This is a genomic window from Mucilaginibacter sp. OK283, from assembly GCF_900110415.1.
Taxonomy (GTDB): domain Bacteria; phylum Bacteroidota; class Bacteroidia; order Sphingobacteriales; family Sphingobacteriaceae; genus Mucilaginibacter.
Window position 1 is genome coordinate 57,672 of sequence record NZ_FODR01000003.1, and the last position, 57,347, is coordinate 115,018.

The 57,347-nt window shown below is 43.8% G+C and carries 62 protein-coding genes (2 of these 62 cut by a window edge); 31 read left to right on the forward strand and 31 right to left on the reverse strand.

Going from position 1 to position 57,347, the window contains the following annotated elements:
• Positions 1–1,304 carry the 3' portion of a DUF4209 domain-containing protein gene (locus tag BMX56_RS08315; protein ID WP_090644305.1) on the forward strand. The gene continues 457 nt to the left of window position 1, outside the view, so only the last 1,304 of its 1,761 coding nucleotides appear in the window; its start codon lies off the left edge, out of view; its stop codon occupies positions 1,302–1,304.
• On the opposite strand, the gene BMX56_RS08320 is transcribed toward BMX56_RS08315, so the two are convergent.
• The 9 genes from BMX56_RS08320 to BMX56_RS08360 form a co-directional block, all read right to left on the reverse strand.
• Complete coding sequence (locus BMX56_RS08320; protein ID WP_090644309.1) at positions 1,283–1,858, reverse strand: hypothetical protein; 576 nt, start codon at positions 1,856–1,858, stop codon at positions 1,283–1,285. The genes BMX56_RS08315 and BMX56_RS08320 overlap by 22 nt on opposite strands.
• Before the next feature lie 179 nt (positions 1,859–2,037).
• Positions 2,038–2,757: a hypothetical protein gene (locus BMX56_RS08325; RefSeq protein ID WP_090644313.1), complete on the reverse strand. Its 720-nt coding sequence runs from the start codon at positions 2,755–2,757 to the stop codon at positions 2,038–2,040.
• A gap of 53 nt (positions 2,758–2,810) precedes the next feature.
• Positions 2,811–2,969: a hypothetical protein gene (locus tag BMX56_RS30095; protein WP_177183753.1), complete on the reverse strand. Its 159-nt coding sequence runs from the start codon at positions 2,967–2,969 to the stop codon at positions 2,811–2,813.
• Positions 2,970–3,070: 101 nt separating this feature from the next.
• Positions 3,071–3,580 carry a DUF4411 family protein gene (locus tag BMX56_RS08335; RefSeq protein WP_090644322.1) on the reverse strand — a complete coding sequence of 170 codons (510 nt, stop codon included), beginning with the start codon at positions 3,578–3,580 and terminating at the stop codon, positions 3,071–3,073.
• On the reverse strand, positions 3,577–4,749 hold the full coding sequence (locus tag BMX56_RS08340; RefSeq protein ID WP_090644327.1) for an XRE family transcriptional regulator: 1,173 nt from the start codon (positions 4,747–4,749) through the stop codon (positions 3,577–3,579). The genes BMX56_RS08335 and BMX56_RS08340 overlap by 4 nt, the downstream gene beginning before the upstream one ends.
• A 364-nt stretch (positions 4,750–5,113) precedes the next feature.
• Positions 5,114–5,860, reverse strand: coding sequence for a LytR/AlgR family response regulator transcription factor (locus BMX56_RS08345; RefSeq protein ID WP_090644331.1), 747 nt, complete (start codon positions 5,858–5,860; stop codon positions 5,114–5,116).
• The gene (locus BMX56_RS08350) at positions 5,857–6,891 is read right to left on the reverse strand and encodes a sensor histidine kinase (RefSeq protein WP_255369805.1); all 1,035 of its coding nucleotides are present in this window, start codon (positions 6,889–6,891) and stop codon (positions 5,857–5,859) included. Before BMX56_RS08350 ends, BMX56_RS08345 begins: the two co-directional genes overlap by 4 nt.
• Before the next feature lie 135 nt (positions 6,892–7,026).
• Entirely contained in the window at positions 7,027–7,362 is a 336-nt protein-coding gene (locus BMX56_RS08355) for a DUF4288 domain-containing protein (protein ID WP_090644334.1), read from the reverse strand.
• Between the two features lie 174 nt (positions 7,363–7,536).
• On the reverse strand, positions 7,537–8,436 hold the full coding sequence (locus BMX56_RS08360) for a LiaF transmembrane domain-containing protein (protein WP_090644337.1): 900 nt from the start codon (positions 8,434–8,436) through the stop codon (positions 7,537–7,539).
• 428 nt (positions 8,437–8,864) lie between these two features.
• Between BMX56_RS08360 and BMX56_RS08370 the strand changes: the two genes are divergently transcribed.
• The gene (locus BMX56_RS08370) at positions 8,865–9,071 is read left to right on the forward strand and encodes a hypothetical protein (protein WP_143065396.1); all 207 of its coding nucleotides are present in this window, start codon (positions 8,865–8,867) and stop codon (positions 9,069–9,071) included.
• Positions 9,072–9,247: 176 nt separating this feature from the next.
• On the opposite strand, the gene BMX56_RS08375 is transcribed toward BMX56_RS08370, so the two are convergent.
• Complete coding sequence (locus BMX56_RS08375) at positions 9,248–9,649, reverse strand: LiaF transmembrane domain-containing protein (RefSeq protein ID WP_090644348.1); 402 nt, start codon at positions 9,647–9,649, stop codon at positions 9,248–9,250.
• 162 nt (positions 9,650–9,811) lie between these two features.
• Between BMX56_RS08375 and BMX56_RS08380 the strand changes: the two genes are divergently transcribed.
• Complete coding sequence (locus BMX56_RS08380) at positions 9,812–11,152, forward strand: flavin monoamine oxidase family protein (protein ID WP_177183754.1); 1,341 nt, start codon at positions 9,812–9,814, stop codon at positions 11,150–11,152.
• Positions 11,153–11,260: 108 nt separating this feature from the next.
• Positions 11,261–11,962 carry a L,D-transpeptidase family protein gene (locus tag BMX56_RS08385; RefSeq protein WP_090644356.1) on the forward strand — a complete coding sequence of 234 codons (702 nt, stop codon included), beginning with the start codon at positions 11,261–11,263 and terminating at the stop codon, positions 11,960–11,962.
• A gap of 92 nt (positions 11,963–12,054) precedes the next feature.
• Here the strand turns inward: BMX56_RS08385 and BMX56_RS08390 are convergent, their stop codons facing one another.
• Positions 12,055–12,585: a ferritin gene (locus BMX56_RS08390; protein ID WP_090644361.1), complete on the reverse strand. Its 531-nt coding sequence runs from the start codon at positions 12,583–12,585 to the stop codon at positions 12,055–12,057.
• 261 nt (positions 12,586–12,846) lie between these two features.
• On the reverse strand, positions 12,847–13,206 hold the full coding sequence (locus BMX56_RS08395) for a hypothetical protein (RefSeq protein ID WP_090644364.1): 360 nt from the start codon (positions 13,204–13,206) through the stop codon (positions 12,847–12,849).
• Between the two features lie 192 nt (positions 13,207–13,398).
• Here BMX56_RS08395 and BMX56_RS08400 point away from each other — a divergent pair, with 192 nt between their 5' ends.
• The 12 genes from BMX56_RS08400 (at position 13,399) to BMX56_RS08455 (ending at position 31,221) form a co-directional block, all read left to right on the forward strand.
• Entirely contained in the window at positions 13,399–15,261 is a 1,863-nt protein-coding gene (locus BMX56_RS08400; RefSeq protein ID WP_090644367.1) for a glycoside hydrolase family 13 protein, read from the forward strand.
• A 45-nt stretch (positions 15,262–15,306) separates the two neighbouring features.
• Positions 15,307–15,954, forward strand: a complete 648-nt coding sequence (gene pgmB, locus BMX56_RS08405) for a beta-phosphoglucomutase (RefSeq protein ID WP_090644372.1) — start codon at positions 15,307–15,309, stop codon at positions 15,952–15,954.
• An 86-nt stretch (positions 15,955–16,040) separates the two neighbouring features.
• On the forward strand, positions 16,041–18,350 hold the full coding sequence (locus BMX56_RS08410; protein WP_090644379.1) for a glycoside hydrolase family 65 protein: 2,310 nt from the start codon (positions 16,041–16,043) through the stop codon (positions 18,348–18,350).
• Between the two features lie 95 nt (positions 18,351–18,445).
• Entirely contained in the window at positions 18,446–20,167 is a 1,722-nt protein-coding gene (locus BMX56_RS08415; protein ID WP_090646136.1) for an alpha-amylase family glycosyl hydrolase, read from the forward strand.
• A 286-nt stretch (positions 20,168–20,453) separates the two neighbouring features.
• The gene (locus BMX56_RS08420) at positions 20,454–21,815 is read left to right on the forward strand and encodes an MFS transporter (RefSeq protein WP_090644383.1); all 1,362 of its coding nucleotides are present in this window, start codon (positions 20,454–20,456) and stop codon (positions 21,813–21,815) included.
• A gap of 112 nt (positions 21,816–21,927) precedes the next feature.
• The gene (locus BMX56_RS08425) at positions 21,928–24,408 is read left to right on the forward strand and encodes a glycoside hydrolase family 31 protein (RefSeq protein WP_090644388.1); all 2,481 of its coding nucleotides are present in this window, start codon (positions 21,928–21,930) and stop codon (positions 24,406–24,408) included.
• 243 nt (positions 24,409–24,651) lie between these two features.
• On the forward strand, positions 24,652–26,817 hold the full coding sequence (gene glgB, locus BMX56_RS08430) for a 1,4-alpha-glucan branching protein GlgB (protein ID WP_090644391.1): 2,166 nt from the start codon (positions 24,652–24,654) through the stop codon (positions 26,815–26,817).
• 93 nt (positions 26,818–26,910) lie between these two features.
• Positions 26,911–27,102 (forward strand): hypothetical protein, encoded by a 192-nt coding sequence (locus BMX56_RS08435; RefSeq protein ID WP_090644396.1) that lies wholly within the window; start codon positions 26,911–26,913, stop codon positions 27,100–27,102.
• Between the two features lie 11 nt (positions 27,103–27,113).
• The gene (locus BMX56_RS08440) at positions 27,114–27,419 is read left to right on the forward strand and encodes a DUF3784 domain-containing protein (RefSeq protein ID WP_090644399.1); all 306 of its coding nucleotides are present in this window, start codon (positions 27,114–27,116) and stop codon (positions 27,417–27,419) included.
• Between the two features lie 371 nt (positions 27,420–27,790).
• Entirely contained in the window at positions 27,791–28,729 is a 939-nt protein-coding gene (locus BMX56_RS08445; protein WP_090644404.1) for a dihydrodipicolinate synthase family protein, read from the forward strand.
• 74 nt (positions 28,730–28,803) lie between these two features.
• Positions 28,804–29,805, forward strand: a complete 1,002-nt coding sequence (locus BMX56_RS08450) for a 4-hydroxyproline epimerase (RefSeq protein WP_090644408.1) — start codon at positions 28,804–28,806, stop codon at positions 29,803–29,805.
• A 171-nt stretch (positions 29,806–29,976) separates the two neighbouring features.
• On the forward strand, positions 29,977–31,221 hold the full coding sequence (locus BMX56_RS08455; RefSeq protein ID WP_090644413.1) for an NAD(P)/FAD-dependent oxidoreductase: 1,245 nt from the start codon (positions 29,977–29,979) through the stop codon (positions 31,219–31,221).
• 96 nt (positions 31,222–31,317) lie between these two features.
• Here the strand turns inward: BMX56_RS08455 and BMX56_RS08460 are convergent, their stop codons facing one another.
• From BMX56_RS08460 to BMX56_RS08485, 6 genes are all read right to left on the reverse strand, one after another.
• Positions 31,318–32,400 carry a serine hydrolase domain-containing protein gene (locus BMX56_RS08460; protein WP_090644416.1) on the reverse strand — a complete coding sequence of 361 codons (1,083 nt, stop codon included), beginning with the start codon at positions 32,398–32,400 and terminating at the stop codon, positions 31,318–31,320.
• 197 nt (positions 32,401–32,597) lie between these two features.
• On the reverse strand, positions 32,598–33,008 hold the full coding sequence (locus BMX56_RS08465; protein WP_143065398.1) for a hypothetical protein: 411 nt from the start codon (positions 33,006–33,008) through the stop codon (positions 32,598–32,600).
• A 26-nt stretch (positions 33,009–33,034) separates the two neighbouring features.
• Positions 33,035–33,757, reverse strand: a complete 723-nt coding sequence (locus BMX56_RS08470; RefSeq protein WP_090644424.1) for a hypothetical protein — start codon at positions 33,755–33,757, stop codon at positions 33,035–33,037.
• A gap of 28 nt (positions 33,758–33,785) precedes the next feature.
• Positions 33,786–34,655 carry a sterol desaturase family protein gene (locus BMX56_RS08475; RefSeq protein WP_090644428.1) on the reverse strand — a complete coding sequence of 290 codons (870 nt, stop codon included), beginning with the start codon at positions 34,653–34,655 and terminating at the stop codon, positions 33,786–33,788.
• A gap of 174 nt (positions 34,656–34,829) precedes the next feature.
• Positions 34,830–35,609: a LytR/AlgR family response regulator transcription factor gene (locus tag BMX56_RS08480; protein WP_090644433.1), complete on the reverse strand. Its 780-nt coding sequence runs from the start codon at positions 35,607–35,609 to the stop codon at positions 34,830–34,832.
• Positions 35,602–36,624 (reverse strand): sensor histidine kinase, encoded by a 1,023-nt coding sequence (locus tag BMX56_RS08485; RefSeq protein ID WP_090644437.1) that lies wholly within the window; start codon positions 36,622–36,624, stop codon positions 35,602–35,604. The genes BMX56_RS08480 and BMX56_RS08485 overlap by 8 nt, the downstream gene beginning before the upstream one ends.
• 148 nt (positions 36,625–36,772) lie before the next feature.
• Here BMX56_RS08485 and BMX56_RS08490 point away from each other — a divergent pair, with 148 nt between their 5' ends.
• From BMX56_RS08490 to BMX56_RS08510, 5 genes are all read left to right on the forward strand, one after another.
• A complete protein-coding gene (locus BMX56_RS08490) occupies positions 36,773–37,552 on the forward strand; it encodes a hypothetical protein (protein WP_090644441.1) in 780 nt (259 codons plus the stop codon).
• A 240-nt stretch (positions 37,553–37,792) separates the two neighbouring features.
• Positions 37,793–38,197 (forward strand): EVE domain-containing protein, encoded by a 405-nt coding sequence (locus tag BMX56_RS08495; protein ID WP_090644444.1) that lies wholly within the window; start codon positions 37,793–37,795, stop codon positions 38,195–38,197.
• Positions 38,197–39,330 carry a carbohydrate-binding family 9-like protein gene (locus tag BMX56_RS08500; RefSeq protein ID WP_090644446.1) on the forward strand — a complete coding sequence of 378 codons (1,134 nt, stop codon included), beginning with the start codon at positions 38,197–38,199 and terminating at the stop codon, positions 39,328–39,330. Before BMX56_RS08495 ends, BMX56_RS08500 begins: the two co-directional genes overlap by 1 nt.
• Entirely contained in the window at positions 39,323–40,399 is a 1,077-nt protein-coding gene (locus BMX56_RS08505) for a family 10 glycosylhydrolase (protein ID WP_090644451.1), read from the forward strand. Before BMX56_RS08500 ends, BMX56_RS08505 begins: the two co-directional genes overlap by 8 nt.
• A gap of 103 nt (positions 40,400–40,502) precedes the next feature.
• The gene (locus tag BMX56_RS08510; RefSeq protein WP_090644455.1) at positions 40,503–41,486 is read left to right on the forward strand and encodes an aldo/keto reductase; all 984 of its coding nucleotides are present in this window, start codon (positions 40,503–40,505) and stop codon (positions 41,484–41,486) included.
• A gap of 95 nt (positions 41,487–41,581) precedes the next feature.
• Here the strand turns inward: BMX56_RS08510 and BMX56_RS08515 are convergent, their stop codons facing one another.
• From BMX56_RS08515 to BMX56_RS08560, 11 genes are all read right to left on the reverse strand, one after another.
• A complete protein-coding gene (locus tag BMX56_RS08515; protein WP_090644459.1) occupies positions 41,582–42,031 on the reverse strand; it encodes a MarR family winged helix-turn-helix transcriptional regulator in 450 nt (149 codons plus the stop codon).
• Between the two features lie 69 nt (positions 42,032–42,100).
• A complete protein-coding gene (locus BMX56_RS08520) occupies positions 42,101–42,367 on the reverse strand; it encodes a DUF5522 domain-containing protein (protein ID WP_255369806.1) in 267 nt (88 codons plus the stop codon).
• 12 nt (positions 42,368–42,379) lie between these two features.
• Positions 42,380–43,318, reverse strand: a complete 939-nt coding sequence (locus BMX56_RS08525) for an MBL fold metallo-hydrolase (RefSeq protein WP_090644462.1) — start codon at positions 43,316–43,318, stop codon at positions 42,380–42,382.
• 52 nt (positions 43,319–43,370) lie between these two features.
• Positions 43,371–43,970, reverse strand: coding sequence for a dephospho-CoA kinase (gene coaE, locus BMX56_RS08530; protein WP_090646144.1), 600 nt, complete (start codon positions 43,968–43,970; stop codon positions 43,371–43,373).
• Positions 43,971–43,975: 5 nt separating this feature from the next.
• A complete protein-coding gene (locus BMX56_RS08535) occupies positions 43,976–44,593 on the reverse strand; it encodes a GNAT family N-acetyltransferase (RefSeq protein ID WP_090644466.1) in 618 nt (205 codons plus the stop codon).
• Position 44,594: 1 nt separating this feature from the next.
• Positions 44,595–44,750 (reverse strand): hypothetical protein, encoded by a 156-nt coding sequence (locus BMX56_RS30100; RefSeq protein WP_177183755.1) that lies wholly within the window; start codon positions 44,748–44,750, stop codon positions 44,595–44,597.
• 80 nt (positions 44,751–44,830) lie between these two features.
• Positions 44,831–45,778: a CdaR family protein gene (locus BMX56_RS08540; RefSeq protein ID WP_090644470.1), complete on the reverse strand. Its 948-nt coding sequence runs from the start codon at positions 45,776–45,778 to the stop codon at positions 44,831–44,833.
• Positions 45,779–45,908: 130 nt separating this feature from the next.
• Entirely contained in the window at positions 45,909–46,241 is a 333-nt protein-coding gene (gene yajC / locus BMX56_RS08545) for a preprotein translocase subunit YajC (protein WP_090644473.1), read from the reverse strand.
• An 18-nt stretch (positions 46,242–46,259) separates the two neighbouring features.
• Entirely contained in the window at positions 46,260–46,700 is a 441-nt protein-coding gene (locus BMX56_RS08550; protein ID WP_090644477.1) for a DUF1573 domain-containing protein, read from the reverse strand.
• 85 nt (positions 46,701–46,785) lie between these two features.
• Complete coding sequence (locus tag BMX56_RS08555) at positions 46,786–47,733, reverse strand: transcription antitermination protein NusB (protein ID WP_090644481.1); 948 nt, start codon at positions 47,731–47,733, stop codon at positions 46,786–46,788.
• A 48-nt stretch (positions 47,734–47,781) separates the two neighbouring features.
• Positions 47,782–48,867 carry a Glu/Leu/Phe/Val family dehydrogenase gene (locus tag BMX56_RS08560; protein ID WP_090644484.1) on the reverse strand — a complete coding sequence of 362 codons (1,086 nt, stop codon included), beginning with the start codon at positions 48,865–48,867 and terminating at the stop codon, positions 47,782–47,784.
• A gap of 371 nt (positions 48,868–49,238) precedes the next feature.
• Between BMX56_RS08560 and BMX56_RS08565 the strand changes: the two genes are divergently transcribed.
• Both BMX56_RS08565 and BMX56_RS08570 read left to right on the forward strand, forming a co-directional pair.
• Entirely contained in the window at positions 49,239–50,072 is an 834-nt protein-coding gene (locus BMX56_RS08565) for an SDR family NAD(P)-dependent oxidoreductase (protein WP_090644487.1), read from the forward strand.
• Between the two features lie 46 nt (positions 50,073–50,118).
• Positions 50,119–50,430, forward strand: coding sequence for a hypothetical protein (locus tag BMX56_RS08570; RefSeq protein ID WP_090644491.1), 312 nt, complete (start codon positions 50,119–50,121; stop codon positions 50,428–50,430).
• Between the two features lie 42 nt (positions 50,431–50,472).
• Here BMX56_RS08570 and BMX56_RS08575 read toward each other — a convergent pair whose 3' ends face one another.
• Positions 50,473–50,958: a CAP domain-containing protein gene (locus BMX56_RS08575; RefSeq protein ID WP_143065399.1), complete on the reverse strand. Its 486-nt coding sequence runs from the start codon at positions 50,956–50,958 to the stop codon at positions 50,473–50,475.
• Positions 50,959–51,134: 176 nt separating this feature from the next.
• Between BMX56_RS08575 and BMX56_RS08580 the strand changes: the two genes are divergently transcribed.
• From BMX56_RS08580 to BMX56_RS08590, 3 genes are all read left to right on the forward strand, one after another.
• Entirely contained in the window at positions 51,135–51,500 is a 366-nt protein-coding gene (locus BMX56_RS08580; protein ID WP_090644499.1) for a response regulator, read from the forward strand.
• A gap of 66 nt (positions 51,501–51,566) precedes the next feature.
• Entirely contained in the window at positions 51,567–52,070 is a 504-nt protein-coding gene (locus BMX56_RS08585; protein ID WP_090644502.1) for a peptide-methionine (S)-S-oxide reductase, read from the forward strand.
• Positions 52,071–52,166: 96 nt separating this feature from the next.
• Positions 52,167–52,670 carry a GNAT family N-acetyltransferase gene (locus tag BMX56_RS08590; RefSeq protein WP_090644507.1) on the forward strand — a complete coding sequence of 168 codons (504 nt, stop codon included), beginning with the start codon at positions 52,167–52,169 and terminating at the stop codon, positions 52,668–52,670.
• Between the two features lie 77 nt (positions 52,671–52,747).
• On the opposite strand, the gene BMX56_RS08595 is transcribed toward BMX56_RS08590, so the two are convergent.
• Entirely contained in the window at positions 52,748–53,539 is a 792-nt protein-coding gene (locus tag BMX56_RS08595; RefSeq protein ID WP_090644511.1) for a CHAD domain-containing protein, read from the reverse strand.
• Positions 53,540–53,692: 153 nt separating this feature from the next.
• Between BMX56_RS08595 and BMX56_RS08600 the strand changes: the two genes are divergently transcribed.
• The 5 genes from BMX56_RS08600 to BMX56_RS08615 form a co-directional block, all read left to right on the forward strand.
• On the forward strand, positions 53,693–53,977 hold the full coding sequence (locus BMX56_RS08600; RefSeq protein WP_090644516.1) for a hypothetical protein: 285 nt from the start codon (positions 53,693–53,695) through the stop codon (positions 53,975–53,977).
• Positions 53,978–54,020: 43 nt separating this feature from the next.
• Positions 54,021–54,212, forward strand: a complete 192-nt coding sequence (locus BMX56_RS29835) for a hypothetical protein (protein ID WP_143065400.1) — start codon at positions 54,021–54,023, stop codon at positions 54,210–54,212.
• Between the two features lie 97 nt (positions 54,213–54,309).
• Positions 54,310–54,726: an HYC_CC_PP family protein gene (locus BMX56_RS08605; RefSeq protein ID WP_090644520.1), complete on the forward strand. Its 417-nt coding sequence runs from the start codon at positions 54,310–54,312 to the stop codon at positions 54,724–54,726.
• 302 nt (positions 54,727–55,028) lie between these two features.
• Positions 55,029–55,538, forward strand: coding sequence for a DUF3347 domain-containing protein (locus BMX56_RS08610; protein WP_090644524.1), 510 nt, complete (start codon positions 55,029–55,031; stop codon positions 55,536–55,538).
• A 43-nt stretch (positions 55,539–55,581) separates the two neighbouring features.
• Positions 55,582–57,347, forward strand: partial view of a multicopper oxidase domain-containing protein gene (locus tag BMX56_RS08615; RefSeq protein WP_255369807.1) — the 5' portion only. The gene runs 496 nt beyond the window's last position; 1,766 of the gene's 2,262 nt are visible here — the first part of the coding sequence; its start codon is at positions 55,582–55,584; its stop codon lies off the right edge, out of view.

Genomic DNA, 57,347 nt, shown 5'->3' on the forward strand with positions numbered 1-57,347 from the left:
AATCTTTTGATAAGGCGGTGGGATTGACTAATCACCTGCTCTCCTTACCTGTTCCGTTATGGATGAAAGGACGTACCCTGGATGAGGTCATTAAAAACCTGAAAGGTAAAGCCAGGATGCTCGATTTGGACATTTATGTCCAGGAAGCACTCCAGCAAACAGGAAATGGTGGCTACACTTTGTATAAAGAAAATTATGAAACAGCGATTAAGGCTGATATGCTGATGGGGGCTAACAGGCAAGCATTGTTATGGGAGCAAATGGGTGACGGCATCAGGTCACATGCACTTAGCCGTACGAATGATCCTGCTCGCATTGTTATTTTGCCCCAGCTTGCCGAGGCGATGGAGTGTTATAAGAAAGCGAAAGCCGAGGATAAGTTCCGAGATACCGCAATAGAATACCAGTCGTTCAAAAAAACAAGGAAAGTTAGCCGGGTTCTGGTCAACTTGATAGACGGTGATAAGGGACGTTTGCTTTATGACTATATCGAAGCTCGAAAACAAGAATATTTGACAATGCCAGTTGATGATATATTGGTCAATTTAGCGACGGACCTTACCTTGCTGCCGTGGGACGGCGGCGAAAACGAGAAAGGGCCTTACGATCAACTCACTCGGCAACTCACACTCGTGAACTTTGACATTAATCAAAATCCTAAAGTATTGTCGGCAGCGGGAAGCGAACGGTTCAGTAAAGCCTGGACTTATAAAATGAAGTACAAAATATTTAGTCAACAATATATCAGCGAAATTATGCATGAACTTATTAACAAGGGGGAATTATCTATAAGTGTGCTGGACGCCTTTTTTGAAAAGACTTGGATTGGTAAAACAACGCTTACAACCAGTAGCGGAAACACTGATGAAGAATATCAGCTATATGCTGCGATACGCCCTGCATTACTCTATTATTTAGAACAAGCCGAACGGAGCTTACGTAGTGAAGAGGCTGATTTCGTGCTTTGCACAGATACGCTGGTGCTTAAATATGAAATGCTGATCCGTTTTTTTTTACAAAATTGCGGGGTCGCCACAACTGCGATAGATAGCGCAAGCGGAGAACCGCGGGAAAATTATTTACCCGAACTACTTGATAAACTTCCTCAAGATCGCTTCGATGAAAAAGACAAATTATTAATGCGGCACATCTATACAAAAAACGGCATGGATTTGCGAAACAACATTGCCCATAGTTATCTGGCACCTAAAAGTTACACGCTGGAATTAGCAGATACAGTGGTATGGTCAATCATTCGGTTGGGGCAGTATACCGCTACTGATCAAGCTTCGGCTGATTTATGAGACAGCTGGTCGAATATAGATTGTATTTCTTGGCGATATTTGGTATTTATTTGTGCAGGCACATTTTCTACATATTGTTTCGCTGACTGAAACGCTTCGGCACTTAGTTGTTTTAAATGGGTATGCACATTATCTATTGTAAATTCAAGTTGTGTTCTCTCGCGAAAATTCGGGGATAAATCTGTCCTGATAACCGCATCAATGTCAGTAAGCCGTTGCCATAAAAACAGGTTAGAAAAGATAGATTCATTCGCCTTCTTAACTTGTTTGTTATCACTTTGAAAATTATAAAAGCCTATATGTTGTGTAACTGTACCTTCTCTAAGTCTTAAATTATCAATAGCTTGGTTTAAATTATCAAAAGATGAAATAGCATATAAGCTGATGACCTCGGGGTAGCCTGGACAAATCACTAATGTCAGTCTTCCATCAAGAGATACTCTTTTAAATTCAAGAGGGAGCAGGGGGCCATCTTGATACCACTTTTCACCGGTGATATTTAATTGTTTGGGTTGCCATATCAGCGATCCCCAGCCTAACACTGCGATTTTCATGTTTTGATTTAGAAATTGAATGTACATAAAATTGTTCAGCCTGTGGTCGTGTTTTCACCGCACCACGCCATTATCGACTGAGCCCCACGTAGGGGAATAGCAGCGAATACCGGCCCCGCGCCCAATGCCTAAGGTCGCATAAGCGAGTCCAACGCGACCAAAGGAGCGTTACCTCATAATTATTTACTCTTCACCTTCGGCCTCAACGTCAAAAATATCTCCTTCGCCAAAGCCTGCTGTGCCTCACTAAGATTGTGGGCATCCATCACAATAGCATTAGCGCTTATCCCCGAAAACATATGGGCTTCCTGTTTACGCATGTAAATCCCTGTTATTCCTTTTAGCCCTTTTTTAGGCATTATCAAACGGCGGTAATGGCGCTGTATGGTATCTAATTTTACAATATGGTTTTTAACCTCCTGCGGGATAAAAATTGGCAATTTAAACTTGTCTTTCTTGTAAGTGCATGCTGCTATAAAATCGCAGCCGCGGGCAAATGCACTGTCGCTTTTATTACAGGGCCTTATTTGGGTTAACTGGGTTTTCCTGTCGTCAATGTTGGGGTGTAAGGTGGAATTTACAAACCTTATAATTGCTTCTTCTTTCCACCATCCCCGCCGGATATATTCCTGCTCACTCATTACAAGAGTATCGCAATACCAGCCATAGTCAAAAGAGAGATCAAAATCCTTTCCCTTTAATGAGCCGGGTTGGGAATCAATGCCCTTTTCAAATTTGAGGGTAAAGTAATCGGGAACATCAATTACAAAATCATGCAGGTTGATGGTTTTCCATCCGGGTTTTGGAGGTGGACTGCTAACAAAGGGTTTCTGTGCGGGTTTGCTGTTATTGCAGGCGAAAAATGCCAGGATGAGGAGGATAAGGTAGGTTTTGCGCATTCTGATTTAATTATGTTGCGACTAATTTAGCAGTTTATGGGTAATTCGGGCTATCATAGGTTTTCGAATTCATTATTTCCTCCCCCCGCGTAAGGGATAGCAGCGAATACCGGCCCCGCGCCTAATGCCTGGTGCCGTATAAGCGAATAGCCCGACCCCGCTTCTACCATCGGGGTTACGCCATAATTATTTGCGTTACCTTCATAGTTCATTAAACCCCTACCTTCCCTTCTCCAGGGAAGGAATCGCACGGGGCTTTGCTTTGGATGGTGGTCATTGAGTGCTATTACCGCGCCGCTTTGCCAATAGCCAGTCACCCAATTACTTCACAAGAAAACTTCAGGTTTAACTCTTCAATTAAAGCAAAATCATTAATCCATCGGATGCCCATATTTTGGCAAACATTGGGTATTTTAATTCGCTTGCTATTTGCGGCGGTTTCAAAGTTTTCTTTCGTCACAACGCAGGCATTGCTATTCATGGCGTGGGCTATTACCCAGGGATCGGCTAAAGATCTTTGGCGGGTATTGTCGACTAAAAATTTATGTAAAGGATTTGCAGCATAAATTTTACTTAAACAACTGGTTACGTTACCATCAATTTGTTCTATTTTAATATCACTGGTTTTAAGCCATTTTGCAAGGTCGTCTTCGGTTCTCGTAATTTCGTCTGATACGTTTTTGGGGATAAATAAGCGGCCTTGCTTACCTAAATTGTTAAGCACTTCCCAATACGAAGGGCAGAATTTAGGAGAGTAATATTTTTGCCATGCTTCTATAATCACATTAGCATCAAGGCAATACAGTTGTGGCTTATTGCTCATGAATAAATACAGGCTTCTAATTTAGGGAAATTATTTACCTGGGTATTGAGCAGGTTACTGGCTTCGGTAGGTGCTATGCGCCCCCCGCGAAATGCATCAAGTACTATTTGCGTAAAAAGACGGCTATTTTTATTCAACCGCAATAAGTATGGATTTGGGCCGCCTGTTTTTTCTTTTTGCTTTGCTTTCTTTTCGGCTTCCTTTATTAAATAGGCCTTAAAATCTGCATCTGCCTGTTTTTTTAATTTGGTGTAAACAGGCTGGTTAATGATATTCATGTTAAACGCCCTAACCAACAGCGCAAATGAACTAACCCCCAATTTTTTGGCCGATTTAAAAATGTTGACCGACGACTCAAAAATTGGATTTTCTAAATGGCTAACAATTTCGGCCGGCATTAAAGCATTTGCCGCAACTTCATTGCAAAACAACTCAATAGGGTCAAGCTTGTTAATATCGTGCAGTTGGGGTTCAATATCGCTGGAAATACCCGACGCTGCAATCCAAATATGCGCTAACTCATGTACAAGTGTAAATAGTTGAGGGGCATCCCAGTCTTCAGAATTTATAAATACAAATGGTGCAAATCTGTCGGCAATTGCAAAACCCTGCATTTCTTCGCTATCGAGTTTTAAACGGCTATGAATAAAACTTGTACGTGAAATAAAAATGCCCTTCGCCTCGGCCTTGTCAATCCATTCTTTAATTGGTTTATCCGACGAATAATGAGCAGGGTTAATCTCAAGTACCGATAAAATATCTTTTGCAACGGTTTGCGGGTTGCTTTTAATTGTAAACCGGCCTACAAATGCCAAAGGCTCTTCCTGGTTGCTCTCATTTACATCACTTATCCAGGCCTGTTTTTGTTGTATCTCCCGGATAATAAAAACGGAGCCTGTACCAAGTTCTTTTGCGGATTGCCGTCTGAAATCTTGTAATGGCAAAAAATCTCGTGGTACTTCGGGCAAAAAGAACAAAGCAAAAGGCCGTTTGTAAGCCTTTGCTAAAGTTTCGGCCTGCCTGATTGTGGGCTGAGCTTCGCCATTTTCCCATTCATTTAGCTTATCCGGACTAACATTTATTTTTGCAGCAGCAGTTTCCAAAGACATCCGTGCAGATTCTCTTGCCCATTTGAGCACATTAGGAGTAACGAAAGCTTTGTCTGCCATGATTTAGATTACACAATAATAATGCAAAAATAGTTAGTTTAATAACATCCCTTTTTAATTGTGGTAAATTCGCCATAATTAAAAATCTATCAACGTCATATCCCATATCGGCATTGTTTATTAAACCCTTCCCTTCCCCAAGGAAGGAATCGCACGGGGCTTTGCTTTGGATGGTGGGAGAGGGGATGGCGGCGATGCATATTTCGCTTAGCATGGTTTAGATGCATGGCGTACAAGATTTCTCTTTCGCTCTCCCGCGCCTGGCCTTCCCTTGCTCTATCGAAATGACAATCGTTTTTTGCGAGAAGATATTGGCCATGCCAATCAAAATCCTGTCAATCCTGCAAAATCCTGAAAATCGTGTTTATATGCCCAACACCTGCTTCAACTTCACATACCCCGTTTTACTCACCGGGATCTTAGCGCCGCTTTTCAAAATAGCTAAATGCGCGTCCTTTTCATAAGGGTCAATCCTGGTAATTTGGGTGATGGCGATGATATAAGAGCGGTGCACGCGGACGAACTGCCGAGGGTCGAGGGTTTGCTCGAAGAAGCTCATGGTTTTGTTTTTGAGGTACGAGCCTTCTTTGGTGATAACGGATACGTAGTCGTCGTCGGCCATCAGGTATTCAACGTCGGCAACGGGGATAATTTTTACTTTGGTGCCGGTTTTTACCACAATGCGCTCGTTTTGGGCGGGCGAATGGGCGGCAACGGCGTCCAGCAGTTCTTCGGTATGTTTGGGGGTATGTTTTTCGGGCGCGGTGGCCAGGAATTTTTCGACCGCCTTGTTAAAACGCTCCTTGCTGAAGGGTTTCATGAGGTAATCGACCGCGTGCGCCTCGAAGGCTTTAATGGCGTACTCGTCAAAAGCGGTGGTGAAGATGACGGCGGGCGGGTTTTCTACCAGTTCCAGCATTTCAAATCCGTTGATCTTGGGCATCTGCACGTCTAAAAATATCAGGTCGGGCTGGTGCTGTTGTATGGCTTTAAGGCCTTCAAAGCCGTCGTTACATTCCTGTATCAGCTCAATATCTTTAAAATTTTGCAGGTATTCCATTACAACCATGCGGGCTAATGGCTCGTCGTCAATAATCAGGGCGCGCTTCATACTTGTGGTACTTTTATTATGGTTGTAAATATATTATCATTTGCGTAAGTTTCCATCAGGTCGTTACGGGCAAATAACAAATATAAACGGCGCTGCACCCCGCGCAAGCCAAAACCGGTGCCTTTTTTGGGTCGGCTGGTTTGCGGATCGTATGGGTTTTGCACCATCACCACCAGGTAATGATCCTCCATTTCGCCACGGATGCTTACAGTAACCTCGCCGGTGGTATCGTATAAGCCAAACTTGATGGCATTCTCAACCAGTGGCTGCAGCAGCATGGAGGGCAGCAGGGCGGCACCGCATTTACTGTCGCAACTAATTTCGGTTTGCAGGCGGTGGCCAAAGCGTACCTTTTCAATATCCAGGTATAAATTCAGGTGGGCCAGCTCGTCGGATAAGGGTACCTGTTGCTGGTCGTCCTTTTTAAGGGTGCCGCGCAAAAAGTCGGACAGTTGATGGATCATGGTTCGGGCCAGGTCGGGTTTAAAGCCGATGAGCGCGTTGATGGAGTTGAGGCTGTTGAACAAAAAGTGCGGCTGCAGTTGCTGGCGCAGGTTGTACAGCTCGGCATCGCGGGCCAGCTGCTCGGCCTCGGTTTTGCGTTTCATGGTTTCGCGCTGATCAAGCTGCGAATACCACAACAGGCTGATCATGGCCATCCATCCCACGGCCAAAAAGTTGATAAAAAAGCGGATGGTTAGGGATTGAATAACAAAGTTGACGAAGATGGGGTCGGTATTAAGCAGCGGCAACAAATACCGGCAGCCCGCGGCGCAAATGCCCGCCAGCGCCACCACCCATATAAACAGGTTAATATAGCTGCCTTTGCCCGGCTGGTAGTAGCGCAGGTTATTGTTGATAAGCCAGCAGGCGCCCGATAGCAGCACGGCGCTAAGCAAACCATCGATAGTTGAGGTGAACCACAAAAAACCAAAACTATGGATAATATACGTTTGCAGCGCCGCCCAGCCGAAGCCGCAAGCCACAAACACACCGTATAATCTGGAAGCTTTTAAATTTGGTATGGCCAATTTTTTTTGTCGTTTTGTTATTGATTCATTTTTTTAGGTAGTCCGAAGTCCTAAGTCGGAAGTCCTAAGTCGGAAGTTTTAAGTCTTAAGTTAGATAGCGCTTTGACTTTAAACTTAGGACTTTCGACTTAAGACTCAATTCCTCACCCCCAGCAACGCTGCCTTGTGATGCGCCCAGGCGATGTACAGGTCGGCGTCGGGAGTTTCGTGTATGTTGTAATACAGTTCGGTACCGTCGGTGGGTTCGCTGATGGGATTTAGTTCGGCCACATCAATAAATTGCCATTTAACGGTTTGGCGCTCAATATTTTTAAAGCTATCCTGGTTGGCATGGCCAATCTTGTTAGCTTTTTCAAAGGCATTCAGTTCGGTTTCGGCGCTGATTAACCGCAACTGCTCATCAAACTGCGCCTGATGATCGCCATCGCCGCTTATCACCCTGAAAACTAATTTTGCTACGTACCAGTTCATAAAAAAGGCCTCCAGCCCCCTCTAAATCTCCCCCTGAAGGGGGAGACTTTTTGTTTTGTTTATAGATAAAATATTCCTTCAAAGCCCCCTCTAAATCTCCCCCCGGTAGGGGAGACTTTAAAAGCCTTCCTTTTTTAAGCCCTCCCCTTCAGGGGAGGGTTTGGGTGGGGCTGTCTAATAACTCCTGATATCCACCCCTGCAAAAATCGATACCCCTTTTAGTACCAGTATTTTGCCGTTAACGTTTGACGCCGTGCTGCGGATGCGTTTATCATCTACACTGGCAAATACGGCGGCCAAATCCGATACTACCTGCCAGTTGGATGGCACAATTATTTTGGTGCCGCCAAAAATCTGGGTAATATCCAGGTAAACACGGCCATCAATATCGGCCTGGGTAAAGTCCAACTCGGCCCCGCCGAAGATGTTCACGATGTCGCCGCCTTTAAAATTCTTGCTCAGGATGGTTTTGTTAACCCCGCCGAAGATGGATACGGTATCCAGGTAATCGTCGCCGTTATGATGGCCGAAAGGTGGCGTGTCTTGTGGCGGTATGTTGGCATCGGCAGCAGCGGGTTCACCGGATGATGGTATTTCGCCGCCATCTTTTACGGTGTAGTCAACAATCGGGTCTTCCATTTTACCAAAGTCGAACTTAGGTTTTTCGGTTCTTTTGCCCCAGTTGGCAGGGTCGGCATAATCTTTTTCCCATTTGGTTTTGTATTTACCGGTAACAGGGTCATGGCTTTTGCCGCGCCTTACAATAAGCCACATACCAAAGGCTATGATAGCGATGGGCCATACAATGCGATCGGAATCATGAATGTTGTTGATGATAAACAACACCACGCCGATAGCTATCAGCATAGGGCCTGATGATTTTTGAAAATTATGTTTGGCGCCTACATACAGGCCCCAGGCCACCAACCACAGCGGCCAAAGTTCCAATGACTCCGGGAGAAAGAAAAGGCTAAATTGTTTTAGTAATAATATTGCTCCTACAACAAGCAATATTATCCCGGCCATGGCTTTGCCTCGGTTAGGGTTTTGCGGAGAATTTATATCGTTGTTCATTTGTTCTGTTGCATTTTAAATCATATCCCAAAACTAAGGTAACATTATACATGTGCCAAACAAATACTGGCGATATATTTAAAGTAATCGGTAAGGGGGGAAGTTTTGTCGGTGAAAAAGTTTGCCGGTGTTTAAACGACGCAATGGTCAGGATTCAGTGCCTTTCGTTAAGTGAAATATTTTCCTTTTGCGAAAATTCAGAACAGGCAAATACCATCCGGAAAATGGGGGTAAAACAAAGGGGCCGGAGGGGGTGTGAGGATGTGCGGCAGGTATGTTAAAAGGTTGCCGCAGGTAGTTGGCAGGTGGTTTGCAAGTTGTCGAAAAATGTGGTATAAAAATGTACTTTTCTTGCTCAAAACCTGGTATCTTTTGCACATTAATTGAATTTTTTTGCCGGTTTTTGCTTCCTTAATGTATCCTGCGAAATGGAGAATAACGACGATGGTGTTGCCCCGCTGATAGAAGCGTGGCCGGTCTATGCACTCATACGCCTGCAGGCCTTACGCGCAAAAGCCGGTACCGTTTCTATCCCTAACACATCTAAAACCGGGGTACTGACAAAATACTGTCAGTGTTCGGGCTTATGCGGGCCAAAATCGAGGGGTGTAGTTAAGTATTTAAAAATCAGTTAGTTGGTAAAATGTTGCTTTTTGCATTCTGTTTTATCCGAACACTTAATTTGCTGTATTTCAACAGTATATGTGTTCGCCCCCGAACACCCCCGTTATCCTCTCCCAAAACCGAACACCCAAAAAAAGGGAGAACCTGTACAGGCCCTCCCCAATCAAAACTATTAAATCAAAATGTATTATACTTCGGGCCCGGCAGGCTTATCAAAATTAAAAGGCTGTTTGGGCTGGGTAAAAATATGTTCTTCGGTGTGTTTGCGTGGTTTAACTACCATCCAGGCACCAAAGGCCATGATAGCCAGTGGCCATACTATACGGTCGGCATCGGGGATGTTTTCATTGAGCAAAAAGGCTACGCCAATCAGGGTAACAATTATCCATGATGGTTTCCTGAAATTGTATTTGGCACCCATGTAAGTACCCCAGGCAATCATCCACATTGGCCAGCTAAACAGCCAGTCGGGTATAAAAAATAAATCGAATTGGTTTATCAGTAAAAGGCTGCCTGCTACTAATAAAATGGCCCCTGCGGCTACTTTGCTGTTGTTTGGGGGGTTCAGGGTGTTTATATCGTTGTTCATCGTCGTAAGTTTTAAATTATACCCTAAAAGTACTGCGCTATATAAGGCACAGCAAGCCAATATTGGCGAACAGGGTATAACAACCCGGTAAGCAAGTATATTTTGTCGGTGAATGGGGCTATCGTTTTTGCCGCAAAATTTGACAAACAAATGCCGCATTGTATGATTACAATAATTACATTGGCCTACCATAATATTGCGATGGACGATTCTGATATATTGATCATAGGGGCCGGTGCGGCGGGTTTAATGGCTGCACGCACGCTGGCAAAAGCCGGCAAAAAAGTTGCCGTACTGGAGGCCCGCGACCGCATTGGCGGCCGCATTTACACGCTCGAAAATGCATCGGGCCAACAACCGCTTGAACTGGGTGCCGAGTTCATCCACGGCGATTTGCCGCTCACAAAATCATTATTGGATGAGGCAGGCATTGCCTATGAGCACGCCGGCGCATCCATGTGGCGGTACGAGGATGGGGAGTTTAAGCAGAATGAAACCTTTGTAGAACATTGGGATGCCTTCCTTAATAAACTGGGTGATTTAGAGCAGGATATGAGCATCAACTGCTTCCTGCTCCGCGAATTTAAAGGCGAAAAATACAGGCGTTTAAGAGAGTCTGTACGCCAGTTTGTATCCGGGTACGATAACGCCGACCCCAAAAAAGCAAGCTCGTTTTCGCTGCGCCGCGAATGGCAATCTGAGGACGATGGCGCACAATACCGGGTAGCAGGTGGCTACGGTAAATTGACAAGTTTTTTGGCCGGTGAGATAATTGGCGCCGGTGGCCACATCTATCTGAACTCGGTAGTAAAGAAAATTTATTGGCAGCAACATTGTGTAAAAGTGGTTAGCAGTGTTGGCTGTACGCATTCGGCAAAGCAATTAATTGTGGCTTTACCCCTTGGCGTTCTGCAGGTTAACGCAGGCGATTCCGGGGCCATCAGTTTTATTCCCCCAATTCCGGATCACATCAAAGCTATCAACGCTTTAGGCTTTGGGGCGGTAATAAAAATCTTGCTGGAGTTTGACGAGGCTTTTTGGGAAGACAAACAAACCGAAAAGCTGGCCGGTAAAAGTCTCAGTAACATGGGCTATTTATTTAGCACCGAGGAAATCCCCACCTGGTGGACACAGGCGCCCGAGCATACCAACATCCTAACCGGCTGGATAGGAGGCCCCGAAGCTGCCGAAAAAACGGATACCCATATTACCGAAATACTAAAGCAAAGCCTGCAGTCATTGGCCAATATTTTTAACCGCGACGAGCAACAACTCAAACAAAAGCTTCGTAACTACCACATAGTGAACTGGACGGCAGATGAATTTGCCCGTGGCTCCTACGCTTATGATACGGTGGAAGCCGGCCAGGCGCGCTCCATTCTACTTGAACCTGTAGAAGATACTATTTTCTTCGCCGGCGAATACTTGTATAATGGCACCGCTATGGGTACTGTTGAAGCAGCATTGGATAGCGGGTTGCGCGCTGCGGAGCGGATTCAATAGCTATAAAAGACCGTTTTTCAACTTTTAAGCCGCTAATATTTAATATTTTTATTGAGGCATACGATATTAACTAAGTCTTTCGTTATAGGCGGATAAGTACCTTATCCAATGTCCAGATTATTCCTGACCCTGCTGTTTTCCTATTTAATTATTGTAAACCCGCGGCCCAAATTGCCGGATAGCAAGCGGGCCAGTGATGTGCGCGCTACGGTATGGCCCCGATTACAAAGAGAATTAAACGATAGGGGTTTCAAAGGGGAAGCACCCATTTATATCCGTATTTTTAAAGACCAGGATGCGCTTGAGGTTTGGAAAAAGGCAGGCAATAAATATAAGTTGTTTAAAACTTACGAGATTTGCTACTACTCGGGTAATCTGGGCACCAAAACCAAAAAGGGCGATAATAAAAGCCCCGAAGGCTTTTATACCATCGAACCAAAACAATTAAACCCGGCAAGTAAATATTACCTGGCCATTAATGTGGGCTATCCCAACAAGGTTGAACAGTTAAAAGGGTACACCGGCGATGCTATTATGATCCATGGGCACTGCGCATCTATTGGTTGTTACGCCATGACGGATGCCCGCATCGAAGAGATTTATACACTGGTTTATAAAGCGTTTGAAGCCGGTCAGCAAAAAATCAACCTGGATATATTCCCATTCAGGATGGATAAGGCGCACATGGATTTTTACAGTCATCAACCGTACATGGCTTTCTGGAAAACGCTTAAGCCCGGATATGAGAAGTTTAAAAAAACGCATTTGCCCGTTACCTACTACATCAAAAGGAAGAATTACGCGTTTTAAGTCTTAATGGAGATCAAGAAAAAAGTCCCCTTGCAATACGCAAAAGGACTTGATTTTCAGCTCCCTCCCTTTGGAAAGGGTAGGGTGGGGCTTTACGCCTCGCTGTTGTATTTTATTTCACCAACGTGTTTGTCAATCTGCCAGCGGCCGGTGCCTTCTTCGCCGATAACTTCAAACAGTTCAAGGGCGCGGCGTGCTTTGTATTCTTCTTCGCGCTGCTCTTTCAGGAACCAGTTTAAAAACTCCATGGTTACAAAATCTTGCTCCTTCATGCAGCGGGCATAGATGTTTTTGATAGAATTGGTAACGCTAATCTCCTGGTCCAGGGCCTCCTCAAACACTTCACGGAACGAATTATATTCCTGTTTAATGCCGGTGACCTCCGGAGATACAGAATTGCCACCCATATCAAGGATATATTTAAAGAATTTTAACTGGTGCATTCTTTCTTCTTCGGCTTGTTTAAAAAAGTAATCGGCCGAAAAATCGTAGCCATTACGGTTGCACCAGGATGCCATTGATAAATATACAGACGAAGAGTATGCTTCTTTTTTTACTTGTTGGTTTAAAAGCACTTCAATCTCGGTAGAAATGAGGCTTTTTATGCGGAGTAAGTCTTTCATGATGGATTAAATTGATTGGTTATTATATGCTTACGCAGGATGTTATACAATAATACCGCTATAATTTTATATTGTTCAATATAAAGTTAATATGAATTTAATCTAAATAGAGAGTAGTGAGTAGAGAGTAGTGAGTAGAGAGTAGTGAGTAGTGAGTAGTGAGGTGGATTATGTTAAATATTTAAAACAATCTTCATCAACTTCAACTTGCCCTAATGACTAATGACTAATGACTAATGACTAATGACTAATGACTAATGACTAATGACTAATGACTAACTTATCGTGTAATATGTGGTTTAACTCCAACATTACAAAGGTTCCTTCCAGCAGTTCTTTCAGGGCTATAATTTGTACAAGGGTTAAGACATAACAGTGGTCGCAGGCGCAAATAAAGATGATCTCCACATCGGGATCTTTGGTAGTATTGAGCAGGGCATGCTCGATATCTATATGATAAACTGCTTTACGGAGCTTTAATAAACAACGATAATCAAATTTGGCAACTTTACCGGCAAAATCAACATACCAGCAACGCTCTTCATCACATTGATAAATGGCTCCTTTTGTTGTTTTAAAAACATCGGTCCAGTGAGTTGTTTGGGCAAGCGTCGCAATCATATAATATTACAAAGATTGTGTTTATTTATAATTAATCCAAATAGTATTAAGCTTTTTTTTGCATTCATTTTTCCGCATCAACAATTATTTAAATTTTCGCACAACAAATCAATTTTATTATAAATTTGAAACGCGGATAAGCCCAAAAGCCGTCCGCAGCCAATTACACTTTTTTTTGACCTGTTTTATAATATGAAGAAAACTTTACTTTTTGCCTTATGCAGCCTTGTGCTTGCGTTGGGCGCATCGGCACAAATGCCTGCTTTAGAGCGTGTTGAGCCTATGTCGTGGTGGGTGGGTATGAGCAACCCTAATCTGCAATTGATAGTGCATGGCAACAACATTGCCGGCCGGAATGTAGTAATTAATTACCGCGGCGTAAAGCTGAAAGCGGTGCATAAAGTAGAAAATTCAAATTATTTATTCCTCGATCTGCAACTTCTTTCTTCTGTAGTTCCGGGAACGTTCCCGATAAAATTTACAAAGGCCGGTCAAAAGGACCTGGTTTACCAATATACGCTCAATAAACGCGACAAATCTGCCGGTCGCATCCAGGGCGTAACCAGCAAGGATTTGATCTACCTCATCATGCCCGATCGCTTCAGTAACGGTGATGAAAGCAACGACTCATTTGACAATATGCGCGAGAAAGGCGTTCACCGCGATTCGATGTACAGCCGCCATGGTGGTGATATCCAGGGAGTGATGAACCATCTTGATTATTTAAAAGCATTAGGCGTTACTGCTATCTGGATGACCCCGGAAATTGAGAACGACGAACCGCATGCATCATATCATGGCTACGCAGTTACCGATTATTATAAAATAGACCCACGTTACGGCACCAACGAGCTATACAAAAAATTTGTTGAAAAATGCCACAGCATGGGCATTAAGGTAATTAAAGACCTGGTGCACAACCATGCCGGTACCGAAGGCTATACCATTATGGATATGCCAATGAAAAGCTGGGTACACCAGTGGCCAACATATACCAAATCAAATTTCAGGGATGCCGCAGTGATGGATCCGCATGCTTCGCCAATGGACCGTAAACTGATGGCCGATGGATGGTTTGATCATCGGATGGCCGATATGAATCAAAATAACACTTACGTACAAAACTACCTTACACAAAACCACATTTGGTGGGTGGAATATGCAGGTATCGATGGTTTCCGCTTAGATACTTACCCATATAACGATCCGGCATATATGGCCAAATGGGCGCAGGATGTTAAGGCCGAATTTCCAAAGCTTTCCATTTTTGGCGAAACGCTGGTATGGTCGGCAGCAAACCAAGCCTTTTTTACACAGGGTAATACTGTTAATCGCGGTATGGATACCCACCTGCCTGGTGTAACCGATGCCGTATTGAAAGACGCTATTTACGAGGCCTTAAACGGTAATGACGGATGGACAGATGGCGTTGGTCGCCTATACTCCGTTATAGCGCAGGACTTTTTGTACCAGGATGCCACCCGTAACACCATATTTATGGATAACCATGATATGAGCCGCCTGTTATCTGTTGTGAAAGAGGATTTTACCAAATACAAATCGGCCATGGCTATGTTGTTGACCATGCGTGGCGTGCCGCAATTATATTATGGCGACGAGATCCTGATGAAAAACTATTCTGATCCCGATGGCCTTGTACGCGAGGATTTTGCCGGCGGTTGGAAAGGGGATAAAGAAAATAAATTTACTGCCGATGGTCGTAGCAAAAAAGAAAACGAGGCCTTTAACTATGTAAGCAAGCTGGCCAATTACCGCAAAGGAACAACCGCACTGCAAACCGGAAAAATGATGCAGTTTGTACCCGAAAAGGGAATTTATGTATACTTCAGGTATGATGCCGCCAAAACGGTAATGATTATTTTCAACAGCAGCGATAAAGATCAAACTACAACAACCGACCGGTATTTTGAACGAATTGGCGATGCCAAAAAAGCCCGCAATGTGATAACTGACGAGCCTGTTGACCTGGCACAAGTGAACATACCTGGCAAAACCACTTTGGTGCTCGAAATATTACCCGGCGGTACTCATTAAAAATTATATCTTAGTGGCTTTGAGCCGCGTATCTAAAAAGTTACAATGAACAATATTAAAGCATGTATTTTCGATCTGGATGGTGTAATTGTTGATACAGCCGTTTATCACTATAAGGCCTGGAAACGATTAGCCAACTCCCTGGGCTTCGATTTCACAGAACACCAGAACGAACAATTAAAAGGCGTAAGCCGGGTACGCTCGCTCGAGCTTATTTTAGGCTGGGGAGGCGTAACCAAAACTGCTGCAGAGCAGGAAATTTTGGCTACCCAAAAAAATACCTGGTACATGGAAATGGTTAACCAGATGAAACCCGATGAAATACTGCCCGGTGCAAAGGAGTTTGTAGAAATATGCCGAAAAGCAGGTATCAAAATAGCCTTAGGCTCGGCCAGCAAAAACTCGATGACCATCCTCAACAAAATTGGTATTACCAATCTTTTCGATGCGGTTATTGATGGCAACAAAGTAAGCAAAGCCAAACCCGATCCCGAAGTTTTTTTAACAGGAGCCAAAGCTCTAAGTGTTGAACCCGAAGAATGTGTGGTTTTTGAAGATGCCATTGCCGGGGTAGAGGCAGCTAAAGCCGGCGGTATGAAGGTAGTTGGCATAGGCCAACCCGGCGTACTGGATGCCGATTTGGTAATCAGTGGGTTAGATAAAATGACGTTAGATAAATTATTTAAAATATAAGAAGCCCCACCCAACCCTCCCCTAAAGGGTAGGGCTTTTAAAAGTCTCCCCTTTAGGGGAGATTTAGAGGGGCTTAATGCATTGTTATGAAAAATTACATTAAAGTTGATGAGTGGAAGATAATCGAAGAGGGCTTTGATGCACATCATCACCAGGTATCTGAGAGCATATTTAGTTTGGGTAATGGCCGAATGGGTCAGCGGGCTAACTTTGAGGAGGCATACAGCGGCGAAACCCTGCTGGGCAACTATGTTGCCGGGGTATATTATCCAGATAAAACCCGCGTAGGCTGGTGGAAAAACGGCTATCCGGAATACTTTGCCAAAGTGCTGAATGCCGCTAACTGGACAATTATTGATGTAGTTTTAGGTGGCGAACAATTGGATTTGGCCAAATGCGAGGTTACCGGCTTCCGCCGTGAATTGAACATGAAGGAAGGTTACCTGAAACGTACATTTACCGCAAAAACCGCATCGGGCAAAGAAGTATCGGTTGAAGCCTGCCGCTTTTGCAGTATGGTAGATGATGAAACTGCGGCTATCAAATACACTGTCACTCCATTAAACTTTAGCGGTACCATCGCTATTACCCCGGCTATTGACGGCGATGTGGTGAACAAGGATTCCAACTACGACGAGAAGTTTTGGGACGAGGTGACCAAAGCTAACCAGCCTGATGGCGGCTACATAGTAATGCGCACCAAAAAAACCGGTTTTGAAGTAGCTACCGGTATGAAATTCAGTGTTTTGAAAAATGGCGAAACTATCCGGCCAAAAACAACAACGATATCGAAAGAAAAATACGTAGCATCAAAAATTGAATTACAGGCACAGCAGGGTCAAAGCATCAGCATTATTAAGTACGTCGCTAACCTGTCGTCGCAAAATCATAAACCCGAAGAACTGGTTGCCTCGTTGGCAGCTACTTTAAATCGCATTAGCGCTAAGGGCTTTGAAACCATGCTTGCTGAACAGGCCGCTGCCTGGGCCGAAAAATGGAAACACAACGATATCATTATCGAAGGTGATGAATCGGCTCAGCAAGCCATCCGCTTTAATATTTTTCAGCTTAACCAAACCTATACCGGCGAAGACGACCGCCTGAACATAGGCCCCAAAGGTTTTACCGGCGAAAAATACGGAGGCTCAACCTATTGGGATACCGAAGCTTATTGTGTACCTTTTTACCTGGCTACCGCACCGCAAAAAGTTACCCGCAACCTGTTGCTTTACCGTTATAAACAATTAGGCAAGGCTATCGAGAATGCTGCTTTATTGGGCTTTAAAAACGGCGCAGCATTGTACCCCATGGTTACTATGGATGGGACCGAATGCCATAACGAGTGGGAGATCACCTTTGAAGAAATTCACCGGAATGGCGCTATCGCTTACGCTATTTTTAACTATGTGCGTTATACTGAAGATGAAGCCTACCTGGCCGATTATGGTTTTGAGGTGTTGATCGCGATAGCCAGGTTCTGGTCGCAACGGGTAAGCTGGTCGCAGGATAAGCAACTATATGTAATGCTGGGTGTTACCGGGCCAAATGAGTACGAGAATAATGTAAACAATAACTGGTATACCAGCATGCTGGCCGTTTGGTGTATGAAATATACCATGGAAGCTGCCGAAAAAGTGAAGACAGCCGATAAGGCTAAATACGATGCCCTTGCGGCCAGGATCGGCCTGGATGAGGCTACAGAGTTTAGCCGTTTTGGCCACATTGTTGAAAATATGTACCTGGGCCACGATGAAAAGCGGGGCATATTTTTACAGCAGGACGGTTACCTGGATAAAGAACAGATATTAGTAAAAGACCTGCCGGCAACAGATCGCCCGTTGAACCAGAAATGGAGCTGGGATAGGATACTGCGCTCCTGCTACATTAAACAGGCCGACGTATTACAGGGCATTTACTTTTTTGAAGATGATTACGATATAGATACAATCCGCAGAAATTTTGATTATTACGAGCCACGCACGGTGCATGAGTCGTCATTGTCGCCATGTGTGCACGCTATTTTAGCTGCCAAATTGGGTGATGAGGCTCGTGCTTACGAATTTTACCTGCGTACTGCCCGCTTAGATTTGGACGATTACAATAACGATACCGAAGATGGCTGCCACATCACCTCGATGGCCGGCACATGGATGGCTGTTGTGGAAGGTTTTGGTGGTATGCGTGTAAGAGATGGCAAACTGTTGTTCCAGCCGTTTATTCCCGAAAAATGGGCGTCTTTTTCGTTCCATATCGGTTTCCGTGGGGCTTTGCTAAATATCAAAGTAAGCAAGGAAGGCGTGCAAATCAAAAACCTGTCGGGCGTGGCAACCACGGTATCTGTTTACGGAAAAGATCAGTTGGTAAATGCCAACGAGGAATTATTGGTTGAGGCATAATGAAAAGCAATAAACTTTTCTCCTGTTTTATAGCGGTATCAATGATTCCGTTAATTTCGCTTGCGCAGACGAAACATCACCCTAAAAAAACGAAAATGGAACAAACCGCAGCCAATCATAAGCTGATCATATATCAACTATTGCCACGGCTTTTTGGCAATACTAAAACGCTTAACAAAACCAATGGCTCAATTGAAGAAAACGGCGTTGGCAAGCTGAACGATATTAACGATAAAGCCCTGCAGGAAATTAAAAAAATGGGCTTTACCTACGTTTGGTATACCGGCGTAATTGAGCATGCGACCATGACTGATTATTCGGCTTATGGCATTAAAGCCGATGATCCGGATATTGTGAAGGGCAGGGCGGGCTCACCATATGCTATTAAGGACTATTATGATATTGATCCTGATCTGGCCGTTGACGTGAAAAACCGCATCCGTGAATACGAGGAACTCATCAAACGTACCCATGCCAGCGGTTTAAAGGTGTTGATGGATTTGGTACCCAACCATGTGGCCCGTACTTATGCATCAGATGTAAAACCGGCCGGCGTGCGCGATTTTGGTCAGGATGATGATAAAAGCAAAGGCTTTAGCCCTCAAAACGATTTTTACTACATACCGGGGCAGCCATTTACGGTTCCTGCGGGATACAATCCCGGCGGCGATGAATTTAAAAGCCCATTAAAGGACGGCAAATTTGGTGAGAACCCGGCCAAAGCAACCGGTAATGATGTGTTCAGCGCATCGCCATCTATCAATGATTGGTTCGAGACGATGAAGTTGAACTACGGGGTTGATTACATGGATCATCGCCGCGGCCACTTCGACCCGATACCACCGCTTTGGAACAAGGTTTATGATATTTTAAAATACTGGACCGCCAAAGGTGTCGATGGTTTTCGTTGCGATATGGTGGAAATGGTACCTATCGAATTCTGGGCCTGGGTAATCCCGAAAATGAAGGCCGAACATCCTGGTATTGTTTTCATCGGCGAAGCATACGATAAAGGTAAATACAGCGATTATATTTTTAAAGGACATTTTGATTACCTGTATGATAAGGTTGGCCTGTATGATACCATCAGAAATTTAACCCGCAACGATTACCACACCAACACTTGGGGAATAAACGCGGTTTGGAACCATGATAGCAAAGGAATAGACGAGCATATGCTGCGCTTTATGGAAAACCATGACGAGCAACGCATTGCATCGCCTGATTTTGCCGGCAACCCGTGGCTGGCCGTGCCGGGTATGATTATCACAGCAACGCTAAACACCGGGCCGGTAATGATCTACTTTGGTCAGGAAGTTGGTGAACCCGGAGCAGGTAGTGAAGGCTTTAGCGGTAATGATGGGCGCAGCTCGATATTTGACTATTGGGGTGTGCCCGAACACCAGAAATGGCTTAACGGCGGCGCTTATGACGGCGGTAAACTATCTGATAATCAGAAAAAATTGCGCGGCTTTTACAGTACCCTGCTTAACGCCGTGCACAACAGCGAAGCCATTAAAACCGGCGCTTTTTATGAACTGATGATGGCTAATGAGCACCAGCCTGGTTTTGATACTAAAATGTACGTATACCTGCGTTATACCAATAATCAGCGTATATTAGTGATAACCAATTTTAACCGGGACGTTCGCAAATTAAGCGTAAAACTTCCGGATGACCTGTTACACAAACTAAATATAAACGGCAAACAGCAATTTACCGATCTGCTCAGCGGTGGCAAGTTCAGCACCAATGATATTAAAAATGGTGTTGAAGTAACTGTGGAGGCGAGTAGCGGGTTGATGTTGGAGTTTTAAACTGTCAGAATCAGAATTTACAGAATTTTAGAATTAACAGAATAGGAAGAACGGAAGGGAATCATCAGGGAGTGCAGCAAGATAATACTTACCCCGCTGTCATGCTGAGGAACGAAGCATCTATTCGCAAACTTTTCTATCGGCGAGCAGGTCCTTCGTACCTCAGGATGACAGGGTGGTGGGCATGAGGCAACATAAAAGCATTCTGAAAATTCTCTAATTCGATGAATTCCGGTTCAGACAAGACCAATGAACTAATGAACAAGTGAACCAATAAACCAACGTGATGAATAAAATATTACAAAAGCCAAGATTAAGTTTCTGGCAAATCTGGAACATGAGCTTTGGCTTTTTGGGCATCCAGTTTGGCTTCGCGCTGCAAACCGGGTATGCAAGCCGCATACTGCAAACCTTTGGTGCCGATGTAGGTAACCTGTCGTTTTTTTGGTTGGCAGCCCCACTTACAGGGATGATTATTCAGCCAATTATCGGGCATTACAGCGATCGTACGTGGAACCGTTTGGGGCGCCGTCGCCCTTATTTTTTAACCGGGGCTTTGCTGTCTGGTTTGGCGCTTTGTTTTTTGCCGAATTCATCGGGGCTTGCATTTTTAATCCCGCCCATAATTGTTGGCGCAGGTATGCTCATGCTGATGGATGCATCCTTTAACGTTGCTATGGAGCCGTTTAGGGCATTGGTTGCCGATAATCTGCCCGATAGTCAGCATACTGCCGGCTTTTCCATGCAGACTTGCCTGATAGGCGTGGGCGCCATTATGGGTTCGGTATTGCCATCTGTTTTAAGCGAATGGCTTCATGTGCCTTCAGTTGCGGCAAAGGGCATCGTACCTGATAATCTGCTTTATTCATTTTATGCAGGCGGGCTGATATTAATCGGCTGTATTTTATGGACGGTTGTAAAAACAAAAGAATACCCGCCCGAAGAATATGCTAAATTTCATGAGCCAGATGCAGAAACGGTAAAGCGAAGCGGCATTATGGAATTTATAAATGATTTGGTAAACATGCCCAAAACCATGAAACAGCTTGGTTTGGTACAGTTTTTTTCGTGGTTTGCCCTGTTCTCCATGTGGGTTTGGACAACCCCTGCCATAGCTACACACATATTTCATCTGCCTTCGGGCGATACATCTTCACAGGCTTATAACAATGCCAGTGATTTTGTAGGTAAAATGTTTGGCGTATACAACGGCGTTTCGGCATTGTACGCACTATCATTACCGTGGATAGTTAAAAAGATTAACCGGAAAAGAACGCATGCTTTTTCATTAGCCATGGGCGGTATTGGTTTAATTTCGGTGTTTTTTATTGAAAACCATAATTTGTTGTACTTGTCAATGGTTGGCGTAGGCTTGGCGTGGGGCAGTATTTTGGCCATGCCGTATGCCATATTATCAAGCTCGATACCGGCAAAAAAAATCGGGGTTTACATGGGGCTGTTCAACTTTTTTATCACGTTTCCGCAAATAGTAAGCAGCCTTAGCAGCAGCCTTATTATCAAACATTTGTTTAATAGCGAGTCGATTTACGGTTTAATTATGGGTGGTGTTTTTATGTTTATCGCAGCTATATCGGTGTTTTTTGTGCAGGATGGTAAGAAAATTCAAATAATAGAGGCTTCAAATTGAAGAAAACGTTAAAAACTACCTCGGTTAATGATTTTTCCTCAAATCAAATGTCGTATATTGCGTAGTAAGTACACATTATACATATTTGCACAAACCCCGTTAAATAATTTGAATGGAAAGTAACACACCCAATCCGGAAGAGCTAACCAGTAAGATAGTTGAAATTAAAAACTTGCTGGAAGAAGAAGAGGAAGAGGAGTTTCATCACCTTAATAACCCAGCCGATGGCATAAAACCCATCATCAAAAAATACCTTGGCATACCAAACCATGCCGATCAGATAGGCAATAAATTTTACTTTACAGATGGCGATGCCAAAGTAGAAGTTGTTGTTGTTACCGACGAGATTATCCGTGTAAGATTGGCGCCGCATAGCGTTTTCCTTGAAGAATTCTCATACGCCGTTCCAAAGCTGGAGCATAAAGCCGCAGCCTTCACCCTGTATGAGGATGATAACGAGTTTCGTGTAGCAACTAAATCGATAAATTGTCATATCCGTAAAAAGGATTTTTTCATTTTGTTTTCTGATAGCAATAACCATGTAACCAGCTCGGATGCTGTGCCTATGCACTGGGAAGAGAATGTTCAGTTTGGTGGTTATTACGTGTTTTGCACCAAAACATGCGCTAAAGATGAAAGCTTTTTTGGCCTGGGCGATAAGCCTACCGAGCTTAACCTGCGTGGTAAAAGGCTGAAGAACTGGAACACCGATGCATACTCCTTTGCCTGGAACCAGGATCCGCTTTACCGTAGCATTCCTTTTTACATCAGCGTAAACGAGGGTATTGCCCACGGTATATTTTTTGATAATACCTTTAAGGCGCATTTTGATTTTGGCGCCGAAGACAAAACCAAAACCAGTTTTTGGGCTGATGGCGGCGAACTGCAATACTATTATATCCACGGACCCCACATGATGGATGTGGTAAAAAGCTACCACATTTTAACAGGCACGCACCCAATGCCACCGCTTTGGGCGCTGGGTTATCACCAGTGCCGATGGAGTTATTATCCCGAAGCCAAGGTGCGTAAAATTGCCAAAGGTTTCCGCGAAAATAAGATCCCCTGCGATGGTATCTATTTGGATATCGATTATATGGATGGTTACCGCTGCTTTACCTGGAATAAGAAATACTTCCCGGACCCGAAGAAAATGATCAGCGAATTGGCTGCAGATGGGTTTAAAACCGTTGTAATTATTGATCCGGGCATCCGTGTTGATGATAACTATTGGGTGTTTAAAGAAGGTAAAGAAAATAGATATTTTTGCCGCCGCAGCGATGATTACTTTATGGAAGGTCACGTTTGGCCGGGCCGCTGCCAGTTCCCCGATTTTACCAACCCCGAAGTGCGCGAATGGTGGGGAGGCTTATTTGAGGAGTTGGTAGAGATGGGCGTGGCCGGCGTTTGGAATGATATGAACGAACCTGCCGTGTTTGGAGCAGGCACCTTCCCGGATGATGTTCGTCATCAATATGATGGGCACCGTGGGTCGCACCGCAAGGCACATAATGTTTACGGAATGCAAATGGTACGCTCAACCTACGAAGGTTTGCGTAAGATCATGAAAAACAAACGTCCTTTTACTATAACCAGGGCGGGATACTCGGGCGTACAACGTTACTCATCCGCGTGGACGGGCGATAATGTGGCCTCATGGGAACACCTCAAATTAGGCAACATCCAATGCCAGCGCCTATCAGTATCGGGCATCCCTTTCTGCGGTACAGATATTGGCGGTTTTAGCGGCGAGCCTGATGGCGAACTATTTACCCGCTGGATACAGTTGGGCACCTTCTCGCCCTTTATGCGAGCGCACTCTGCAGGTGATACCAAAGAGCGCGAGCCCTGGAGTTTTGGCGAACCGTTTACCGAAATCAATCGTAAGTTTATCGAGTTGCGTTACAGGCTTATCCCGTACTTATACTCTACTTTTTGGGAGCACCACCGCTACGGTTTCCCTATTTTGAGGCCGGTGGTAATGCATGAGCAGGATGTGTTGTTAAACCACTTCCGCCAGGATGAATTTACCTATGGCGATAAAATTTTGGTTTGCCCGGTAATGGAGCCAGGCCAGATAAAACGCAACGTGTACCTGCCAAAAGGTAAATGGTTCAATTACTGGACGTTTGAAGTGCTGGAAGGCGGTAAGGAAATAACCGTTGACACCCCGCTGGAAACCATGCCGCTGTTTGTAAAGGCCGGATCGGTAATACCCGAATACCCGGTGATGCAATACACAGGCGAAAAGGAAATTGAAGAAGTTAAACTGAACGTTTACTATACCGATTACGAAGTAAACTCCTTCCTGTTTGAAGATTACGGCGAAACTTTTGCCTATGAGCAAGATATTTATCTCGAGAAAAAATTTGTGGTAAATGGCAACTCAAGAAAACTAACCATAGGCCAAAGCATGGAGGGGTTGTACACCCCGCGTTACGAGGGCTATCACTTTAACGTTATCGGCTTACCATTTAAGCCACACAAAATAATGGTCGATGGTAAAAACGTAACCGCTTTTATCATCAATGCTGATGGCACCATGGAGTTTAAATACAGTAAAAAGTTTAAGCAGATAGAAATCTCAAAATAACAAAGCATAAAAAAGCCGCCCTAAAAAGGCGGCTTTTTTATGCTTTGTACAGTTTTAAATACCATGTCACTGTCTTAACTCTTGATTCTTGTCTCTTGATTCTTCGCCACCCATCCTGCTTTAAAAAATAAATCCCTTAAACCCTGCATAATGTCATAATCCTGTTATATTTGATTTTATATAAACCAAACTCAATCCTGTAATTTGGGTTATTGTTACAAGCCCCTACAGGTTATCTATATCATGGCCAAAAAAACGAAGACAACCGACACCCCGCTACCGGAAGAAAAGCCTGTAAAAGAAAAAAAAGCAACCAAAGCAAAGGCAAATAAAGTTGAACCCGAAGTTGTTGCAGACACCGCTAAAAAAGCTGTAGAAGCTAAAGCAGCGCCAGTTGCGAAAACAACCAAGCCCAAAACCGCTAAAGTCAAAGTTGCCGAAGCGGTACAAGCCACAAATACTGTAATATTAAAAGCCGTTGAGCCATATAGCCGCTTTACCGATTTTGATATCAGTTTATTTAAGTCGGGAAAGCACTTTAAGCTTTATGAAAAGTTTGGCTCGCACGTGGTGGAATATCAGGGCGTAGTGGGTACCTACTTTTCAGTTTGGGCGCCAAACGCGCAGTATGTATCGGTTATAGCAAACTTTAACGGCTGGAACCGCGGTTCGCACAGTTTGAATGCCCGTTGGGATTCATCCGGCATCTGGGAAGGTTTTATCCCGAATGTGGGCGTAGGCGAAACCTATAAATATTATATAAAATCATCAACCGGCGAAGACCTGGAAAAGGCCGATCCTTTTGCCTTGCGCTGGGAAGTACCGCCAAGCACAGCATCGATAGTTGTTGATACCTTTTACGAATGGACCGATGGCGACTGGATGGCTAACCGCCATGAGCATAATGCGCTTGATAAACCTTACAGCGTTTACGAAGTGCACCTGGGTTCATGGGCCCGCAGCCCCGAAAGCCCCGACCAGTTTTTAACTTATACCGAACTGGCACACAAACTGGTGCCATACGTTAAAGAAATGGGCTTTACACACGTAGAGTTTATGCCTATAATGGAGCACCCGTATTATCCAAGCTGGGGCTACCAAATTTCGGGCTACTTTGCTGCGGCTTCCCGTTATGGTTCGCCGCAGGAACTGATGTTTCTTATCGAGGAATTCCACAAAGCCGGTATCGGGGTGATATTGGATTGGGTACCATCGCATTTTCCGGGCGATATTCATGCTTTGTACAAATTTGATGGCACACACCTGTATGAGCATGCCGACGCTCGTAAAGGATTCCATCCAGATTGGAAATCGTACATATTTAACTATGGGCGTAACGAGGTTAGGGCATTCCTGATCAGTAACGCGCTGTTTTGGCTGGATAGATACCATGCCGATGGTTTACGGGTAGACGCTGTAGCATCTATGCTTTACCTGGATTACTCGCGCAAGCATGGCGAGTGGGAAGCCAATATTTATGGCGGCAACGAAAACCTCGAAGCTATTTCGTTCCTGAAAGAGTTTAACGAGGCCGTTTACAGCCATTTCCCATCAACCCAAACCATTGCTGAAGAATCTACATCGTTTACAGGGGTTAGTCGCCCGGTTTATTTAGGTGGCTTAGGTTTCGGGATGAAATGGATGATGGGGTGGATGCACGATACCATCGATTATTTTAAAGAAGATCCTATCCACAGAAAATATCACCATAACGAGATCACTTTTAGTACCATATACGCCTTTACCGAAAACTTTATGCTGCCTTTCTCGCACGATGAGGTGGTATATGGCAAAGGTAGTATGCTGCGTAAAATGCCCGGTGATGAGTGGCAGCAATTTGCCAACCTGCGCCTCATGTACAGTTATATGTTTACGCACCCGGGTACCAAATTGCTATTTATGGGTGCCGAGTTTGGGCAAGGCGATGAGTGGAATTATAGTCAGTCGTTACAATGGCATGTAATGCAATACCCTAATCACCAGGGCATGGCGGCAACGGTCAAAGCGCTTAACCAGCTGTATAAGGATGAGCCTGCGCTGTATGAAAAAGCCTTTGACTTTACCGGCTTTGAATGGATAGACGGTGGTAACGCCAACGACTCGATACTGGTTTATGGCCGTATGGGGCATAATCGTGCCGACGACCTGGTAATTATCCTGAACATGACCCCGGTACCGCGTTATAACTACCGCATTGGTGTACCCGCAGGCGGCAAATGGCAGGAAGTATTTAACTCAGATGCTCAAAACCTTTGGGGCAGCGGTATCATCAATTACGACGCGGTAACTGCCGATGCCGAAAAATGGCATGGCAAGGATAACTCCATTAACATTACCATACCCCCTTTGGCAGCCACAGTATTTAAAAAAATACCCGATGCACCTGCCAAATACGAACTAAAGCGATAAATAACGCCAAATCGCTATAAATATATTCAACCATTTATTAAGCTTTTGCGTTTAATAAATGGTTGAATATTCATATTATACATTTACCTGCCCATGAACCCCAAATTTCGTAACCTTTTTATTATAGGTGGCTCGGTAGCCCTGGTGTTGCTAATTATACAGGTATTCATGACCTACCCCGATATAAACGCAGTAAACATATTATTAAACGCCTTGCCCGCCCTGGTGCTTTATTACCTGGCCTATAAAACCTACCATGAGCATAAGGATGGCGAATTGATGTAAAATATATCCATATGCTTAACCTCTTTGTTTTTGGCACAATATCCCTGGCCATGCTTATCCTGGGCTATCAAATAAAATATAAAAAGAAAGCCAGCCTTATATCCGGGTTCGATGAAAACCTGGTGAGCGATGTTAACGGTCTGTGTAACTGGGTAGGCAACCTGATGCTTATCAACGCCGCCATAGCCCTGCTCACCGGTATCGGCATGACTTACCTGCCCGCCCAAATGAACATTGCCTTAATATTTTTTGTGGGCGGCATCCTGGCAACTTCTGTTTTTGCCATTGCAGGCAAGCGCAGGTTCAGGCGGCTGTAATCATAATGGCAATGCCTGCGGCCTGGGTTAACCACTCTTGTGCAGGCCTTGGCCACATTAGCCAATATCCAACACTATCACTATTGCTCAAATCGTTTAACAACATTCCTGCCCGTTAGCAAAGCATACTACCGCTCCGACAGATTGAGGGCAGGCAAAACCGCTTGCTTCCAATTTATCGCTACCATATTTGCTAAAACATTATCCTTAAATCAGAACTCTCATTCAACCATATCTTAACCCAAAATGGTAGTTAATCCATCTTTTTTTAACAAAAACAGATGAATGAAGCTAAAATCCGGCTAATGATTGCTAAATTGTTAGTTCAATATTTTAGTAATCCACCGTACTTTTGATAAAAATAAGAAACAATGATAACTTTTGACTGGAAAGGCGTATTCCCTGCGGTAACCACCAAGTTCACCGATAACGACGAATTAGATTTTGATGCTTTTGATGTAAACCTTGCAGCGCAGCTTGAAGCTGGTGTTGACGGGTTTATTTTAGGCGGTTCATTAGGCGAGGCCAGCGTGCTCACCGATGATGAAAAGTTTGCGTTATTAAAGCATACCATTGGTTATGTTGATGGCAAAGTACCTGTAATACTAAATATTGCCGAGCAAACCACCAAAGCAGCTGTAGCCTGTGCTAAAAGAGCTTTTGATACCGGTGCCGATGGTTTAATGCTGTTGCCACCAATGCGTTATAACAGCGAAGAACGCGAAACTTTGGCTTACATAGGCGCAGTTGCCGAAAGCACCGAACTGCCTATCATGATATACAACAATCCTGTTGATTATAAAATTGAAGTTACACTGGATATGTTTGAAAAACTATCGGTTTATAAAAACATCCAGGCCGTAAAAGAATCAACCCGTAATGTATCAAACGTTACCAAAATGTTTAATCGTTTTGGCAACCGCTACGCGATATTTACAGGTGTTGACCCATTAGCTATGGAAAGCCTTGTAATGGGTGCCGACGGCTGGGTAGCAGGTTTGGTTGATGCTTTCCCTAAAGAAACTGTAGCTATTTACCGTTTGGTAAAAGCCGGCAGAATTGCCGAAGCTTTAACCATTTACCGTTGGTTTTTGCCGGTATTGGAATTGGATATTCATCCAAAACTGGTTCAGTACATCAAATTGGCTGAGGTTGCTACAGGTATTGGCACCGAAAATGTACGCGCCCCACGTTTACCGTTAATTGGCGAAGAACGTACCAAAGTATTAAAAATCATCAATGATGCATTAGCTGTTCGCCCGGAATTGCCTGTTGGCAGCTGGGGTAAACTAACCGAAGTTGAAGCTTAATAATCATTTAGTAAAACTATAACCGAAGCTTAAGGCCGGCTTTATGCTTTCGGCCTTAAGCTTTATGCTTTCAAATGAGTAGTAAAACATTTTTTTGTATAGATGCACACACCTGTGGTAACCCCGTGAGGGTAGTGGCGGGTGGCGGCCCGACGCTTAAAGGCGATAACATGAGCCAAAAGCGCCAGCACTTTTTAAAAGAGTACGACTGGATACGTACCGGGCTGATGTTTGAGCCAAGAGGGCATGATATGATGTCGGGAAGTATCTTGTTTCCGCCTCATGATCCGGCAAATGATGTAGCCGTTTTGTTTATTGAAACAAGCGGCTGCCTGCCTATGTGTGGGCATGGTACCATTGGTACCATAACCATTGCTATTGAAGAAGGTCTGATTGAGCCCAAAATTCCTGGTATAGTACGTATGGAAGCGCCGGCCGGCCTGGTTTTGATAGAGTATAAGCAGGAAGAAAAAAAAGTTACTTCGGTTAAGCTCAGAAACGTGGCAGCCTATCTTGCTGCCACCAACCTGGAGGTAGAGTGCCCGGATCTGGGTATGCTAACCATCGATGTCTCTTACGGGGGTAATTACTATGCCATTGTTGATCCGCAGCCAAATTTTGCCGGGCTTGAAAATTATACCGCCGGGCAGCTGATAGCCTGGAGCCAGGTATTACGTAAGCGCATTAACGAAAAATATAAATTTGTTCACCCGCAGGATCCCACTATAAATACGTGTACCCATATCCTTTGGGCAGGCGCAACATTAGATAGTACTTCTACCGCCCGCAATGCTGTATTTTATGGCGATAAGGCTATTGACAGATCGCCTTGCGGCACCGGTACATCGGCACGTATGGCACAATGGTATGCCAAAGGCAAGCTGAAAGTGGGCGAACCGTTTATACACGAAAGCATCATTGGTAGTAAATTCATTGGCAAGGTAGAAGAGGTGGTGAAGATTGGCGAACTGGATGCCATTATTCCGAGTGTTGAAGGCTGGGCAAAAGTTTACGGATACAACACCATCAAAATAGATGATGACGATCCGTATGCACATGGTTTCCAGGTGATATAAAGAACAACAATATAATCCACTTGTCATTTCGAACGAACGAAGGGCCGGCCTGAGCGTTGAGTGAGGAGAAATCTTATGCGACAAGCTTCACGGCCCATCGCTCGTATAAGATTTCTCACTCGTACCTCGTTTCGAAATGACAAGTTTTAATTAAAAGTAAGCTTTCAAAAAATGGCAAAAGTGCTGATCATAGGTGGTGGAATTGTAGGTTTAAGTTCTGCATATTATTTACAAAAGGCCGGGCACCAGGTTACCGTGCTGGATAAAGGCGACCTGACTGATAGCTGTTCGTTCGGTAACGCGGGTATGATAGTACCCAGTCACTTTATTCCCCTGGCAACTCCGGGTATGGTTTCGCAGGGCATCAAATGGATGTTTAACAGCAAAAGCCCATTTTATGTAAAACCGTCATTTAACCCGCAACTTATCTCCTGGGGATTAAAATTTCTTCAAAAAGCAAATGCGGGGCACGTAGAGCGGTCGGCCACACCCTTAACTGAACTTTCTTTACTGAGCAAAAAGCTCTATGAAGACCTGAGTAAAGAGCCTGGCTTCAATTTCGACCTGGTTGAAAAAGGCATCCTGATGTTTTACAAAACCGAAAAGGCCGGCGAAGAGGAAGCACACCTGGCCGAAAAGGGCCGTGAACTGGGTTTGGATATGGCCGTGCTTAGCCCTGCTGATTGTGTTAAGCTACAGCCCAACCTGGAGCTTGATGTATTAGGGGCGGTGCATTACCGTTGCGACGCGCACCTATCACCAAATAAGCTGATGGCGGCGCTGGTAAAATACCTTAAAGGTGTGGGGGTAAATCTTATTACGAATAAAGAGGTTACTAAAATAGAAACTGTTGCGGGTAAAGTGGCCAGGGTTTTATCGCACAATGAAGAATTTACAGCCGATGAATATATTGTTGCGGGCGGCTCCTGGTCGCCGGCGATAGGTAAATTGCTGGGTGTTAAAATATTACTGATGCCGGGTAAAGGCTATTCTTTTAATGTGAAAGAACAAGTTCCATCCATGCAGATTCCTGCATTGCTGGCAGAAGCACGTGTAGCTATCACCCCGATGAATGGCGGCCTGCGCTACGGTGGCACCATGGAACTTGATAAAATTAATAGCCGCATCAACATGAACCGGGTAAAAGGTATTGTTGAGTCGGTACCTAAGTATTTTCCCGGCCTGAAACCTGCTGTACCTATCGAAAAAGATATCTGGTTTGGTTTCCGGCCATCATCTGCTGATGGCTTACCCTATATCGGCAGGAGCAACAAATTCAGCAACCTTGTTATAGCAACCGGGCACGGTATGATGGGCCTGAGTTTAGGAGCCGCTACAGGGTTATTAGTACAGGAAGTAATTTCGGGCGCAAAAACCAGCATTAATATTGAAGCTTTTGCACCGGATAGGAGTTAGCAAAAACTGTAACTGTCGCGAGGTTTTGCCCTTAAAAAAACAGACTTACGAAGTTTTTAAAACTTCGTAAGTCTTTCGGCGCTGATTCATTACTCCTTACAACGCCTCATCCACCAAATGTTTCAATTCGTAATACCTTTCGTGCCTCCCATCGTTTTTAATGTAAAAACACATCATAAAAGCCGCATAATGCTTATCGTTGTTTACCCAGGGGAAACTGCCAAATAAACCCGGACTACTTACTGCCGGTGTTGGGTTTTGCGGGCCGGACGCTTTCAATACCCACTCGCCGAAACCATAACCGGCATTGCCGGCTTCGTCGGGGGCATAGGCTATTTTTAGGTCTTTGGTTATCCGGTCAATCTGCATTTCATTAACACTTTTTTCGGTTAAAACGCGTTTGCCGTTAATGGTGCCTTTGTTTAATATCATCACCAAAAAGTTAAGGTAATCATTAGGGGTGCTCCAGGCGCCGCCGGCGGGGAAGGCTACGGGGCCTTTACCAAAATCGGTATTGACCATGCCACAGGGGCCGGCAATGCGTTCGACAAAAAGGGTTTCAAAACTTTTACCGCTGATTTTCTCCATAACAGCTGCCGCCATTTGCAGGCCCACATTGCTATACCTGAACAATGAACCGGGCTTGCCTTCAATGGGCATATCCGCAATGTTTTGGATAGCTTGATCCATGCTGTGGATATCTTTCATATCCTGCAATGCCTCTTTTATAGGCGGCGCCTGGATGCCTGTAAGGTGCGATAGGCATTGGCTTATGGTAATGGCACCCTTGCCACTTTTGGAGAGTACAGGCAGGTATTTACCTACGGTATCGGTCAATTTCAACTTGCCCTCGTCAACAAAAGTCATCACCAAAGCTGCGCTAAACCATTTGCTGCAACTGGCTACAGGGATTTTGGTGGTGGTTGTAAAAGCATCAAGGTTAGGTGTTTTGCCCATTTTACGGGCAATCATTTTTGTGGCAAACCTTTGCTTCATGGTCATTTCATCCTTGCTGCCGGTGTAAATGATTTTGCCATCTTTATAAACCATAAGCACGGTACGGCCGCCCATTTTTTCCGTATTATCGGCAAGCCATTGGTCAACCTTTTCAAAATGGTGCTGGGCTTTTGCCGTGGCAAAAGCAAAGACAAACAGGATTGCGGTTATAATCTTTTTCATGATATCAGTATTATTTCAATCTGTAATATAGCGACGGGTTTTGACCTGGAAACTGTAGTGTTGCGCAACAGGTGAAATAGTGAAAAATATTATCTATCTAATAATCAATATTTTATGAATTGTCATAAAATAAAAATCGCAACAAAACCGCAACAGCAGGCTAAAATATAGCCAACCACAGATGCCATGCCCTCAAATTATTGTTTCTCCTTAATCTTTTCCATTAGTTTCGCCTTCATCTCCTCCTCAAAATCCTTGTATTGTTTAAACTGTGCCGGGGTGAATACGCCTTTTAACTCCTGGTCTTTTGCTTCCTGCAAACTCCTGGCCTGTTTCATTTTGCTAAAGCGGCCATCGTCGCTTTTTATAATGGTCTGCATTTTACGGGCGTAAGTTAAATTAATAGCCTGTACTTTGCCCTCTTGGGCGGCATCCAGTTTTAGTTTGCTCTTCATCATTTCCGTCTGAAACTGGGCCCGTTGTTCCGGGGTAGAGTTTTTAAAATCGGGCATGCCGGTTTGGGCAATTGCCGGTTTGCCCATCAGTATAGTAAAAGTCATTACAGCGGTTATTAGCCAAAGCCTTCCTATTATTCCTTGCTTTTTCATTGTGTATATTTTAGCTAAAATACTGTTTACCATTGAATAGCATAGCTGGTGCCGCTATTTAAAAGTAGGGTAGCCTTGTTGTCGCCAAGAAAGGTGATGGTGCCTGCAAAACTGAAAGACTTGCCGGACGACGACGAGCCTGTAAGCTTAACCGCGGCGCTGCCCGATACTATTTTTAAAGTAGTTTTATCAACCAGTATGTTTGACGATGTAATGCTTAAATTGCTTGTGAAGGTGTATTTACGGGCAATTTTTGAGGTTTCGGTGCCGGTATGGGTAAAAGTGGTGCTTAAGGAATAAGTTGATGCAGATGGCTGCAAATTAGTGAGTACAAAGCCGCCTGTGCTACTGCCGTTTGACGACATGCGCGTGCCATCAAAAGTGTGCGAACCGGTAAAATTAAAGGTAAGTTGGCTGGGCACGATACCGGCGCAGGTGAGCATGTAATTCCAGCTGAGGTTGTAGCTGTATGATGGTGTGGCACCCGCCGCGCTTGTTTTGGTTAAGGTTGAGTCCTTTTTAACGCCGCAACTTAGTACAACCGTTTTATAGATAGTTACGGAGCTGTTTACCTGTAAGGCAAACCCGCCAGTTGTTGGCGTTACAGCATCGGTAGTAAGTTCTGCCGCGTCGGCTTCGGTAACAGACACGTCGGTGGCTGCAACGCCATCTTTTTTACAGGAGTTTAAACCTAAACCAAGGCTTGATGCCATCAGCAATATCACCATTGTTGTTTTTACGTTTTTCATGATATTAAATTTTAATGTTATGTATATATTATTCGGTTTGATTTTCTACGATTAGGGTATTACCTGCTGATAGCTTTGCTTGGCTAACACCGGCTTTTTGAGGGTGATTGTACCTGGGGGAGCTCTTCATTTCAGAAAGCTTTTTATTTTTAAACAGATCTATAAACCCGCGGGCAACCAAAACAAATGGATTGTTGCTCACAAAACCGGTGGTTAGGCCATAGTTTACCTTTTCGGTTTCGGGCTGATAAGTGCCAAATAATTTATCCCAGATGATGAAAACCCCTCCGAAGTTTTTATCAATATAAACAGGATTGCTGCCATGATGCACCCGGTGCGATGATGGTGTATCCATTACATGTTCTACCACGCCCAATTTGCCAACAACTTCTGTATGTAAAAAGAATTGATAAGCCAGGTTAAGTACATACGATATCACAATAAAGTCTGTTGGCATACCCAATAATGCTGCCGGAATAAAAAACAGCGGACTAACAATTGCCGAAAACCAGTTAAGCCTGTAAGCTGTCGTAAGATTCATGTGCATGGCCGAGTGATGGATAAGATGGAATGCCCAAAGCGGTTTCCAATGGTGAGAGATGCGGTGAAACCAGTAGTAGATAAAATCGGCGGTAAAAAAAGTGAGCAGGAAAACCCAGCCATTCCTGGGTAATGTGAAGGGCGCCAATTTGGCAAAAAAGCCAAGTACGGCTAACTGGTAGCCGGCGAAGATATATTTGGAGAACTGGAAGCCAACAAAAACATACAGGTTTGAAAACGTTTCTTTAACGTCGTAAACGTTTTTATCTTTCTTCCAGTTCCAGATAATTTCGGCCGTTACAAGTAGTGCCAGAAATAATAATATGTATATGCGGTATGGGCCAATTTGATGTTTCATTTTCTTAGTCGTTTGAATTATTTTGTCGTTTTTTGATTGACAATATAAAGTTGACCAGAAAATGCGGCTTAAGTTTGATGAAACCCGGCGAAGCTGAAAAACCGGGGGCCGAAGTGACTGTACTCGTTATTTCCGTTTGATAAATCCGAAATCGAACATCCGAAATCAAAAATATCAGCTATCTACCCATTTTTTAAACTCCGGCACCCTTGCTTTGCTGATGAGGATTTTCTCCGGTGGTTCGGGTTTCATTTTCAGCGACAGGCGCCCGTTAAAATAAAAGTCAACTTCGGTTAGCGCCTTGCGGTTGATGATGAACTGCCGGTTGGCACGAAAAAACATATCGGGCTCCAACTGTTGCTCCAGTTGCTCCATTGTAAATTCGATGTTGTATTGTTGGCCGTCTGTGGTTTGGGCGTATACTATTTCATGCGCGGTATAAAACCAGGAAATTTTAGCGGTTTCAACCGGGATCAGCTTATTCCGGAAATGAACCAGGAATGATTTTTTATGCGGTTTTGCCAATATTTTTACCTGTTGCAGCAGTTGCTCAAAGGATGGGTTCGCATCGTTTTTGGGCCCTTGCACTACCAGGCGTTTAAACTTGCTTAGCGACAGCTCAATTTCGGCCTCATCAAAAGGTTTAAGAATATAATCAATACCATTATTTTTAAAGGCCTGAATGGCATAATCGTTATAAGCCGTCACAAATATTACCGGTTTCAGAATCTCGGCCTGCTTAAAAATATCAAAGGATACGCCATCAGCAAGGCGGATATCCATAAATACAAGGTCGTAACTATCGGGATTGGCATTAAACCATTCCACCGCGTCTTTTACATCGGGCAGGGATGCCGTAATAATTATATTGTCATCAAGGTTTTGCAGCACATGTGCCAGGTTACGGGCAGTAACAGGTTCGTCTTCAACTATAACAACACGTAGTTTATTCATGTTTCAAAGGGAGCTTAACTGTAAAATGGCTGGTAGTTTGTTCAATGTCTATTTCCCGTTGCATCAATATTTTGTAGCGCTGGTTAAGGTTAGACAGGCCCGTGCCGGTGCCATCTGCATCTACCGGGTTAAGGTTGTTACTTACAGATAATTCGTCACCGCACATTTTAATGGTTACCTGCAATGGCGTTTTTAAGGTAGCGGCGTTGTGCTTAGCCGCATTCTCCAACAAAGGCTGTAACGATAAATGTGGCAGTTTGTATTGCAGGAAGATATCGCCCACGTCAATTGTTAACTCAAAAGCATTTTCAAACCGCATTTTTAACAACTGCGCAAATGATTCCACTATGGTTAATTCCTCCTTTATAGTAACCAGATTGCTGACAGGCTTAATTAATGTATATCTGAAAACCGACGACAGGTGTTTGATATATTGCTGTGCCAGGGCCGGGTTTTCGCGCACCACGCCCGATAAACTGCTCAGCGAGTTAAATAAAAAGTGTGGGTTAAGCTGCTCTTTTAATAACTCCAGTTCGGCTGTGGTATATGCATTTTTAAGTTGCTCGTTTTCAATGGCCTGTTGTTTGTTTTGGCGCAGCAGCAGCACTATCTTTATAATAATACCAATTAGTAAAGCTGCTAAAGCGTACCGGGTTAAATATCCCAGCCAAAAGGCGCCCCTTATTTGGTTGGGGTTAAAGCTAAATACCCGTTTTTGCACGCCGCCTATCAGCACCATACCAACAAATGCAATTAAAAAATTGAGCGACAGATAGCGCAGGTATCTGTTATTGTCGCGATACCTTGCCAACCGGCCGCAGCCCAAATTGAGCGAGAATAAGAAGTAGCAGAAACCAAGCTGCGCCAATAATTGGTAGGCAAATTCCGCAGCGTTAAATCGCCAGTAATGGGCCACAATGCCATTTTCGCGCAGGGCGAGCAACCTCCCGCTATTAAGCATTACGGCTATCAGCAGCGAACAGTAAAACCATAACTGTTTCCCGGTTTTTTCCATCAGGTAAATCTAATTAAAGATAGCTACAGGCAACAGAAAATTTGGGTGAAGCTGAAAATTTGGAGGGCGAAGGCATTCCCGTCCTCTCAAAATTATTACCCACATCTATAGTTAATTTCTTTATATTTGTTTATCCATATCCGTTATAATGAGAAAGTTATCATTGTGCCTTGCCATATTGGCGCTGGCCTTTTGTACAGTATCCTCGTGCAAAAAGAATGGCGAGCCTAACGCCCCTGTGGGAGAAATTGCCATTAGTAAGTTAAGGATAAAAATAAACGAACCCGACTCGATGTTGCTGGTAGGAGCCGATAGCACTAAAACGGTTACCTGGGTGGTGAACCCCGCGGGTTTTGATACTTTGCGCACCGTAAAAAATGCCGCCCGAATTAAGTTCACCAAAGCCGGAAACTACACCATCAGCGCAAAAAATAACAATATTACCTCGAAAAGTATAGTGATAACGGTTATCGATTCGGTATATGCACCCCCGGTGTATTTTATTCCGTTCGATAAAGGTGAGCAAATCACCTTTGTGCCGCAGTATGTAAAAAGTGCTACGTCCGACTCGGCATACTTGGCGTTTACGGTTAGTACCCAAAAAAAATATTGTACCAACTTTATGTTTACCTATAGTATTTATATGCCGTACCCGTTACATGATAAGTATTATATCAATTTCATTGGGGCATCTATAAAAAGCTTCGACAATACAGCCTGTACCGGTACTGCGGTATTAACGGGGCACTATAATTATGCATCTTACCAGCCCGTGTTAAAAGAGGGTACCTATGGGTTTTATGCGGGCTTTGGCCAGGATATTGACCATGATTACGTAGGCAGCATGGAAGTTACGGCCACACAGATCATCTTTCACTGGGACGATTCAACGGGGATAATTATTTCGCCGAAGGTGCTGGCACGGTAGAGAACATGCAGTTGCAAATCAAATTAATGCTCCGGTGCGTCTTTAATCCTGATCGTGGCAAAAACGGCCATTGTGATTATGATGATCTCTACCAGATACTCGGGTAATCAAAGAAAAACAGGCGGATGATAATTTATGATACAACCTATTCAGGTGAGTCTTTTCTCATCTTTTTACAAAAGTCCACTTAACTTATCGCAGCTTTTTAACATCTTTACGGTATACATATTTTAAGTACAAATGCAGCATTGGTTAGTAAAATCCGAACCCGTAAAATATAGCTGGGAAAAATTTAATAAAGATGGCCGTACCTTTTGGGATGGCGTACGCAACTACCAGGCACGCAATAATTTAAGATTGATGCAGGAGGGCGACCTGGTGTTGTTTTACCACAGTAATGATGGCAAGGAAGTAGTGGGTATAGCCAAAGTAGTTAAAGAAGCCTACCAGGACCCCACAACCGAAGACCCAAACTGGGTGGTGGTTGATCTTTCGCCGGTAGAAACATTGAAGAAGCCGGTAACATTAGAGACAATAAAAGCCGATGAACAACTGAAGGATGTTGGACTGGTAAGGCAAGGCCGGCTTTCGGTAATGGCATTAAAACGCGAGGAGTTTGACCGTATTTTAGAACTGGGCAGTTAATGGCCACACTATTTCCAATCAGCAGGCGGATACAAACGGTGTTTCTTATATCCATGTTATTTGGTCCTCAAATAACTAAGGCCCAATCGCCATTTGCCGGGCTGGAGAATTTGTTTGCGACACCTGAAAACTACTTGGTAAGGCATATAACAAACGCCCCGGTAGTTGACGGCGATATTAATGATGCAGTTTGGCAGCAAGCAAAATGGACAAATAATTTTGCTGATATTGAAGGCGACCTAAAACCCAAACCGCCTTACAAAACCAAGGTGAAAATGCTTTGGGATAACAACTATTTGTATATAGCCGCCCACTTGGAAGAGCCCCAGGTATGGGCCACTTTAAAAAATCACGATGATATTGTGTATCACGATAACGATTTTGAATTATTTATCGACCCATCCACAACAACCCATTCCTATTACGAAATTGAAGTAAACGCGCTGAACACCATTTTCGACTTGTTTTTAAATAAGCCATATCGCAATAGGGGAGGCGGTTTGATAGGCTGGGATGCTAACGGCCTGCGTTCGGCAGTTAAGGTGCAGGGCACGCTCAACAATGCTTCGGACACAGATGCCGGCTGGACGGTAGAAATGGCTATCCCTTTTAGTGCCATTACCATGGGATTTAAATCGCAGGTTCCTGAAAATGGCACCATTTACCGGATAAATTTTTCGCGGGTGGAGTATGATAACAAAATTGTAGAAGGGCGGAATGTAAAACTGAAGGATTCTACCGGGCGCGATCTCCCGGAACATAACTGGTCATGGTCGCCGCAGGGCGAGATTGCCATGCACAGTCCCGAACATTGGGGGTATCTTTTGTTCAGCACACATGAGGCCGATGATGTAGCATTTACTATGCCTTATGCCGAGGAACAAAAGAAATATCTTTGGCTGGTTTATTACCGTGAAAAACAATGGTACAGGCAACATCATGCATATACCTCGTCGCTTGGCAAATTGAGTATTAAAAGTAAGTACGATATTGCCGGTATCAGCAATAAATTAAAGCTGCAAAGCACTCAAAACCAGTTTGAGGCTTTTATTACCGACGCAAATACAAATAACACCTATACCATAAACCACGAAGGTTTTATAGAGCAATTAAACCCGATATACCATGAATAAGCGCGAATTTTTAAAAGCCGGTTTATTGGCCGGTGTTGCTGCCCAGTTGCCATTGCTAAGCACTGCCGCTCCGGTAAATACCGCGGGCATGAAAAAAAATAAAAAGAAAAACTGGATATGGATAAATCCTAATCTAAAGGATACGGATGAGGATTTAAAAACTAATTATGCAGCTTATAAAGCTAAAGGTATAACAGGAATATTTTTTGAAAACGACAGCGAGCGGCATTTTCGCGCTGCCAAAGCTGCCGGAATTGAGGCGCATCGCTGGATATGGACTTTTAACCGTGCCGAACTGCTAACCGAGCATCCGGAGTGGTACAGCAAAAGCCGCAACGGCGATTCATGTGCCGATAAACCACCCTACGTAACTTATTACCGCTGGCTTTGCCCATCGCGCCCCGAAGTACAGGATTACCTGACTACTACCGTTGATAAGATATTGGCTTTAGATTATGTAGATGGCATTCACCTGGATTATGTGCGTTATTGCGATGTTGTACTGCCGGTGAACCTTTGGGACCATTACAAAATTGAACAAACCAAAGAATTGCCCGAATATGATTTTTGCTATTGCGATGTTTGCCAGGCCAGGTTTAAAGAACAGTATGGACAGGATGTAAAAGCAATACAATACCTGGATGCCAGCCTTTCGTGGCGGTTGTTCAGGTATGGTAATATTATCAGGGTGGTCAACAAAATTTCGGAGGTGGCTAAACAACATAAAAAAGCTATAACCGCTGCCGTGTTCCCAACGCCCGAGGTTGCGCGCCGCAACGTTAGGCAGGACTGGACAAATTTTCACCTGGATGGTGTTTGCCCCATGATTTATCATGGCTTTTATAAAGAGGGGGTAAGCTGGATAGGTGACGCCGTGGCCGAAGGCGTACACTTTTTGGATGGAAAATTCCCGCTGTATGCAGGCTTATATATATCCGATTTTAAAAATGACGACGAAGTGCGCGCCGGGATACAGTACGCATTAAAGAATGGTGCTGCCGGGATTTCGTTTTTTGGTAAGGTGACGCCAACTATATTGGATATTTTGCACGAGGAAACGGGTAAGTAGATGTGCAGATTATAGATTTCAGATGTGCAGATTGGTCTTTAGAAACTTACGAAGTTTCTAAAACTTCGTAAGTTTGGCCTCCACTATAATTGGTGATTACGATATGAACTACAGAAATTTTAAAAATACCCCTATAGCCGAAGTGGGCCTGGGCACATGGCAACTGGGCAGTGCAGATTGGGGTAATGTAAATGACGAGGATGCTTTTGCTATACTGAAGGCATATACCGATGCAGGAGGTAATTTTATCGATACCGCCGATGTTTATGGCATGGGTGTAAGTGAATCCGTTATCGGCAGGTTTTTAAAAACAACAGATAAGGAAGTATTTGTTGCTACCAAACTGGGTCGCCGCGGCGATGCCCCGAACGGCTGGCCGCAAAACTTTACCTACGATATAATGAAACGGAATGTGGAAGACTCGCTGAAGCATTTGGATGTGCCACAACTATTTTTAGAGCAATTGCATTGTATCCCTACAGGCGAAATGAAATCGGGTAAAGTATTTGATCATTTACGTGCCCTGCAGCAGCAAGGCCTCATTAAACACTTTGGCGCCAGTGTAGAAACATCCGAGGAGGCGCTTATATGCCTGGAGCAGGAAGGCCTGGCATCGTTACAGATCATATTTAACCTGTTCAGGCAACACGTGGCCGACGAGGTTTTTGCCAAAGCAAAGGAAAAAGACGTTGCCATTATTGTGAGGGTCCCCTTAGCCAGTGGGCTATTATCCGGTAAATTTAATGGGCAAACCCAATTTGCCGCAAATGACCACCGTAATTATAACGCCAATGGCGAGGCCTTTAATACCGGCGAAACATTCTCGGGTATCGAGTTTAACGAAGGGCTGAAGCTATCTCAACAAATAAAACAAATATTACCTGAGGGGAATATGCCGCAATGGGCTATCCGTTGGATACTGGATCATCCGGAAGTTACCACTGTTATCCCCGGCGCATCAAAAGTATCGCAGGTTGATAGTAATGTGGGGGCATCTGGTTTGGAGCCGCTGCCTGCCCATATTCATCAGCAACTAAGGAGCTTGTACAATGCGGAAATTATTGGAAAGATAAGAGGACATTATTAGCCCTCTTTTAAAAGCCCCCTCTAAATCTCTCCCGGAAGGGGGAGACTTTAAATCTTCTAAAGCCCTCCCTTCCGGGGAGGGTTTGGATGGGGCTGCTACCCCCGCAACTTATCCAGCAAATCGCTTAACTGAGCAGCTTCATCAGCGGTGAGGTTATTTTCAAGAACTTTACGGGTTTTAAATTCCTCGTCCATTTTGGCAAGGGTTTCCAGGCCAAGGTCGCTTATGCGGATATCAACAGCCCGGCGGTCTTTATTATTGGTGCAGCGCGAAACCAGTTCTTTTTGGATCAGGCGGTCAACAATGCGGCTGGCGTCAGACATTTTATCAACCATCCTTTCTTTTAATAAATTAATCGTAGCTGGTTTTGGGTACTGCCCCCTTAGTATCCTCAGGATATTAAACTGCTGCTGGGTTAGATTGTACTTATCAAAATGGCAACGAAAAGCATTGTTTAACCACCCTGAAGTATAGGCAATATTGATAACTACTTTATGGTAATTATCCTCAAATTTGTTGCTTTGTATTTCGTCGTCTATCCGCATAATAGTTTATAATAACTAAAGTACAAATATGTTTATTTATTTTTAAAATTGAGGTACCCTAATCAGCTATTAGCTTTGCTGAAGCTTGTCCTCCGGGTCAATTTTGCTGCTATTTGTTTGGGGTTTGCCATAGTCCCAGGGGCAATGCAGGCACTTGTTTTTACAGCAATAGCCGCGCGTTAAATGATAGTGCTTTGTAAAAACAAAATTGCCATCTTCATTAATATAATAATCAATGCCCTCTTTCAACATCAGTTTGAATTTAAATATGCGAAATTTAGATGTGCAGAATTTAGGTGCGTATGATTCCAACATTTGCACATTTGAAATCTGCATATCTGCACATCATCAATTGAGTATTTTTACAAAAATCTCATCTTTAAAATGATTCTTCAAATGCCGGCCATCGCCATGCAGGGTCCATACCTGTTTGGGTTGGGTACGGGTTATGGTTTCCAGGATATCATTCCAGTCTACGTGGTCGGATATAAAAAGCGTATCCTGGCTGTTTACCTGCAGGTTTTTCCAACCCGATGCAAATAATCGCTTTACACCCGTGGCTCTGATATAGCTATCAAAAGTAAATGGGGGCACTATATATACAAACTCATCCTGCACCTTCATTAGCTTGCGGCCATAAACCTGGTATTTACCGGGGCGGTAGCCCATGTTTTCGTAAATGGCGTTAATAGGCATAATTTTATGATGCACCAGGATTTTTTTCCGGGGGGTGTGCTCGGTTATCAGGTTAATAAGCCGCTGACTTTTGCCCAGCCCATAAGCGCCCAGCAAAATATTGATCTTGATATCGTTGATTTTTTTAATTTCCTCAACCGGATCGGGATGTATAACGGCCGGGTCGGCAAAGGTGCTCTCTGTTATCAGTACATCAGTTTTTACCCACTCTATAGGTTCGCAGGTGGCATCGTGTTGTAGTTTGTAGTCGCCTGTGTATAGGTAACGCGTACCCTCGTACTCCATAAGTATTTGTGCCGAACCGAGCATGTGACCGGCGGGTATAAAAGTAATTTGCACCTTGCCTATTGTAAAAGGCTGGTTAAAGGGTACAATATGGAAAACTTTTGCGGCAGTGCGTTCATACCTTAACTGCATTATAGTTGCCGTGGCGCGGGTGCAATACACATCGGCATTGCCGCTGATGGCATGATCGGCGTGGGCATGCGTAACAACTGCATTTTTAGCGGGCAGTTTAGGGTCGAGGTAAAAATCGCCATACTTGCAGTAAAGGCCTTTATTGTCTATAAGTACAAAATCGTCGAGTATCATTTTCAAGAGCTAAAAGCTTAAGGCGTACAGCTAAAAGCTAATGTTTAATTCATTATAAGTTATGGGCAAGGGCTAAATATTTTTGGTGCAGGGCAATTACCTGCGGAATTACCAGCTGGCCATCGTCATTTATGATTACGTCATCGGCCAGTTTTTTCTTTTCGTCTTCGGGCATCTGGCGGCCTTCGCGCTTTTTAACTTCATCAAGGCTAATGCCATCGCGTTGTACAACGCGGGCTATGCGTTTATCCAGCGGAGCGGTTACAATGATAGAACGATCGCAGGTTTTGTATGAACCGCTTTCGAATAATATAGCCGCCTCGCGAATGATATAAGGGGCATCTTTTGCTTTCGCCTCAAGTGCTTCAAAAGCCCTGAAAACGGCAGGGTGTACCAATGCGTTAAGTTTCTCTAACTCTGCCGGGTTATTAAAAACAATGGCCGCGATATGTTTGCGGTTTAATGAACCATTAGCAAAATAAGATTCAGCACCAAAGGTTTGCTTTATGGCATCAATCAGTATAGCATCTGTAACCATAACATTTTTTGCTTCGTCATCGGCGTAAAAAACCGGTACACCCAATAGCTCAAATACCTTTGCTACAGTGGTTTTTCCGCTGCCTATATTGCCTGTTAAACCAATTTTAAGCATGATGTTCAAGTTGTTACGGCTCTTAAAACAATCAGATCAAAATACATTAACCGCGTTTTCAACCGTTGATCTTGCGCTATCTTCAAATATTCTTTTTCCTGATCTTCTGTACTGAAGATTGTTTCGAATCCGTTTTTTGTGTAATAATGTAATGGGATAGGCTCGTTATATGAATCGACAACAATATATCTGCACCCTGTTTTATTTTCCGGATCTATAAACCAGGATTTAATAAACTGCATCAACTCACGACTTACCGTTGTTCCCTTGTAGTTAACATTAACGCCAAGTCGACCTATTAAAACCGCTGGATAATTTCTAAGCGCTTTTTCTCGCGGTACTAATTTCGTTACTTTTTTTCTCCTTGAGCCGGGCAAATCACTTGCTTTTACACTATCATTGGAGATTGTAAAGGCACATACTATTATTGTGGGATCGTTATCTAAAGTAAAACAATGGGTTTTTCCTAATAGTTCTTCATGGAATTTAAAAGCGTCATCTTTAAAAAACGAATTTAAATCTTTATGCCCGCAATCAAACGGGCTACAGCCTTCTAAAAGAGATGGAGTATATTCTTTAAAAGAACACTTTTCAAAAAGGAAGTTTTCTTCGAAGTTGAGCAATTTATTTCTTCGCTTTACTTAGAATTTTATGCGCGATCAAGACCTCCTTAGAGAAATCGACAGTCGATTTTTTATCTAAGTTAGCATCCGCTTTGTTTATAAAAGCTTTAGCAACATCCCCTTTGAGGACAGGAACCGATTTGATTGCTATTGCCATATTTTTATTGTTTTGTAATATACAAAGATAATACTTTTATAAAAAAATCGAGCTGAAATTTATCAACCAGTCTGTTAATCTTATTTTTTGATGATAAAATCAATATTAGCCGGGCTTACCCTTACTATTTTACAAAAAGGAGGGAAGCGTGTCAGTTGTACCGGTAGGGTTGAATAACCATGATCGCGCCAAAGATCAAGGTCGGCGGTAGCCTCAAAAAGGTCGTCACTCATATCCTTGTAGCGGTTTAGCGATGTGGTAAATGTTACTTTTACTTTTTGAGGAAACACCTTAACGTTGTCGTAATTGTGGTTGTTGATGAGTTTAACCGGGATATCCAAAGTTTTCTCGGTAAACTCGTCCACCGGGACAATCACCTGTACATTTTTGGGGTATATGGTTAAATTGCCTTCGCTTACAGGCTGTAAATTAATTCGAGTGATGATGGTTTCATTTACATCGGCGGCTTTTATAGAATCAGTTTTCCATTCGCCTATTTTTTGCAGCCTATCGGCAGGGCCGCTTATGGTCACATAGGCAGGTTTAATAGATACGTTGCCCGATATGGCAAACTGTTTTTGATATTCAATACCTAACAAAGCCCTTACAGGTACTTTTTTGGTAAGCCGGTTGGTAAAATCAAAATACAGTGTGTCGGGGTCGATAGCTGTAATTTGTTGGTTAGCGTCCCGCTTTGAATTGATAACCTTTAGCTGAGAACTAAGCACAACATAGTTGCGGGTGTCCAGCGGTGCCAAATCAACAATAATGGGTTTGTTTTCGGGCTTCAATTTCGAAAACAGCATTTGCCAGCCCGTACCCTGTATGGTAGCTTTCACACTATCGGCCTGTAATGGGTGGAAAGCACGTTTTTGCGGCGAGTTTTTGTAAACAAGGGCTTCATTAACCGCAAAAGGCAACGGGCTCGATAGCGTTGTAAAAATCCAGGCAACAATGGCAAGCCCAAGGCAGGTAAAAAATACTGATAGCCGCCGCCGTTCTGTTGTGGATAGTTTTACTATTGCCATGTTGTTAGCTTAAAGCAGAAAGCTAAAAGTAGAAAGCCAAAAAACGCATCGCATTTAGTTACTTTCAACCTTTAGCTATCATTTTGCTATTTATTTTTTGCTTAGAGCTTTAAGCTTTAAGCCTTCAGCCTTAAGCTTTTGTAGCTACAGCCGGTGTATTCAACGCTTTTGACGCATCTAATGATATTGCCGATTTATCGAAACGGATTTTTCCGTTTTCAACTTCAACCAAAAAGGTAGTGTCGTTAAGGTCGATGATGCGACCATGAATGCCGGCTGTGGTTACAACCCTGTCGCCTTTTTTCAGTTCATCTACGTATTTCTTTTGATCTTTTTGTTTCTTAACCTGTGGGCGTATCATGAAAAAATAAAACACTACGATAATTAATACCATTGGTATTAACGTACCGTAGCTACCAAAAGCACCGCCTGCCGCGGCCTGTAAAAAAATTGTTGCTATCATTGTTTAAATTAATTGAAATTATTTGGTTAAAACCTCGCCAATAAGGTGTACCATAGTTTGGGCTGGTACGGTATTGGCAGTAACCGTAATTTGTTTATCCTGCAAGCCGGTTTTGCCTGCACTATTAAAAGTAACCTTTATAATGCCGCTTTCGCCTGGTTTAACAGGAGCCTTAGGCCACTCCGGAATGGTACAGCCGCAGGTAGCATGCGCCTCGCTGATGATGAGGGGTGATTTGCCGGTATTGGTGAATTTAAAATCGTAGTTAACCTTATCGCCGGTTTTTATTTTGCCAAAATCATGGCTTTCTTTTTCAAACTTCATTACCGGCGCGTTAGCCGCGTTGGCCGTGGTTGTGGCTGCACTATCGGTTGTAGCCGCAGTACTGCCGGTTTTTGATTGGTTACAGGCCGATAATAGTAAACCTGCTGCTACTAAGCTTAAAAACAGTTTCTTCATTTTATATAGTCGGTTTTTATTTTAAATCTGTTAAAAATCGGGTGTTAAATTTTGTAACTTAAACCCCAATACTTATAACTCAAAACTATTCAATCAATCCTCTGCCAATTTTTTTAATCTTGTTTTCGGCCTTAAGGTCTATCAAAATCTTGTCTAAGATACCGTTTATAAATGAATTACTCTTAGGTGTGCTAAACTCCTTTGAAATTTCAAGGTACTCGTTAATAGTAACTTTTACCGGGATCGAGGTAAAGTTCACAAACTCAGTAATGGCCATTTTCATCAGCAGGGTATCCATCATCGCAATACGGTCTGGTTCCCAATTGGTTGTTTTGGCGGCTATCAATTCCTGGTAAGGTTTATCAAAACGGATGCTTTTTGCAAAAAGGTCAACTACAAATTCGCGGTCTTCGGTCCAGTTACCGGTAATTTCGGCAAGGTGGTTTTGTTTAAAATCTTCGCTGCTAAAGTTTTTAAATGTTTTGGCAATCAAAGCTTGCAAAACATCTCTGTCTACCGGCCAAAAAATGAATTTATCCTCAAAAACCTGCTCGGCCAATGATGATTTTAAAATCACTTTTTTGAAAATAAATTTAATGATGTCTTTATCCGTTTGGATGGTGTCGTCGGTTTTGGCCAGGTATTCGGCGTACTCGGGCGATTTTTTAAGGGTGGTGAACAGGGTTTTAGCCAGTTCGGGTTCAAAACCCCAGTCAACCTTGTATTTTTTTGAGGCGATAAGATAATCCCGGTTATCATTCAGGGAGAGGATAAACCTGTTGCTGACAATTTTAGTATTGGCATTAAGGTCTTCGGCGGTGGGTAAATGTTTGTTGGCGCGCTCCTCTTTATCATTTGCGGCATAATTAGCCACCTCTGAAATGAGCGATAACATCCAGATATACATTTCAAAAACTTCATCTATGCTTCCCAGCATGTTTTTTTCATACTGTTTAATGTCGGTAGTGTCCGATTGGTGGAACGCGTATAATGCCTGTAGTACTTTTACCCGTAGGTGCCTTCTGTTTAACATGTGTAAGAACGATTTGGCCGGCCAGATGGCCAGCGGTTTAAACTATAATTAATATGACGATTTTACTTTTTTAATATCCGTAATTCTTTTTTCTGCTATTTTATTTGCTGCTACGATAGTTGAAATGTTTTCGAGTTTCGAAAGCTTTAAAATATTGCGCGTTACCTCGTAAATATTCTCGGTAAGCTGCATGGTACGTTTTTTACTGAAACCCATTAACTCCGAATAGCAATTAATAATGCCGCCGGCATTAATAACGTAGTCAGGCGCAAATAGTATATTTTTATTCAACAACATTTCACCATGAACCGATTCATCCAGTAACTGGTTATTTGCCGATCCGGCTATGATGCTACATTTTAACTTATTGATGGTTTGGGTATTTACCGTGCCACCCAGCGCGCAAGGTGCATAAATATCGGCATCGATATCAAAAATACTGTTGTTTGATACTGCTTCGGCTCCGTATTTTTTAGCTATTTGCCCAACGCGTTCCTCCTGGATATCGCTGATGTAAACTTTTACCTTCTCATCGCGCAGCAGGCGTACCAGGTGCTCGCCAACATGGCCCACGCCCTGTACTATTACCGATTTACCGGCCAGCGTATCGGTGCCAAATTGCTCTTTAACGCAGGCTTTTATCCCCATGAAAACACCCTGAGCTGCCACAGGCGACGGATCGCCGCTGCCACCAAGAGTTTCCGGAATACCGGTAACATGCTGGGTTTCCATACGGATATATTCCATATCGCGCGGATTGGTGCCTACATCTTCGGATGTAATAAACTCGCCGTTAAGATTTTTTATAAAGCGGCCAAATTTACGCATCAGCGCTTCTGTTTTATCCCGGCGCGAATCGCCGATGATAACCGAATAGCCGCCGCCCATGTTAAGCCCTGCTATGGCGCATTTGTATGTCATGCTTTTGGCAAGGCGTAATACATCATTTAATGCATCGCCTTCAGTTTTATAACTCCACATGCGTGTGCTGCCAAAAGCAGGCCCAAGGGTGGTGTCATGAATAGCGATGATAGCTTTCAGATTGGTATCCGGATCGCTGCAAAACACCACTTTTTTATGCCCGAAAATTTCGAGTTGGCTGAAAATGGATTGTTGTGATTGTTGATCGGGCATTAGTTATACTATGGTAAATGTTTTAAGGCGGCACAAAAGTAGATGTTTTTTTGGTTACGGCAAAGTTTATTAAAGCCTAAAGTAGTTAGTTCATAGTCATAAGTTAAATAAGGGTGGCTCAATTACCCGAAACGAAATGTTATTAAAGCAAACTATAGTCAGTATGTACAAGGATAACCTAAGTTTCCCGAGGGCAATAGCTAAAGAATACTTGCAGTAACGCATTATACTGTATGTCGCAAATGCACCCCGAAATTGTCTGTAACAGCCCATCTTGAAAAGGATATTTAATTTTAGGTTTGTATATTGATGGTCATTGCTTTGCGTTATTTGCTGTGCACCATTGCGTATGTTTCAAAACCCGGATTAATATGTTACTCCAAAACAAAAATGCTATTATATACGGTGCAGGCGGCTCACTTGGCGGTGCGGTTGCAAAAGCCCTGGCGGCGGCAGGTGCAAAAGTATTTTTAACGGGCCGTACGGTCGGCGCGCTGCGAATTGTTGCCGATGATATTATTGCCCTTGGCGGGCTTGCCGAAGTTGCGCAGGTAGATGCATTTAATGCTAACGCCGTTAAGCAACATATAGACACAGTTTTACAAATTGCAGGCACATTGGATATCTCTTTTAATGCCGTTGGGATTGATGTTAAACAGGGTGTTCCGCTGGTTGATTTATCGGCAGATGATTTTGTTAACCCTGTAACCGCTACCCTGCAAACCCGGTTTTTAACTGCTACTGCCGCAGGAAGGGTGATGATGGATCAGGGCTCGGGTGTTATCCTGTCGCTTACTGCAACGCCCGGTGGTATTGGTTATCCGTACACCGGCGGTTTTGCCGCTGCCTGCTGCGCGGTTGAAAGTTTTAGCTGTAACCTGGCATCCGAAGTAGGCCTGCATGGCGTGCGTGTAGTAAATATCCGCTCGGGCGGATCGCCAGACTCCAGGGTATTTGCGGATGCCATTGAAGATCGGCCGGAAGTAATGGCCACAGTATTGAAACAGATGAAGGCCGATACGATGCTGAAAAAGCTGCCGCTCATGGCTGATATTGCCAATACCGCCGTATTCCTGGCGTCAGATTTAGCGGGCAACATAACCGGTGTAACTATTGATGTAACCGGTGGCACCACGGCGGCCCTCAACTATCGGTCGAACCCGGAAGTTCGGCAGGTGGCACGTCCCAAATTCGACAAAGACTAATAATCCAAAAGTTGGCTAATTTGATAACATAAAAAGTATTAAAAAAATGAAAGTAGTACGCGTACAATACACCACCCGGGCAGAGTTTGCAGCTATAAACCAGGCCAATATAGCAGGCGTTGTTGCCGAACTAAAGCAGTTAAACCACTCTGGAATCAAATACACTTGCTGGCTGCTGCCCGATGGCAAAACCTTTATGCATTTTGATCAGCTGGAAAATGAAGAAGCCCACCAGGTGCTGCAATCATTGGCCTCATTCAAAAAATTTGCCGATGAACTTTGGGCAAGCGGACTGGAAGTAGAGCCGGTATTGGAACTGTTGAATTTGGTGGCATCAACAGAGACTTATTTTGGGTGATCGGTGCTGATTGCCGTTGGCCCGCGATAGTATCTCATTTCGCTAATGTGCCGAAAAAACCTGTGTCCAATACTTCCCGCTGGTGGCTACACCCATTTGGGTAAAATCGCCATTCATAATGTTTTGGCAGTGGCCGGGGCTTTTAATCCAGCCAACCATTACATCAGCCTCATTGGCATAACCTTCGGCAATATTTTCGCCGTAGGTAGAGAAAATATAATTTAGGCTCATCAGCCTGTCGCCGGTGTTGGTACCATCGCTGCCGGTATGGCTAAAGAATTGTTTCTCGTCCATATCATTACTGTGCCTTTGAGCGGCTACCTGTAGGGTATCGTTCCAAACAACGGGGTTAACCGGCGGATAATAAACAGTACCACAGGTGCAGCCCGACGCCCGGTAGTTGTTCACCAAATCCAATAATTTAGCTTTCGACGGATTATCGGGTGCCAGCACAGCCTTTCGGCAGGCGGTCCCCTGTACAATCACGCATACAAGGGGAAGTATCAGTTTCTTAACAATATTCAGCATGCCAGGTTTACCGGTAATAAGCCCCCAATTTAATTTAAAATAAGTTAATAACAACGGTGCCGGGAGTTATTGCGACAGTAATGTCAAGCTCTTTATTCTTTTAAAATAAACAAAGGAGCTACAACCTAAAACCATTGGCATGAAATTTAGACTGTCTGATATATATAACCAATGCCATGAGCAAGAATATACTAATTGTCGACGATGACTCCGAAATGGTTGAACTCATTTGCCTCATACTGATGGAAGAAGGCTACAATGTTTGGACGCTTACCAGCGGCGAAATGATTGAACAGACGATGGATACCTTTAAACCCGACCTGATCCTGATGGATGTAATGCTGGCCGGCCTGGATGGCCGTGACCTGTGCAAAAACCTAAAGGAAAGTGCCGAAACCAATCATATCCCGATAATCCTGATTTCCGGCTCGGACGAATTGCGCCTGGATGGCTACGAAAATAGCGCTCCTGACGATTTTATCCCCAAACCTTTTGATATCGATTCGTTATTGCAAAAAGTAGGTAACCAGTTGGCGGCTTAGGTCGTGTATGTTTTTGTACATCCCGCGAGTATGCCCCATCGGATTGTTAAATTTGTGGACTAAAAAATGGTCAGCAAAATAGGTTTTGGCGGAAGTTGCCACTGGTGCACCGAAGCTATTTTTTTATCGTTAAAAGGAGTAACGGCTGTTAAGCAAGGCTGGATAGCTTCTGATGGCCAAAATTCCACTTTTAGCGAAGCCGTTATTGTTGAATTTGACCTGAATACGATATCATTACAAACGCTTATTGCCGTGCATTTATATACGCACAGCTGTACTGTAAACCATAGCATGCGGGCTAAATATCGGTCGGCCATTTATACTTTTAATGAAGGGCACGCAACTGCTGCTCAAAATGCCATTGAAGCCCTACAACCGGAGTTTGAAGGCGTTATCATCACCAAAGTTATCCCATTCAAACGATTTCGGCTCAACAGCGATAATTACCTCAATTACTACTACAGTAACCCCGATAAGCCTTTTTGCCAAAATATAGTGAACCCCAAATTGAGGGTGCTGCTGGCACGTTTTGCAGATGAGGCAGATGTCGGCAAGCTAATACACCTTTGAAGTCGGCCTTACACCTAAGTATTCAGTCTTGATACCTGATACTCGCTACTTGATACTCCTTCCCAAATTTGGCACATTTGTTAAAATTGAATTGCCATGAGTTTTAGCCTCGAGTCGCCGCGCCTTATTATCCGTGCCTTTATACCTGCCGACGAAGCGCCATACGTAAACATACATATGGACCCGGTAGTGAATGTATATTTACCCGTACGCAGTGCTGAACAATATAGCGAGCTATTACAGCAAAGCATGGCACAGCCCGATGCCGCGCTTAACCGCTGGGCCATTATTGAACGCGAAACCGGCAACTTTATGGGCAGCTGCCTGCTGCGCGAATTTAATGTGGGTGATGATACTGTTATTGAACTGGGCTACAGCCTGGCTACACCCTATTGGGGCAAAGGCTATGCTACCGAAATGGCAAAGCTGGTGGTTGACTATGCTTTTACTATGCCCCAAACCCAAAAAGTAGTGGCCGTTACCGACCAGAAAAATAAGGGCTCGCAAACGGTGCTGCTCAAAAGCGGCTTTAGCTACCAGGGGCTGGTTGACAGGTATGAGGGGCTTACCCTGTCGTATTTCGAATATCCAAAGAAGTAGCCTTTAGTCGAAAGTCTTAGGTACCAGGTCAAAGGGGATAAATTTAAACTTTTGACTTAAGGCTCAGTACTATTTACTTAACTCACCTGCTCCAACGGCAATTCGGTTACCGTTGTAGCCCGGTCATAAAACCCTTTAAGCAATTTTGTTACCTGTCTTTTCAGCTGCACCGCCTGTTTCTTAAGCAGCGCTACCGCGGTTTCGCCCTGTGTGGCTTCGGCGGCAAAAAGGTCGATAGTTACGCTGTTATCGTGCCAGTTGCCAACCGCGTTTTGTACTTGTTCCAGGTAGTCTTCGTTAAATGGCATGTCAAGGTGGCCCTTTACAAGTCGGTAATTGTAAATCAATATTTTAATTTGCTTGCGGCTGGTGTGCAAATCTTCGGCGAAACGATGCGTTTGCAAACCAGCAGTAATGCTTTCCAGTTGCAGTTGATAATATAAACCGATATGTAGGTTTTTTAATTTGGGGATACGTTTTTTTACTTTACGCCGCGCCTTGCGCAAGGTAGCCAGGAATTGTGCCCCCTGTGCTTTAAATTGCCCGGCTAAAGTGTCCATTAACTGTTCCTGGATTTGTATAAAATCCAACTTTATGGCTTGCTGGCCTTTGGCCAACTGAATATTAATGTAAGCGTTGCGTATCTCACCGGCCTGTTTAAAAATTTCGCGCACCGGTTTAAATAGTTTGATTGGGTTATGGTCGTTTTTAACACTTTCGGTCAAAGTAAAAAACGCCCTTAGTTTTTTTACCCCTGTGCGAAAATGGTGCAGGCTTTCCTGGTCGCCGGTTTTTATAAAGGCTTTTAAATGATGTGTCATGGAGCGCCATTCCTGCTCCATATATTTCTTTTCGTCCTTTTTTTTCATTTGGTAATCCGGGTTTAATACGGCCTTTAATAACAGGGGTAAATTTGTATACTACCTGTATGTTTCAATTGCCGGGTTTTGATTGTAATATGAGATGTTTTTTTTGAAACTTTTTAAACTTAAAAATGTCTTTTACATACAATTACTATTAAAATGAAAGCTTTTGAAATTCGTGTTGGCCAGGGCCAGCGGTTGTTAAAATTCCAACCGCAGGATAAAGTTAATCAATTTAAGATTTACGCAGTCGATAAGGCCGAAGATTGGATAGGTTATGAACAATCGCGGTCTGTAGATGTGCCACAGGATGGCTTGCTGGGTACTATTACAGTATATAGCGATCATCATTTCGATTTTGATGGGCCGGGTGCTTTCACCGGCCAGGACTTATTAAGCATTGCGGCGCAAATTGTAAAGCATCCGCAGTTTAAGGCCGAATAAAAAATACAAAAACAGGATAAGCGTTTTTTAAATTATATAAGCCATGAGTAAGAAAAGAACAATGCCCAACGAGCCCGACGAAATGCCGGTTAATCCCGAAAGGCCCGAAATAAGGCAGCCAACCGACCCCGGTGAACCTGATATGCCCGAAGAAGGTCCGGAAAATATACCAAATGAATTGCCGCCGGATGAAACCGAACAGCCCGAGTTAAACCCGGATGAGTTTGAGAAATAACAACAATGTTAACAGGATAATGAGTGAAATTTAACTAACCTTTATTTCATTCATTATTTTAATAATACCTTTGACCAATAATTACAGCAGGGGCTAAATGAAAAAAATCTGTGCTTTGGCTTTTACCGCGTTTTACCTGTTATTAACAACAGGTGCTTATGCCTGCCTTTTGCATTGCACAGCCAGTTACCTGTTTACTAATATGGCCGCGTCCCGGCAAATGCACCAATCGCATCACGACGAGGGTGAAAATCAGGACAAAGATGATGACTGCAAAAGTGGCAACTGCAATTGTTGTTACCATCACGGTACCTATGTGGTAAAGGAAAATTTTAGTTCCAATTTTGATTTTCAATTTTCAATTGGCCAGGCGGCAGTAATGTTACCTGTTAAAGTACACCTGTTTTACGTACCGCAGGTAATAGCCAAAACAAAAAACTGGCCAAGGGCCACCGGGCCACCGTTTGTGGCATCGCAACCCATTTATATTTATAACAAAACTCTTCTTATCTGATTCGGGCTTTTGCCGTACCCACCGGCCCTGGTTTTTATTGCCCGATTTTTTGCCCGAATTAAGTTGAAATTGCCGCCATTAATGCATTTGTGTTTGGCATTTGCCTGTTCGCCAATCTGGTTTTAACCTGCGGCAAAATCAATAAATAACATAACTTAAAAACCAAATACTGTAAAAGATTAAGCTGATCTTAGGTTAAATTTGTACTGAAAATAAAAAGGAAAGCTTTTTAACAACAATTTAAAATACTGCCGAAACAAGTGTTAAGGCAGGTGATCTGTTTATATTAAACTACTAAAATCATGAAAAAGATATTTTTATTGGTTGCTTTTATCGCAACCGCATTTACCCCGCAACTTTTTGCACAGGATAACAAAGCAACGGCGCTTAGTACATTACTATCATCTTATTACGGCGTTAAAGATGCATTAGTAAAATCAAACACCGCAGATGCCGCTGCCAGTGCCGGCGAATTTTTAAAAGCTGTTAACGGGGTTGATGTAAAGTTGCTGCCCGCTGCAGATGCTGCCGCTTTTAAGCCTTTGCAGGAAAAGCTGGCTTTTGATGCCAGGCACATATCCGAAAGTAAGGACATAGCCCATCAAAGGGAACATTTTGCCAATTTTTCGGCAAACTTCTTTAAACTGGCCAAGGCCGTAAAACTAACCGATAAGCCTGTTTACTATGCCTATTGCCCCATGAAAAAAAGCTACTGGCTATCGGCAGATGAAGCTATTAAAAACCCTTATTATGGCAATATGATGCTTACCTGCGGCAAGGTTAGTGAAACCATTAGCCCTGCAACAAAATAATTATTAAATGCTGCCGGATAATTCCGGCAGCTTATTTTTTATTATGAAAAGATCCACAGTAATTTTATTGAGTTTCTTTTTGTCTTTTTCGGCCTATGCACAGCATATGGCTATGAAAATGGACGAAAAGGAGCCGCGCAAACCCTTTTACACCAAAGTGGGCAATCGCGAAATTTATCATTTGTACATTGCCGATACTACCGTAAACTACACCGGCAAAGCAAGGCCCGCCATGGCCATTAACGGCAGCATACCTGCCCCTGCATTGGAGTTTACCGAGGGTGATACCGCCGAAATATATGTGCATAACCAAATGATGATGGAAACCTCTATCCACTGGCACGGGCTTATATTGCCCAATCGTTATGATGGCGTTTCGTACCTTACCACTGCGCCAATTGAGGCCGGGCAAACTCATTTTTACAAGTTCCCGCTGGTGCAGCATGGCACCTATTGGTACCACTCGCATACCATGACACAGCAGCAAAGTGGTATGTATGGGGCTTTTATTATCCATCCCAAACAGCCAGCCGAACAAAAGGAGTACACCTTACTGCTGAGCGATTGGACCAATGAAAACCCCGACCAGGTAGAACGATCATTACATAACCAAACCGATTGGTACGGCATTCGTAAAGGCAGTACCCAAAACTATGCGGAAGCTGTGGCCGAAGGGCATCTTAAAACCAAGCTAACCAACGAATGGAAGCGAATGGTGGCCATGGATGTAAGCGATGTTTATTACGATCGTTTTTTTAGCAATGGCAAAGCAGTTAATAACGCCCCCCGGTTTAAAAAGGGCGACAAAGTGAAACTGCACATCATTAATGGCAGTTCATCAACCTATTTTTGGCTAAAGTATGCCGGCGGCAAAATTACCGTTGCGGCTAATGATGGTGAGGATGTGCAACCGGTACCTGTTGACAGGCTGATTATAGCCGTAGCCGAAACTTATGATGTGATAGTTACCATCCCCAACGACGGAAGCTTTGAATTTTTGGCTACATCCGAAGATCGCACCCGGTCAACCTCATTATGGCTGGGAAGTGGACCGCAGTTTAAAGCCAAGCCGCTGCCCCGGCTTAAATATTTTGAGGGCATGAAAATGATGAACGACATGATGGGCATGGATGGCAACATGAAGAAAATGGATGGCATGGTGATGACCAACCAGGTAATGGACATGAATACCGTAATGTATCCCGAAATTACCGGCGACGGCACAGCCCCAAATGATACCACTGCAACCGCAAAAAAAATGAGCGATATGCCTGGTATGGATATGGGGGGCAGCACCGATATAGTTACCCTAAATTATGGGATGTTAAAGGCCATTAAGCCCACTAATTTACCTGCCGGCCCGCTAAAGGTTTTGCACTTTAACCTTACCGGTAACATGAACCGTTATGTTTGGACGATAAACAATAAAACGGTTTCCGAATCGGATAAGATACTCATCAAAAAGGGCGAGAACGTGCGCATCATCTTGTACAATAATACCATGATGCGCCACCCCATGCATTTGCATGGGCATTACTTTAGGGTACTAAACGGGCAGGGCGATTATTCGCCGTTAAAAAACACGCTGGATATTATGCCGATGGAAACTGATACCATTGAGTTTGCGGCTACGGCAAGCGGCGATTGGTTTTTTCATTGCCATATCCTTTACCATATGATGAGCGGGATGGGGCGCATATTTACCTATGAAAATTCGCCGGCTAACCCCGAACTGCCCGACCCGGCAAGTGCCATAAAAAAAATATACGCCGATGATCGCCGCTTTTTCCCGGCCGCCAAAATAGGATT

Coding starts and splice junctions, on each gene's coding strand:
- BMX56_RS08435 (WP_090644396.1), top strand. CDS start 26,911: ATGAACCCCAAATTTCGTAACCTTTTTATTATAGGTGGCTCGGTAGCC.
- BMX56_RS08550 (WP_090644477.1), bottom strand. CDS start 46,700: ATGAAGAAACTGTTTTTAAGCTTAGTAGCAGCAGGTTTACTATTATCG.
- BMX56_RS08470 (WP_090644424.1), bottom strand. CDS start 33,757: ATGAAAAACGTAAAAACAACAATGGTGATATTGCTGATGGCATCAAGC.
- BMX56_RS08390 (WP_090644361.1), bottom strand. CDS start 12,585: ATGAAAGACTTACTCCGCATAAAAAGCCTCATTTCTACCGAGATTGAA.
- BMX56_RS29835 (WP_143065400.1), top strand. CDS start 54,021: ATGAGTAAGAAAAGAACAATGCCCAACGAGCCCGACGAAATGCCGGTT.
- BMX56_RS08440 (WP_090644399.1), top strand. CDS start 27,114: ATGCTTAACCTCTTTGTTTTTGGCACAATATCCCTGGCCATGCTTATC.
- BMX56_RS08525 (WP_090644462.1), bottom strand. CDS start 43,318: ATGATACTCGACGATTTTGTACTTATAGACAATAAAGGCCTTTACTGC.
- BMX56_RS08335 (WP_090644322.1), bottom strand. CDS start 3,580: ATGAGCAATAAGCCACAACTGTATTGCCTTGATGCTAATGTGATTATA.
- BMX56_RS08475 (WP_090644428.1), bottom strand. CDS start 34,655: ATGAAACATCAAATTGGCCCATACCGCATATACATATTATTATTTCTG.
- BMX56_RS30100 (WP_177183755.1), bottom strand. CDS start 44,750: ATGGCAATAGCAATCAAATCGGTTCCTGTCCTCAAAGGGGATGTTGCT.
- BMX56_RS08560 (WP_090644484.1), bottom strand. CDS start 48,867: ATGCCCGATCAACAATCACAACAATCCATTTTCAGCCAACTCGAAATT.
- BMX56_RS08605 (WP_090644520.1), top strand. CDS start 54,310: ATGAAAAAAATCTGTGCTTTGGCTTTTACCGCGTTTTACCTGTTATTA.
- BMX56_RS08610 (WP_090644524.1), top strand. CDS start 55,029: ATGAAAAAGATATTTTTATTGGTTGCTTTTATCGCAACCGCATTTACC.
- coaE (WP_090646144.1), bottom strand. CDS start 43,970: ATGCTTAAAATTGGTTTAACAGGCAATATAGGCAGCGGAAAAACCACT.
- BMX56_RS08375 (WP_090644348.1), bottom strand. CDS start 9,649: ATGAACAACGATATAAACACCCTGAACCCCCCAAACAACAGCAAAGTA.
- BMX56_RS08370 (WP_143065396.1), top strand. CDS start 8,865: ATGGAGAATAACGACGATGGTGTTGCCCCGCTGATAGAAGCGTGGCCG.
- BMX56_RS08590 (WP_090644507.1), top strand. CDS start 52,167: ATGAGTTTTAGCCTCGAGTCGCCGCGCCTTATTATCCGTGCCTTTATA.
- BMX56_RS08455 (WP_090644413.1), top strand. CDS start 29,977: ATGGCAAAAGTGCTGATCATAGGTGGTGGAATTGTAGGTTTAAGTTCT.
- BMX56_RS08565 (WP_090644487.1), top strand. CDS start 49,239: ATGTTACTCCAAAACAAAAATGCTATTATATACGGTGCAGGCGGCTCA.
- BMX56_RS08490 (WP_090644441.1), top strand. CDS start 36,773: ATGAGAAAGTTATCATTGTGCCTTGCCATATTGGCGCTGGCCTTTTGT.
- BMX56_RS08540 (WP_090644470.1), bottom strand. CDS start 45,778: ATGGCAATAGTAAAACTATCCACAACAGAACGGCGGCGGCTATCAGTA.
- pgmB (WP_090644372.1), top strand. CDS start 15,307: ATGAACAATATTAAAGCATGTATTTTCGATCTGGATGGTGTAATTGTT.
- BMX56_RS08575 (WP_143065399.1), bottom strand. CDS start 50,958: ATGCTGAATATTGTTAAGAAACTGATACTTCCCCTTGTATGCGTGATT.
- BMX56_RS08495 (WP_090644444.1), top strand. CDS start 37,793: ATGCAGCATTGGTTAGTAAAATCCGAACCCGTAAAATATAGCTGGGAA.
- BMX56_RS08320 (WP_090644309.1), bottom strand. CDS start 1,858: ATGAAAATCGCAGTGTTAGGCTGGGGATCGCTGATATGGCAACCCAAA.
- BMX56_RS08510 (WP_090644455.1), top strand. CDS start 40,503: ATGAACTACAGAAATTTTAAAAATACCCCTATAGCCGAAGTGGGCCTG.
- BMX56_RS30095 (WP_177183753.1), bottom strand. CDS start 2,969: ATGAACTATGAAGGTAACGCAAATAATTATGGCGTAACCCCGATGGTA.
- BMX56_RS08515 (WP_090644459.1), bottom strand. CDS start 42,031: ATGCGGATAGACGACGAAATACAAAGCAACAAATTTGAGGATAATTAC.
- BMX56_RS08600 (WP_090644516.1), top strand. CDS start 53,693: ATGAAAGCTTTTGAAATTCGTGTTGGCCAGGGCCAGCGGTTGTTAAAA.
- BMX56_RS08410 (WP_090644379.1), top strand. CDS start 16,041: ATGAAAAATTACATTAAAGTTGATGAGTGGAAGATAATCGAAGAGGGC.
- BMX56_RS08505 (WP_090644451.1), top strand. CDS start 39,323: ATGAATAAGCGCGAATTTTTAAAAGCCGGTTTATTGGCCGGTGTTGCT.
- BMX56_RS08400 (WP_090644367.1), top strand. CDS start 13,399: ATGAAGAAAACTTTACTTTTTGCCTTATGCAGCCTTGTGCTTGCGTTG.
- BMX56_RS08450 (WP_090644408.1), top strand. CDS start 28,804: ATGAGTAGTAAAACATTTTTTTGTATAGATGCACACACCTGTGGTAAC.
- BMX56_RS08595 (WP_090644511.1), bottom strand. CDS start 53,539: ATGAAAAAAAAGGACGAAAAGAAATATATGGAGCAGGAATGGCGCTCC.
- BMX56_RS08570 (WP_090644491.1), top strand. CDS start 50,119: ATGAAAGTAGTACGCGTACAATACACCACCCGGGCAGAGTTTGCAGCT.
- BMX56_RS08445 (WP_090644404.1), top strand. CDS start 27,791: ATGATAACTTTTGACTGGAAAGGCGTATTCCCTGCGGTAACCACCAAG.
- BMX56_RS08355 (WP_090644334.1), bottom strand. CDS start 7,362: ATGAACTGGTACGTAGCAAAATTAGTTTTCAGGGTGATAAGCGGCGAT.
- BMX56_RS08420 (WP_090644383.1), top strand. CDS start 20,454: ATGAATAAAATATTACAAAAGCCAAGATTAAGTTTCTGGCAAATCTGG.
- yajC (WP_090644473.1), bottom strand. CDS start 46,241: ATGATAGCAACAATTTTTTTACAGGCCGCGGCAGGCGGTGCTTTTGGT.
- BMX56_RS08395 (WP_090644364.1), bottom strand. CDS start 13,206: ATGATTGCGACGCTTGCCCAAACAACTCACTGGACCGATGTTTTTAAA.
- BMX56_RS08460 (WP_090644416.1), bottom strand. CDS start 32,400: ATGAAAAAGATTATAACCGCAATCCTGTTTGTCTTTGCTTTTGCCACG.
- BMX56_RS08380 (WP_177183754.1), top strand. CDS start 9,812: ATGATTACAATAATTACATTGGCCTACCATAATATTGCGATGGACGAT.
- BMX56_RS08555 (WP_090644481.1), bottom strand. CDS start 47,733: ATGTTAAACAGAAGGCACCTACGGGTAAAAGTACTACAGGCATTATAC.
- BMX56_RS08425 (WP_090644388.1), top strand. CDS start 21,928: ATGGAAAGTAACACACCCAATCCGGAAGAGCTAACCAGTAAGATAGTT.
- BMX56_RS08585 (WP_090644502.1), top strand. CDS start 51,567: ATGGTCAGCAAAATAGGTTTTGGCGGAAGTTGCCACTGGTGCACCGAA.
- BMX56_RS08340 (WP_090644327.1), bottom strand. CDS start 4,749: ATGGCAGACAAAGCTTTCGTTACTCCTAATGTGCTCAAATGGGCAAGA.
- BMX56_RS08465 (WP_143065398.1), bottom strand. CDS start 33,008: ATGAAAAAGCAAGGAATAATAGGAAGGCTTTGGCTAATAACCGCTGTA.
- BMX56_RS08415 (WP_090646136.1), top strand. CDS start 18,446: ATGGAACAAACCGCAGCCAATCATAAGCTGATCATATATCAACTATTG.
- BMX56_RS08520 (WP_255369806.1), bottom strand. CDS start 42,367: ATGCAGATTTCAAATGTGCAAATGTTGGAATCATACGCACCTAAATTC.
- glgB (WP_090644391.1), top strand. CDS start 24,652: ATGGCCAAAAAAACGAAGACAACCGACACCCCGCTACCGGAAGAAAAG.
- BMX56_RS08360 (WP_090644337.1), bottom strand. CDS start 8,436: ATGAACAACGATATAAATTCTCCGCAAAACCCTAACCGAGGCAAAGCC.
- BMX56_RS08500 (WP_090644446.1), top strand. CDS start 38,197: ATGGCCACACTATTTCCAATCAGCAGGCGGATACAAACGGTGTTTCTT.
- BMX56_RS08580 (WP_090644499.1), top strand. CDS start 51,135: ATGAGCAAGAATATACTAATTGTCGACGATGACTCCGAAATGGTTGAA.
- BMX56_RS08485 (WP_090644437.1), bottom strand. CDS start 36,624: ATGGAAAAAACCGGGAAACAGTTATGGTTTTACTGTTCGCTGCTGATA.
- BMX56_RS08345 (WP_090644331.1), bottom strand. CDS start 5,860: ATGAAGCGCGCCCTGATTATTGACGACGAGCCATTAGCCCGCATGGTT.
- BMX56_RS08385 (WP_090644356.1), top strand. CDS start 11,261: ATGTCCAGATTATTCCTGACCCTGCTGTTTTCCTATTTAATTATTGTA.
- BMX56_RS08480 (WP_090644433.1), bottom strand. CDS start 35,609: ATGAATAAACTACGTGTTGTTATAGTTGAAGACGAACCTGTTACTGCC.
- BMX56_RS08325 (WP_090644313.1), bottom strand. CDS start 2,757: ATGCGCAAAACCTACCTTATCCTCCTCATCCTGGCATTTTTCGCCTGC.